Annotated in this window: 56 protein-coding genes (2 of these 56 only partly in view); 22 read left to right on the forward strand and 34 right to left on the reverse strand. The window is 75.5% G+C overall.

The annotated features are described in order from the left end of the window. Together ABD158_RS12675 and ABD158_RS12680 are read right to left on the reverse strand one after the other, a co-directional pair. Positions 1-669: the 5' portion of a sugar phosphate isomerase/epimerase family protein gene (locus tag ABD158_RS12675; RefSeq protein WP_344007695.1), read on the reverse strand. The gene continues 150 nt to the left of window position 1, outside the view; only the first 669 of its 819 coding nucleotides appear in the window; its start codon is at positions 667-669; its stop codon lies beyond the left edge, outside the window. A gap of 19 nt (positions 670-688) precedes the next feature. After that, positions 689-1624 carry a Ppx/GppA family phosphatase gene (locus ABD158_RS12680; RefSeq protein WP_344007697.1) on the reverse strand — a complete coding sequence of 312 codons (936 nt, stop codon included), beginning with the start codon at positions 1622-1624 and terminating at the stop codon, positions 689-691. Between the two features lie 71 nt (positions 1625-1695). Here ABD158_RS12680 and ABD158_RS12685 point away from each other — a divergent pair, with 71 nt between their 5' ends. The 3 genes from ABD158_RS12685 to ABD158_RS12695 all read left to right on the forward strand — a co-directional run bounded on the left by ABD158_RS12685 (position 1696) and on the right by ABD158_RS12695 (position 4056). Beyond that, complete coding sequence (locus ABD158_RS12685) at positions 1696-2487, forward strand: DUF3109 family protein (protein WP_344007699.1); 792 nt, start codon at positions 1696-1698, stop codon at positions 2485-2487. 217 nt (positions 2488-2704) lie between these two features. Further along, complete coding sequence (locus ABD158_RS12690) at positions 2705-3343, forward strand: VOC family protein (protein ID WP_344007701.1); 639 nt, start codon at positions 2705-2707, stop codon at positions 3341-3343. A 29-nt stretch (positions 3344-3372) separates the two neighbouring features. Next, positions 3373-4056, forward strand: coding sequence for a class I SAM-dependent methyltransferase (locus ABD158_RS12695; protein WP_344007703.1), 684 nt, complete (start codon positions 3373-3375; stop codon positions 4054-4056). Positions 4057-4090: 34 nt separating this feature from the next. On the opposite strand, the gene ABD158_RS12700 is transcribed toward ABD158_RS12695, so the two are convergent. Beyond that, positions 4091-5131 (reverse strand): LacI family DNA-binding transcriptional regulator, encoded by a 1041-nt coding sequence (locus ABD158_RS12700; protein ID WP_344007705.1) that lies wholly within the window; start codon positions 5129-5131, stop codon positions 4091-4093. Positions 5132-5285: 154 nt separating this feature from the next. Here ABD158_RS12700 and radA point away from each other — a divergent pair, with 154 nt between their 5' ends. Both radA and disA read left to right on the forward strand, forming a co-directional pair. After that, entirely contained in the window at positions 5286-6701 is a 1416-nt protein-coding gene (gene radA, locus ABD158_RS12705; RefSeq protein ID WP_344007707.1) for a DNA repair protein RadA, read from the forward strand. 71 nt (positions 6702-6772) lie between these two features. Next, positions 6773-7855, forward strand: coding sequence for a DNA integrity scanning diadenylate cyclase DisA (gene disA / locus ABD158_RS12710; RefSeq protein ID WP_344007710.1), 1083 nt, complete (start codon positions 6773-6775; stop codon positions 7853-7855). 188 nt (positions 7856-8043) lie between these two features. Here disA and purL read toward each other — a convergent pair whose 3' ends face one another. Beyond that, entirely contained in the window at positions 8044-10362 is a 2319-nt protein-coding gene (purL, locus tag ABD158_RS12715; protein ID WP_344007712.1) for a phosphoribosylformylglycinamidine synthase subunit PurL, read from the reverse strand. 59 nt (positions 10363-10421) lie between these two features. Continuing rightward, entirely contained in the window at positions 10422-11798 is a 1377-nt protein-coding gene (locus tag ABD158_RS12720) for a C1 family peptidase (RefSeq protein WP_344007714.1), read from the reverse strand. A 231-nt stretch (positions 11799-12029) separates the two neighbouring features. On the opposite strand from ABD158_RS12720, the gene ABD158_RS12725 reads away from it, so the two are divergent. Both ABD158_RS12725 and ABD158_RS12730 read left to right on the forward strand, forming a co-directional pair. Further along, the gene (locus ABD158_RS12725; RefSeq protein ID WP_344007716.1) at positions 12030-13463 is read left to right on the forward strand and encodes a glycoside hydrolase domain-containing protein; all 1434 of its coding nucleotides are present in this window, start codon (positions 12030-12032) and stop codon (positions 13461-13463) included. A 108-nt stretch (positions 13464-13571) separates the two neighbouring features. Then, on the forward strand, positions 13572-14018 hold the full coding sequence (locus tag ABD158_RS12730; protein ID WP_344007718.1) for a DUF3817 domain-containing protein: 447 nt from the start codon (positions 13572-13574) through the stop codon (positions 14016-14018). A gap of 50 nt (positions 14019-14068) precedes the next feature. On the opposite strand, the gene purQ is transcribed toward ABD158_RS12730, so the two are convergent. Together purQ and purS are read right to left on the reverse strand one after the other, a co-directional pair. Then, the gene (gene purQ, locus ABD158_RS12735) at positions 14069-14740 is read right to left on the reverse strand and encodes a phosphoribosylformylglycinamidine synthase subunit PurQ (protein WP_344007720.1); all 672 of its coding nucleotides are present in this window, start codon (positions 14738-14740) and stop codon (positions 14069-14071) included. Then, positions 14737-15042, reverse strand: coding sequence for a phosphoribosylformylglycinamidine synthase subunit PurS (purS, locus tag ABD158_RS12740; RefSeq protein WP_344007722.1), 306 nt, complete (start codon positions 15040-15042; stop codon positions 14737-14739). The genes purQ and purS overlap by 4 nt, the downstream gene beginning before the upstream one ends. A gap of 58 nt (positions 15043-15100) precedes the next feature. Here purS and ABD158_RS12745 point away from each other — a divergent pair, with 58 nt between their 5' ends. Next, the gene (locus ABD158_RS12745) at positions 15101-15616 is read left to right on the forward strand and encodes a general stress protein (protein ID WP_344007725.1); all 516 of its coding nucleotides are present in this window, start codon (positions 15101-15103) and stop codon (positions 15614-15616) included. A gap of 13 nt (positions 15617-15629) precedes the next feature. Here ABD158_RS12745 and ABD158_RS12750 read toward each other — a convergent pair whose 3' ends face one another. From ABD158_RS12750 to ABD158_RS12770, 5 genes are read right to left on the reverse strand one after another with little or no spacing between them, the layout of a single operon-like run. Further along, entirely contained in the window at positions 15630-15827 is a 198-nt protein-coding gene (locus ABD158_RS12750) for a hypothetical protein (protein ID WP_344007728.1), read from the reverse strand. A 55-nt stretch (positions 15828-15882) separates the two neighbouring features. Then, on the reverse strand, positions 15883-17448 hold the full coding sequence (locus ABD158_RS12755) for a long-chain-fatty-acid--CoA ligase (RefSeq protein ID WP_344007730.1): 1566 nt from the start codon (positions 17446-17448) through the stop codon (positions 15883-15885). A gap of 53 nt (positions 17449-17501) precedes the next feature. After that, positions 17502-17945 (reverse strand): SRPBCC family protein, encoded by a 444-nt coding sequence (locus ABD158_RS12760; RefSeq protein ID WP_344007732.1) that lies wholly within the window; start codon positions 17943-17945, stop codon positions 17502-17504. Positions 17946-17955: 10 nt separating this feature from the next. Then, positions 17956-18885, reverse strand: a complete 930-nt coding sequence (locus ABD158_RS12765; protein ID WP_344007734.1) for a phosphoribosylaminoimidazolesuccinocarboxamide synthase — start codon at positions 18883-18885, stop codon at positions 17956-17958. A gap of 4 nt (positions 18886-18889) precedes the next feature. Next, positions 18890-19174, reverse strand: coding sequence for an acylphosphatase (locus ABD158_RS12770; RefSeq protein WP_344007736.1), 285 nt, complete (start codon positions 19172-19174; stop codon positions 18890-18892). A gap of 127 nt (positions 19175-19301) precedes the next feature. On the opposite strand from ABD158_RS12770, the gene ABD158_RS12775 reads away from it, so the two are divergent. Genes ABD158_RS12775 through ABD158_RS12795 form a run of 5 tightly spaced genes read left to right on the forward strand, consistent with a single transcriptional unit; the run spans position 19302 to position 22824 of the window. Next, on the forward strand, positions 19302-19961 hold the full coding sequence (locus ABD158_RS12775) for a hypothetical protein (protein ID WP_344007738.1): 660 nt from the start codon (positions 19302-19304) through the stop codon (positions 19959-19961). Then, on the forward strand, positions 19958-20734 hold the full coding sequence (locus tag ABD158_RS12780) for a hypothetical protein (protein ID WP_344007740.1): 777 nt from the start codon (positions 19958-19960) through the stop codon (positions 20732-20734). The genes ABD158_RS12775 and ABD158_RS12780 overlap by 4 nt, the downstream gene beginning before the upstream one ends. Beyond that, on the forward strand, positions 20731-20964 hold the full coding sequence (locus ABD158_RS12785; protein ID WP_344007742.1) for a hypothetical protein: 234 nt from the start codon (positions 20731-20733) through the stop codon (positions 20962-20964). The genes ABD158_RS12780 and ABD158_RS12785 overlap by 4 nt, the downstream gene beginning before the upstream one ends. A 9-nt stretch (positions 20965-20973) precedes the next feature. After that, complete coding sequence (locus ABD158_RS12790; RefSeq protein ID WP_344007743.1) at positions 20974-21315, forward strand: antibiotic biosynthesis monooxygenase family protein; 342 nt, start codon at positions 20974-20976, stop codon at positions 21313-21315. 30 nt (positions 21316-21345) lie between these two features. Further along, positions 21346-22824 carry an MFS transporter gene (locus ABD158_RS12795; protein WP_344007744.1) on the forward strand — a complete coding sequence of 493 codons (1479 nt, stop codon included), beginning with the start codon at positions 21346-21348 and terminating at the stop codon, positions 22822-22824. 53 nt (positions 22825-22877) lie between these two features. On the opposite strand, the gene ABD158_RS12800 is transcribed toward ABD158_RS12795, so the two are convergent. The 3 genes from ABD158_RS12800 to purD are packed head-to-tail and all read right to left on the reverse strand — an operon-like array spanning position 22878 to position 26246. Then, positions 22878-23549: an antibiotic biosynthesis monooxygenase gene (locus tag ABD158_RS12800; RefSeq protein ID WP_344007745.1), complete on the reverse strand. Its 672-nt coding sequence runs from the start codon at positions 23547-23549 to the stop codon at positions 22878-22880. Between the two features lie 7 nt (positions 23550-23556). Beyond that, entirely contained in the window at positions 23557-24975 is a 1419-nt protein-coding gene (purB, locus tag ABD158_RS12805; RefSeq protein WP_425573196.1) for an adenylosuccinate lyase, read from the reverse strand. A 35-nt stretch (positions 24976-25010) separates the two neighbouring features. Beyond that, positions 25011-26246, reverse strand: a complete 1236-nt coding sequence (purD, locus tag ABD158_RS12810; protein ID WP_344007749.1) for a phosphoribosylamine--glycine ligase — start codon at positions 26244-26246, stop codon at positions 25011-25013. A gap of 74 nt (positions 26247-26320) precedes the next feature. On the opposite strand from purD, the gene ABD158_RS12815 reads away from it, so the two are divergent. Next, positions 26321-28159, forward strand: coding sequence for a hypothetical protein (locus tag ABD158_RS12815; protein WP_344007751.1), 1839 nt, complete (start codon positions 26321-26323; stop codon positions 28157-28159). A 58-nt stretch (positions 28160-28217) separates the two neighbouring features. On the opposite strand, the gene ABD158_RS12820 is transcribed toward ABD158_RS12815, so the two are convergent. After that, positions 28218-29498, reverse strand: coding sequence for an adenylosuccinate synthase (locus ABD158_RS12820; protein WP_344007754.1), 1281 nt, complete (start codon positions 29496-29498; stop codon positions 28218-28220). 179 nt (positions 29499-29677) lie between these two features. Between ABD158_RS12820 and ABD158_RS12825 the strand changes: the two genes are divergently transcribed. Continuing rightward, complete coding sequence (locus ABD158_RS12825) at positions 29678-30589, forward strand: diacylglycerol/lipid kinase family protein (protein ID WP_344007755.1); 912 nt, start codon at positions 29678-29680, stop codon at positions 30587-30589. A gap of 27 nt (positions 30590-30616) precedes the next feature. Here the strand turns inward: ABD158_RS12825 and ABD158_RS12830 are convergent, their stop codons facing one another. The 5 genes from ABD158_RS12830 to ABD158_RS12850 all read right to left on the reverse strand — a co-directional run bounded on the left by ABD158_RS12830 (position 30617) and on the right by ABD158_RS12850 (position 35748). Further along, positions 30617-31600 carry a helix-turn-helix domain-containing protein gene (locus tag ABD158_RS12830; protein ID WP_344007757.1) on the reverse strand — a complete coding sequence of 328 codons (984 nt, stop codon included), beginning with the start codon at positions 31598-31600 and terminating at the stop codon, positions 30617-30619. A gap of 256 nt (positions 31601-31856) precedes the next feature. Next, positions 31857-33392 (reverse strand): lysine--tRNA ligase, encoded by a 1536-nt coding sequence (gene lysS, locus ABD158_RS12835; protein ID WP_344007759.1) that lies wholly within the window; start codon positions 33390-33392, stop codon positions 31857-31859. A gap of 26 nt (positions 33393-33418) precedes the next feature. Next, positions 33419-33832 carry a DUF3151 domain-containing protein gene (locus tag ABD158_RS12840; protein WP_344007761.1) on the reverse strand — a complete coding sequence of 138 codons (414 nt, stop codon included), beginning with the start codon at positions 33830-33832 and terminating at the stop codon, positions 33419-33421. 112 nt (positions 33833-33944) lie between these two features. Continuing rightward, positions 33945-34976, reverse strand: a complete 1032-nt coding sequence (fbaA, locus tag ABD158_RS12845; RefSeq protein WP_344007764.1) for a class II fructose-bisphosphate aldolase — start codon at positions 34974-34976, stop codon at positions 33945-33947. A gap of 46 nt (positions 34977-35022) precedes the next feature. Then, a complete protein-coding gene (locus tag ABD158_RS12850) occupies positions 35023-35748 on the reverse strand; it encodes a mycothiol-dependent nitroreductase Rv2466c family protein (protein ID WP_344007766.1) in 726 nt (241 codons plus the stop codon). Between the two features lie 63 nt (positions 35749-35811). Between ABD158_RS12850 and ABD158_RS12855 the strand changes: the two genes are divergently transcribed. Further along, positions 35812-36294 carry a DUF2867 domain-containing protein gene (locus ABD158_RS12855; protein ID WP_344007768.1) on the forward strand — a complete coding sequence of 161 codons (483 nt, stop codon included), beginning with the start codon at positions 35812-35814 and terminating at the stop codon, positions 36292-36294. Here ABD158_RS12855 and ABD158_RS12860 read toward each other — a convergent pair. Next, positions 36284-37150, reverse strand: a complete 867-nt coding sequence (locus ABD158_RS12860) for a LysR family transcriptional regulator (RefSeq protein WP_344007770.1) — start codon at positions 37148-37150, stop codon at positions 36284-36286. The two genes, ABD158_RS12855 and ABD158_RS12860, sit on opposite strands and share 11 nt — an antisense overlap. Positions 37151-37219: 69 nt before the next feature. Here ABD158_RS12860 and ABD158_RS12865 point away from each other — a divergent pair, with 69 nt between their 5' ends. Continuing rightward, positions 37220-38095 carry an EamA family transporter gene (locus ABD158_RS12865; RefSeq protein WP_344007772.1) on the forward strand — a complete coding sequence of 292 codons (876 nt, stop codon included), beginning with the start codon at positions 37220-37222 and terminating at the stop codon, positions 38093-38095. A 52-nt stretch (positions 38096-38147) separates the two neighbouring features. Here ABD158_RS12865 and ABD158_RS12870 read toward each other — a convergent pair whose 3' ends face one another. The 5 genes from ABD158_RS12870 to ABD158_RS12890 are packed head-to-tail and all read right to left on the reverse strand — an operon-like array spanning position 38148 to position 41398. After that, positions 38148-38681, reverse strand: a complete 534-nt coding sequence (locus tag ABD158_RS12870; protein ID WP_344007774.1) for an SRPBCC family protein — start codon at positions 38679-38681, stop codon at positions 38148-38150. A gap of 9 nt (positions 38682-38690) precedes the next feature. Then, positions 38691-39317 carry a TrmH family RNA methyltransferase gene (locus tag ABD158_RS12875; RefSeq protein WP_344008012.1) on the reverse strand — a complete coding sequence of 209 codons (627 nt, stop codon included), beginning with the start codon at positions 39315-39317 and terminating at the stop codon, positions 38691-38693. 43 nt (positions 39318-39360) lie between these two features. Continuing rightward, positions 39361-39888 carry an orotate phosphoribosyltransferase gene (gene pyrE / locus ABD158_RS12880; protein WP_344007776.1) on the reverse strand — a complete coding sequence of 176 codons (528 nt, stop codon included), beginning with the start codon at positions 39886-39888 and terminating at the stop codon, positions 39361-39363. A gap of 17 nt (positions 39889-39905) precedes the next feature. Then, positions 39906-40574 carry a DedA family protein gene (locus tag ABD158_RS12885; protein ID WP_344007778.1) on the reverse strand — a complete coding sequence of 223 codons (669 nt, stop codon included), beginning with the start codon at positions 40572-40574 and terminating at the stop codon, positions 39906-39908. Positions 40575-40624: 50 nt separating this feature from the next. Further along, entirely contained in the window at positions 40625-41398 is a 774-nt protein-coding gene (locus ABD158_RS12890) for a class E sortase (RefSeq protein WP_344007780.1), read from the reverse strand. A gap of 62 nt (positions 41399-41460) precedes the next feature. Here ABD158_RS12890 and ABD158_RS12895 point away from each other — a divergent pair, with 62 nt between their 5' ends. After that, entirely contained in the window at positions 41461-42624 is a 1164-nt protein-coding gene (locus ABD158_RS12895; protein WP_344007782.1) for an aminotransferase class I/II-fold pyridoxal phosphate-dependent enzyme, read from the forward strand. A 52-nt stretch (positions 42625-42676) separates the two neighbouring features. On the opposite strand, the gene ABD158_RS12900 is transcribed toward ABD158_RS12895, so the two are convergent. The 4 genes from ABD158_RS12900 to clpB form a co-directional block, all read right to left on the reverse strand. Next, positions 42677-43246, reverse strand: a complete 570-nt coding sequence (locus tag ABD158_RS12900) for a hypothetical protein (protein ID WP_344007784.1) — start codon at positions 43244-43246, stop codon at positions 42677-42679. After that, positions 43243-43833 (reverse strand): hypothetical protein, encoded by a 591-nt coding sequence (locus tag ABD158_RS12905; protein ID WP_344007786.1) that lies wholly within the window; start codon positions 43831-43833, stop codon positions 43243-43245. Before ABD158_RS12905 ends, ABD158_RS12900 begins: the two co-directional genes overlap by 4 nt. A gap of 101 nt (positions 43834-43934) precedes the next feature. Then, entirely contained in the window at positions 43935-45125 is a 1191-nt protein-coding gene (locus ABD158_RS12910) for a hypothetical protein (RefSeq protein ID WP_344007788.1), read from the reverse strand. Between the two features lie 59 nt (positions 45126-45184). After that, the gene (clpB, locus tag ABD158_RS12915; RefSeq protein ID WP_344007790.1) at positions 45185-47785 is read right to left on the reverse strand and encodes an ATP-dependent chaperone ClpB; all 2601 of its coding nucleotides are present in this window, start codon (positions 47783-47785) and stop codon (positions 45185-45187) included. A 76-nt stretch (positions 47786-47861) separates the two neighbouring features. Here clpB and ABD158_RS12920 point away from each other — a divergent pair, with 76 nt between their 5' ends. After that, the gene (locus ABD158_RS12920; protein WP_344007792.1) at positions 47862-48425 is read left to right on the forward strand and encodes a gamma carbonic anhydrase family protein; all 564 of its coding nucleotides are present in this window, start codon (positions 47862-47864) and stop codon (positions 48423-48425) included. A gap of 114 nt (positions 48426-48539) precedes the next feature. Here the strand turns inward: ABD158_RS12920 and ABD158_RS12925 are convergent, their stop codons facing one another. Continuing rightward, complete coding sequence (locus ABD158_RS12925; protein ID WP_344007794.1) at positions 48540-50231, reverse strand: LPXTG cell wall anchor domain-containing protein; 1692 nt, start codon at positions 50229-50231, stop codon at positions 48540-48542. A 161-nt stretch (positions 50232-50392) separates the two neighbouring features. Here ABD158_RS12925 and ABD158_RS12930 point away from each other — a divergent pair, with 161 nt between their 5' ends. Continuing rightward, positions 50393-50989, forward strand: coding sequence for a DUF6461 domain-containing protein (locus ABD158_RS12930; protein ID WP_344007796.1), 597 nt, complete (start codon positions 50393-50395; stop codon positions 50987-50989). A gap of 231 nt (positions 50990-51220) precedes the next feature. Here ABD158_RS12930 and ABD158_RS12935 read toward each other — a convergent pair whose 3' ends face one another. Then, positions 51221-51925 carry a TetR/AcrR family transcriptional regulator gene (locus ABD158_RS12935; RefSeq protein WP_344007798.1) on the reverse strand — a complete coding sequence of 235 codons (705 nt, stop codon included), beginning with the start codon at positions 51923-51925 and terminating at the stop codon, positions 51221-51223. 85 nt (positions 51926-52010) lie between these two features. Between ABD158_RS12935 and ABD158_RS12940 the strand changes: the two genes are divergently transcribed. Beyond that, a complete protein-coding gene (locus ABD158_RS12940) occupies positions 52011-52883 on the forward strand; it encodes an NAD(P)H-binding protein (protein ID WP_344007800.1) in 873 nt (290 codons plus the stop codon). A 34-nt stretch (positions 52884-52917) separates the two neighbouring features. On the opposite strand, the gene ABD158_RS12945 is transcribed toward ABD158_RS12940, so the two are convergent. Continuing rightward, positions 52918-53685, reverse strand: coding sequence for a helix-turn-helix domain-containing protein (locus ABD158_RS12945; protein WP_344008014.1), 768 nt, complete (start codon positions 53683-53685; stop codon positions 52918-52920). A 627-nt stretch (positions 53686-54312) separates the two neighbouring features. Here ABD158_RS12945 and ABD158_RS12950 point away from each other — a divergent pair. After that, positions 54313-55668, forward strand: the 5' portion of a protein-coding gene (locus ABD158_RS12950; protein WP_344007802.1) for a flavin-containing monooxygenase. Its footprint extends 489 nt past the window's final position; 1356 of the gene's 1845 nt are visible here — the first part of the coding sequence; the start codon lies at positions 54313-54315; its stop codon lies beyond the right edge, outside the window.

Here is a 55668-nt window from a genome sequence, read left to right on the forward strand (position 1 = left end):
GAGGAGCCCGGCGACCGGCATGGAGCCGCGGCCGGGGACCAGGTGCTCGTCCTTCGGCGACCCCGAGCCGTCGGTGAGGTGCAGGTGGCGCAGCCGGTCGCCCATCGCCGCGGCCATCGCGAGGAGGTCGGAGCCGGCCGTCGAGGCGTGGGACACGTCGAGGGTGGTGTTGGCGTAGGGCTCGGTGGAGGGGTCGAAGCCGGGCAGGTACATCTCCACCTCCCGCCGGACGACGCGGCGGTTCGAGGCGCGCCACGGGTACATGTTCTCCACGGCGAAGGCGATGCCGGTGGACTCCTCGAGCGCCGCGATGCCGTCGACGAAGTCACGGGCGTACTCACGCTGCCAGCGGAACGCCGGGTGCACGACGACGACGTCCGCGCCGACCTCGGCGGCCATCTCCGCGGAGCGCACGAGCTTGCCCCACGGCTCCGTGCCCCAGACCCGCTGGGTGAAGAGCAGGCACGGCGCGTGGACCGAGCAGATCGGCAGCTGGTGGGCGTAGGCCAGGCGCTGGACCGCGGCGAGGTCCTGGCTGGTGTCGTCCATGCCGACCATGACCTCGACCGCGTCGTACCCGAGCTCGGCGGCGTAGGCGAAGGCCTGCTCGGTCGGCTCCGGGTAGACCGAGCTCGTGGAGAGCCCGACGACGCTGCGCGCCCCGCTCACCCGGGGCCCACGGGAGACGTCACGGGCGGAAGCCCAGGTGGTCGAAGCGCTCCAGGATCAGCCCCTCGCGCAGCGCCCAGGGGCAGACCTCGAGCTCCGGGAGGTCGAAGATGTCCATGACCGCCTCCGCCACGAGCGCCCCGGACAGGATCTGGTGGGTGCGGCTCGCCGAGACGCCCGGCAGCTCGGCCAGCTCGGCGTCGTTCATCGCGGCGAGCTTGGGGATCCACTCCGACAGGGTCGTCGCGGGCAGCACGCGGCGCACCAGCCGGCCCTCCGCGCTGGGCGCGGCGCCGCAGATCCGCGCGAGGGAGCGGAAGGTCTTGCTCGAGGCGGCGGCCCGGTCCGGTCGGCCGCCACGCAGCACGTGGCCGGCGTCGCGGGCGATCTCGGCGCGGACCTCGGTGCGCAGCTGCTTGACGACGTCGGGGTCGGGCGGGGTCGCGGCGAACCAGGTGCGGGCCAGGCGCGCGGCCCCGAGCGGCAGCGACCACGCCACCTCGGGGGCCTCGTCGGGCCCGGCCGCGATCTCGAGGGAGCCGCCGCCGATGTCGAACATCGCGAGCCGTCCCGCGGACCAGCCGAACCACCGGCGGCAGGCGAGGAAGGTCAGCCGGGCCTCGTCCTCGCCGGAGAGCACGGAGACGTCGACCCCGGTGGCCGCGTGGACGTCGGCGAGGACCCGGAAGGAGTTGGTGGCGTCGCGCACCGCCGAGGTCGCGAAGGCCAGGATCTCCGAGCAGCCCTTGTCGTCGGCGACGGTGCGCGCGCTGCCGACGAACTCGCGGAGGGCGTCGGCGCCCTCGTCGCTCAGCGCGCCGTCGGCGTCGAGGTGCTCCGCGAGGCGCAGCGGCTCCTTGTGGGAGTACGCCGGGGACGGCGCGGCGCCGCCGTGGGCGTCCACCACCAGCAGGTGGCCGGTGTTGGACCCGATGTCCAGGACTCCCAGGCGCATGGCGGCCAACCTACGCTGTCGCGCCCGGGTGCGACCGCCCTCGGGTGTGGCGGGGACCGTAGGTTGGGCCGGTGCCCGAAGTGGATCTGGGATTCCCGCGGGCCTGGTACGAGCTGGTCGACCCCGACGACGCCGACCAGGTCTTCCGTTGCGACCTCACCTGGCTGACCTCCCGCTACCGCTGCATCTTCGGCGGCGGCTGCGCCGGCATCTACGCCGACGCCCCCGACGTGGGCTGCTGCACCCTCGGCGCGCACTTCGCGGACGACGAGGACGAGGAGCGGGTGGCCGTCGCGGTCGCTCGGCTGACCCCGGAGCTGTGGGAGGGCCACCCCGCCCCGGACGGGGAGCGGCCGGTCGCGCGGGAGGACTGGACCGGCGAGGCCCCGGGCGAGGACGGCGAGGAGCCCGCACGGACGACGCGGGTGGTGGTCCGCGACGGCCAGCAGGCGTGCACGTTCGCCAACCGGCCCGGCTTCGCGGGCGGTGAGGGCTGCGCGCTGCACGCCCTCGCGCTGGCCGAGGGTCGCGAGCCGCTCGAGCTGAAGCCCGACGTGTGCTGGCAGCTGCCGATCCACCGCAGCTTCCGCGAGGTCGAGCGGCCCGACGACACGTCGTACACCGAGGTGACGCTCAGCGAGTACGACCGCCGCGGCTGGGGTCCGGGCGGGCACGACCTGGACTGGTACTGCTCGGGCAACACCGAGGCGCACGACGCCCCCGAGCCGCTCTACGTGACCAACGAGCCGGAGCTGGTGGCGCTGATGGGCCGTGGCGCGTACGACGCGCTGGCGCAGGCCTGCGAGACGCACCTGGCGGCCGGTCGTCACCGGCTCGCGCCCCATCCGGCCGACCCGGTCTGAGCCGGCCCGACACCGTCCGCACCGACCGCCCGGGGCGCTCCCCGTGGCGCTCCCCGTGGCGCTTCCCGTGGCGCTTCCCGTGGCGCTTCCCGCGCAGGTCAGCGCGGCGTGTCGCCCTCGCGGGGCGTCGTGACCTCTTCCACATCCGCCGTCTCGATGTCAAGAGAACACGCCCCCGGGTGAGCCCCCGGGACCCGCCGGGGTCAGAATGCTCGCCATGCGCCTGGATCATCTTTCCTACGCCGCCGGCCCCGACGGGCTCGCCGCGACTGCCCAGCGCATCGGGGGACTCCTGGGGGCCGACTTCGTCGACGGGGGCGTCCACCCTCGCTTCGGCACCCGCAACATGATCCTTCCGATGGCGGCTGACACGTACCTCGAGATCGTCGAGGTCCTCGACCACCCCGCCTCGGACAAGGCGCCCTTCGGGCAGGCCGTCCGTGCCCGCTCCGCCCTCGGCGGCGGCTGGCTCGGCTGGGTCGTCGCCGTCGACGACATCGCCGTCGTCGAGCAGCGCCTCGGCCGGCAGTCGGTGGCCGGCAACCGTCACCGCCCGGACCGCACCGAGCTGCTGTGGCGCCAGATCGGCGTCAACGGCCTCATCGGCGACCCGCAGCTGCCGTTCTTCGTGCAGTGGCAGTCGCCGCCGGAGCTGCACCCCAGCGCCGGCGCCGACGGCCGGTGGAGCCTGGCGTGCCTCGAGATCGCGGGCGACCCGCGCCGCGTGAGCGAGTGGCTCGGCGAGACCGTCGAGGCGCCGCTGGAGGACGTGAAGGTCGACTGGGTCGCCCCCCACGGCACCCCCGGCATCATCGCGGCCCAGGTGCAGACGCCCCAGGGCCTCGTCCGGCTCTGAGCCGCGTCCCCGGCCTCGCCGCCGGGGCGGTGCCGAGCCCGAACATCTGGCACCACCCCGCGACGTACGAGGTCGAGAACCGCGCCTTCGACCCCGACGGCCTCGTGGAGTCCGCGATGGCGGGCGTGGCGTCGTGGGAGGACCGGCTGCTGCTCGACCTGGGCTGCGGCAGCGGCTACCACCTGCCGCGGTGGGCCGAGACCGCCCGCTCGGTGGTCGGCGTCGAGCCGCACCCCGACCTGGTGCGCCTCGCGCGACGCCGGGTGCGCGGGCTGCCGCGGGTCGACGTGCGCCACGGGGCGGCGCAGGACCTGCCCCTGCCCGACGCGTCCGTCGACGTGGTGCACGTGCGGTGGGCCTACTTCTTCGGGCCGGGCTGCGAGCCCGGCCTGCGCGAGCTCGACCGCGTCGTGCGGCGGGGCGGCACGGCGTTCGTGGTCGACAACGACGCGACCCGCTCGACGTGGGGCCGCTGGTTCGCGCGCGGCTACCCCGGGATCGACCCCGTGGCGGTCGAGCGGTTCTGGGCCGAGCGTGGCTGGCACCGCGAGCCGGTGACCACGCGGTGGTCGTTCGGCTCCCGCGCGGACCTCGAGGCCGTCGTCCGGATCGAGCTCGACCGACCGACCGCCGACGCCGTCCTCGCCGAGCACCCGCCGGCGGCCGGGCTCGACGTCGACTACGCCGTCAACGTGTTCTGGCGGACCTTCTAGGCCGTGGGCCCGTCGGGCCGTGCCGGGGCGGCGGTCAGGCGGTGCCGCGCAGCGCCAGCGTCGGGGCGAGCAGCGTGTTGGGGCCGGGCGCGGGCGGGTGGGACAGCAGCCCGCTCAGCGCGGTGACGATCTCGACCGCGACCTGCTCCAGCGGCTGGCGCACCGAGGTCAGCCCGCCGGGGATCACCTGGGCGACCTGGGAGTCGTCGAAGCCGACCACGGCGACGTCGCGGCCCGGGGCCAGCCCCCGCTCGCCGAGCGCGTGCAGGACCCCCATCGCGAGGGTGTCCGAGGCGCACACGAAGCCCGACGGGCGCGCCTCGTCGAGCAGCACGGCCGCGGCCTGGGCGCCGCTGGCGACGGTGTCCTCGACCCGGGAGGCGAGGCCGGTCGTGGGCAGCCCGGCGTCGCGCATCGCGCCCGACCAGCCGGAGCGACGGTCCTCGCCGATGGTCGAGTCCTTGCGCCACCCGATCCAGGCGACGCGCTCGTGGCCCGCCGCGAGGAGGTGCTCGGTCGCCATCCGGGCGCCCGCCGCGCCGTCGACGTCGACCCAGGGGTGCGTGGCCTCGGGCTGGTCCCAGGGCCGGCCGAACGCCACGAACGGCGCGCCGCGCTCCTCCAGCCAGGTGGCCTGCGGGTTGCCGAGGTAGGTGTCGGTGACGACGAACGCGTCGACGGCGGTCGAGCGGAGCAGGTCGTCGTAGCCCTCGAGCGCGTCGCCGCCGTGTCCCGCGAAGAGCAGCACGTGGTAGCCGGCCTCGCGGCTCGCCTCGACCAGGGAGTGCACGAAGCGGTCCATCGTGGCGTTGGCCGTGCCCTCCTGCGCCGGCGTGAACCGCATGCCGATCAGGTGGGAGGCCCGGGTGCGCAGGTTGCGGGCCGCGCGGTTGGGCGTGTAGCCCAGCGCGGCGATGGCGGCCTGCACCCGCTCGAGGGTGTCCGGGCGCAGCAGGTCGGGGTTGTTGAGCGCGTTGGAGACGGTCTGGCGCGAGACGTGGGCGAGCTCGGCGACGTCGGCGAGGGTCGGCGGACCGGCGGCGTACGCCGCGCTGCGTGGCTCCGGCCGCGTCATCGCTCCCCCTCGCGTGGTTGCGGGCTCTGGATCGTTCAAACGGATCCTCCGTGCCCGGACCGCCCCGGGTCAACACGGCGCGGCGCGGGCCGTCGTCCCCAGGCCCGCCCCGGCGCGTGGGTCGTTGTCGGTGGGGTCGCCTAGCGTGCCGGTCATGAGCAAGCAGGCGCGGGCCCGAGCCGTCTTCCGGTGTGCCGAGTGCGGGTGGGAGACGGGCAAGTGGGTGGGCCGGTGCGGGGAGTGCCGGGCCTGGGGCTCCGTCGCCGAGGCCGCCCCCGCCGCCACCGGGGGCGCCGGTCCGCGCACGGTCGCGACCGCGGTCTCGACGCCGGCGGTGCCCATCGGGCAGGTCTCCGGGGAGGCCGCGGCGTTCCGCAGCAGCGGCGTCCCCGAGCTCGACCGCGTGCTCGGCGGCGGCCTGGTGCCGGGCGCGGCGCTGCTGCTGGCCGGGGAGCCGGGCGTCGGCAAGTCGACCCTGCTGCTGGAGGTCGCCGCGCAGACCGCGCGGCGACGCCACCGCACGCTCTACGTCACCGGCGAGGAGTCCGCCTCCCAGGTGCGGCTGCGCGCCGACCGCACCGGCGGCGTGCAGGACGAGCTCTACCTGGCCGCCGAGACCGACCTGGGCGCCGTCCTCGGCCAGGTCGAGGCGGTGCGGCCCACGCTCCTCGTCGTCGACTCGGTGCAGACCATCGGCGCCGCCGACACCGACGGCGTGCCGGGGGGCGTCACCCAGGTCAAGGAGGTCGCGGCCGCGCTGATCCGGGTCGCGAAGACCCGCGGCATCACGGTGGTCCTGGTGGGCCACGTGACGAAGGACGGCTCGATCGCCGGCCCGCGGGTGCTCGAGCACCTCGTCGACGTCGTGCTCCACTTCGAGGGCGACCGCGGGTCGCGGTTCCGGATGGTGCGTGCGGTGAAGAACCGCTTCGGGCCGGTCGACGAGGTCGGCTGCTTCGACCTGGCCGCCGACGGCATCACCGCGGTCACCGACCCGACGGGGCTCTTCGTCGAGCACCACGCGCAGCGCGTGCCCGGCACGTGCGTGGCGGTGGCGATGGAGGGCCGGCGCCCGCTGCTGGCGGAGGTGCAGGCCCTCGTGACCCCCTCGCCCGCCGAGCGCCCCCGTCGTACGACGTCGGGGCTGGACTCCTCCCGGGTCCACATGGTGCTCGCGGTGCTGCAGCAGCACTGCGGGATCCGGACCAACGCCTCCGACGTGTTCGCCTCGACGATCGGCGGGGCCCGGCTGCTGGAGCCGGCGACGGACCTGGCGCTCGCCGTGGCCCTCGCGTCGTCCCACCTCGGCAGCGCCCCGCCGCTCGGGGCGGTGGTGCTCGGCGAGATCGGGCTGGCCGGCGAGGTCCGGCGCGTGCGCGACCTGTCCCTGCGGCTCGCCGAGGCGGCCCGCCAGGGGTTCGCGACCGCGATCGTGCCGGCGAGCCGCGGCGTCGGGGAGTCCGGGGCGCCACGACAGGTCGACGGCATGAAGGTGGTCGAGGTGGGCATCGTGGGGGAGGCGCTGCGGATGCTCGGCATCGCGGGCGACCGCGGACGGGCGCACTCGTAGGGCGGTGCCCTAGGGTTCGGTACGTGCCAGCGACGGGGGTCGGGCACTCAGGACAGCAGGAGTGAGCAGCAGTGGTCGGCATCGAGCGCACGGACGAGCCAGAGCGTCTGCGGACGACCCTGGCCAGGATCGCCCCGGGCACGCCGCTGCGTGACGGCCTGGAACGGATCCTGCGGGGCCGCACCGGCGCCCTCCTCGTGCTCGGCAACGACGACGTCGTGCAGTCGATCGCCTCCGGCGGGTTCAGCCTGGACGTCCCGTTCACGGCGACGGGCCTGCGCGAGCTGGCCAAGATGGACGGCGCCATCGTGCTCGACGCCGACGCCACCGTGATCCACCGCGCGGCCGTGCACCTCATGCCGGACCAGACGATCCCCTCGGAGGAGACCGGCACCCGGCACCGCACCGCCGACCGCGTCGCCCGCCAGACCGGCTACCCGGTCGTCTCGGTGTCGCAGTCGATGCAGATCATCGCGGCCTACGTCGGCGAGACCCGCTACGTGCTGGAGGACTCCAGCCAGATCCTCTCCCGCGCCAACCAGGCGCTGGCCACCCTCGAGCGCTACAAGCTGCGCCTCGACGAGGTCGCCAGCAGCCTGTCGGCGCTCGAGGTCGAGGACCTCGTCACCGTCCGCGACGTGGTCGTGGTCGCCCAGCGCCTCGAGATGGTCACCCGGATCGCCCGCGAGATCGAGGGCTACGTCCTCGAGCTCGGGACCGACGGGCGGCTGCTGTCGCTGCAGCTCGAGGAGCTCATCACCGGCGTCGACCCCGAGCTCGAGCTGGTGATCCGCGACTACCTGCCGGACCGTCGTACGACCAGCGAGGACGACGTCCGCGGCCGCCTCGAGCAGCTGACCCCGACCGACCTGGTCGACGTCGCGTCCGTGGCCCGGGCGATCGGCCTCTCCGGCGGGGAGCACCTCGACGGTGCGGTCACCCCCCGCGGCTACCGGCTGCTGGCCAAGGTCCCCCGCCTCCCCCCGGTGGTCGTCGACCGCCTGGTCGACCACTTCGGCACGCTCCAGAAGCTCCTCGCCGCGGGCCTCGACGACCTCCAGGCCGTCGACGGCGTCGGCGAGCTGCGCGCACGCTCGGTGCGCGAGGGCCTGTCCCGCCTCGCCGAGTCGAGCATCCTCGACCGGTACGTCTGAGCCACCACTCCCCGAGGGACGGGGTCGCGACGGCGGGTCGCGACCTCGGCGCCCCGCCCCTCCCCGAGTCGTCACCACCTCCTCGCAGCGGGGTCACGGGCGCGGGACCTCGCGCCGACTCGGCCGGGTCCGGGCGGGACCTCGCGCCGACTCGGCCGGGGCCGGGCGGGACGTGGCGCCGACTCGGCTCAGGCGCCGAAGGCCCGGGGCAGGGTGTCGCGCCAGGCGTGCTCGACGTCGCGCAGGGCGAGGGTGAACGACGCGGTGCCGGCGTCGACGCTGATGGCGTCGCCGCCCGTCGTCCCCAGCTCGTACGCCGGGAGGCCGAGCCCGACGGCCCGGTCGCGGACGGCGTCGGCGTGCTCGGGCTCGACGGCCAGCAGGACACGGCCCGCCGACTCGGAGAACAGCGCGACGAACGGGTCGCCCTGGGGCGCGACGACCGCGCCGACGCGACCCCCGCGGCCGACGAGACAGGCCTCGACGAGCGCCTGGGCCAGGCCGCCGTCGGACAGGTCGTGGGCGGCGGCGACGGTGCCGGCCGCGGCGGCCTCCGACAGCAGCGTCACCAGCGCCTTCTCGGCGGCGAGGTCGACGCGCGGCGGGGTGCCGCCGAGGTGGCCGTGGACCACGGAGGCCCACTCCGAGCCGGAGAGCTCCTCGCGGGTCTCCCCCACCAGCAGCAGCTGCAGGCCGTCGCCGCGGCCGGTGCTGCTGAAGCCGGTGCGCAGCCGCGTGGTGACGTCGTCGATGACGCCGAGGACCGCGACCACGGGCGTGGGCAGGATCGCGGTCTCGCCGGTCTGGTTGTAGAGGCTGACGTTGCCGCCGGTGACCGGCACCCCCAGCTCGAGGCAGGCGTCCTTGAGGCCGCGGCAGGCCTCGGCGAACTGCCACATGACGCCCGGGTCCTCCGGCGAGCCGAAGTTGAGGCAGTCGGACACGGCCAGCGGCGTGGCGCCGGAGACGGCCACGTTGCGGTGCGCCTCGGCCAGCGCGAGCTGCGCCCCGGCGTACGGGTCGAGGCGGGTGTAGCGCCCGTTGCCGTCGGTCGCGAGGGCGATGCCGAGACCGGTGGCCTCGTCGACGCGGATCATGCCCGCGTCCTCGGGCTGGGCGAGCACGGTGCCGCCGCGGACGTAGCGGTCGTACTGGTCGGTGACGAAGGAGCGGTCGCACAGGCCCGGCGAGGCCGCCATCCGCAGCACCGTCTCGCGCAGCTCGGCGCCGGAGGTGGGCCGCGGGAGGTCCTCGGCGCGGTCGGCGACGAGCGCGTCCTGGGCGGCGGGTCGCGCGTAGGGCCGCTCGTAGGTCGGGCCGTCGTGCGCGACCGAGCGCGGGGGCACGTCGACGACGCGCTCGCCGTGCCAGTCGACGTGGAGGCGACCGGTGTCGGTGACCTCGCCGAGGACGACGGCGTCGACGTCCCACTTCGCGCAGACGGCGAGGAAGGCCTCGACGTGCTCGGGCTCGACGACCGCCATCATCCGCTCCTGGCTCTCGCTCATGAGGATCTCCTCGGGCGAGAGGGAGGAGTCGCGCAGCGGCACCAGGTCGAGGTCGACGTGCATGCCGCCGTCGCCCGCCGAGGCCAGCTCGGAGGTCGCGCACGAGAGCCCGGCCCCGCCGAGGTCCTGGATCCCGGCGACGAGCCCGGCGGCGAAGACCTCGAGCGTGCACTCGATGAGCAGCTTCTCCATGAACGGGTCGCCGACCTGCACCGACGGCCGCTTCGCGGGACCGGAGCCCCCGTCGTCGGACTCCGTGAAGGTCTCGCTCGCCAGCACCGAGACGCCGCCGATGCCGTCGCCGCCGGTGCGGGCGCCGTACAGGATGACCTTGTTGCCGAGCCCGGAGGCGTTGGCGAGGTGGAGGTCCTCGTGGCGCAGCACGCCGACGCTGAGCGCGTTGACCAGCGGGTTGCCCAGGTAGGAGGGGTCGAAGACGACCTCGCCACCGATGTTGGGCAGCCCGAGGCAGTTGCCGTAGTGGCCGACGCCCGAGACCACGCCCGGGAGCACCCGCTGGGTGTCGGGCGCGTCGAGGGGCCCGAAGCGCAGCTGGTCCATCACGGCGACCGGTCGGGCGCCCATCGCGAGGATGTCGCGCACGATGCCGCCGACGCCGGTCGCGGCGCCCTGGTGGGGCTCGACGTACGACGGGTGGTTGTGGGACTCGACCTTGAAGGTCACCGCCCAGCCCTGCCCGATGTCCAGCACGCCGGCGTTCTCGCCGATGCCGGCGAGCAGCTTGCCGACCGGCGTCTCCTGGGGCACCTCGCCGAACTGCTTGAGGTGCACCTTCGAGGACTTGTAGGAGCAGTGCTCGCTCCACATGACCGAGTACATCGCCAGCTCCGAGCTCGTCGGGCGGCGCCCGAGGATCTCGCGGATCCGCTCGTACTCGTCGGCCTTGAGCCCCAGCTCGGCCCAGGGCTGCTCGCGCCCGGGGTCGTCGGCGGCGCGGTCGACGGTGTCGAGGGCGGGTACGGCGGTCGGCTCGGCCACGGGCTCCAACCTATCGCCAGCCGCGCGGGCGACTCACCGGGTCTCGTGCCTCGTCGGCGCTACGCCCTCGGCTCGTCGGTCGGGGTCGACCGCGCCAGCGCGCCCATGGGGTCCCAGGCGGGGAGCACGATCGGCGGCGCCGCGATGGCGTCGCGCAGCTCGACGGGCAGGGCGTCGACGTGGCAGGCCGTCTCGAAGACGTGCTCGTCGAACCAGCCGTCGGTCATCGTCCAGAAGCCCTTGTCGGCCTTGTCGGTGCCCCACGAGTTCTCGACCCGCCAGCGCCGCGGCACGTCGTCGACGACGTCGACCCCGGACAGCAGCATCGCGTGGTTCATCGCCGTGGCGCCGTGGAGCAGCCGGTCGGTCTTGGTCATGTCGGTCGTCGTGCCGTAGACGGCGTCGTAGTCGAACAGCGCGGCGTCCCACGTGCCGCCCTCGCGGTCGTGCATCTTGCCGGCGTCGCACCCGAACCAGACCGGCTCACCGCCGACGATCGACTCCTTCGCCAGGCGCTTCATCAGCTCCATCTCGACGTTGAGGTAGACGACGGGCGGGCCGCCGACCACGTTGCCGAGGTGCTCGACGGTGAACGTGCGCCCGACCGGGCTCGACGGCCGCGGGTCGTGGACCAGGCACACGTAGGAGTCCAGGTCCGGCACCACGTACGCCGCGGCGAACTCCTGCGGGGTCATCTCGCCCTCGCGGTGGAAGCCCTTCTCGCTGTCGCGCCACTGCCAGTCGACGGTCTCCGGCGGCGTGCCCAGGTGGATCGCGAGCATCCGGTGCACGCTCTGCAGCACGTCGGCCTTGCGGGCCCGCAGGTCGTCGGCAGACTCCCCCGCCGAGGCCGCGGCGCGCAGGTCGCGCGCGGCCTGGCGCAGCAGGGCGGACAGGTCCCGGTTGAGCTGGCGGGTGCTCGACGACGACTGCGTCTCGGGCATCGCCGACTTCGGCACCAGCCCGTGCTTGGCGACCAGCGCCACGAACATCGTCCACTGCCCGCCGTCCTCGGCCGGCGAGCCGAGCAGGTGGGCGACGGTGCGGTCGTCGACGTCGCGGTCGGCCGTCGCGACGACGGACTCGAGCCAGTGGTTCGCCTTCTCGAGCTTGTCCCAGAACTGCAGGTGGGCCTGGGAGAACTCGAAGTCCTTCACCCCGAGCCGCCGCGCCGCACCGACGCGGAGCAGGTTGAGGCCGGCGAAGAGCCAGCAGCGCCCGCTCTGCTTCTGGTTGGTCGCCGCCCAGTCGTCGAGCTGGTGCGACATGGAGCGCGCCGCGGCGACGGCCGCCCGGTGGTCGAGCGCCACGTCGTCGACCGCCGTGCGGGTGACGGCGTTCTGCATGACCCGCGCGTGCGGGTCGGCCTCGAAGGCCTTCGCCAGGTGCTCGAGCCGGTCGGGGGCGAGCGCCCCCGGCGTGCTGGAGGTCGTCATGTCACAAGCCCCGTTCCTCGTCGCGTCCGCGGTGCGTCGACCCTACGTGGGGAGCCTGCGGGCACGTCCTCCACGAGGCCCGTCGGAGCGCCCCGGGCGGGCCTCGGCGGGCCCGTTCCGAATTACATCCCTGTAGTTCAGTGAACAGGTGTAACCCGTGTGACGAGAGTGAATACAGTGACGCGGACTCGCCACCTCCGGGCGAGGTTCCCCGCTGTTTGGAGACCCACCGTGACCTCCCGTGACGCCCTCCCCGAGGCCGTGTCCCCGCCCTCGTCCCCCCTCTCGTCCCCGCCCTCGGCCGGGTCCCCCACGACCCGCCGCCCCGCTCGTCGGCGGGCCCGTGCGGTCGCCGTCGGGGCCGGCCTGCTCGGTCTCGTCGGCGGCCTGCTCGGCGCCACCGCGGCACCGGCGACCGCGCAGAACCCGGTGACCCCCGGCAACCTGACGGGCTACGGCTTCGACCAGTGCGAGGCGCCGTCCCAGGCCGCGATGACGCGCTGGATGGAGACCTCGCCGTTCCTCGCCGCCGGCATCTACATCTCCGGCGCCTCCCGCGGCTGCCGCGAGCAGCGCAACCTCACCCCGGAGTGGGTGCGCACCCAGCTCGCGCAGGGCTGGCGGCTGCTGCCCATCAGCCTCGGCCCCCAGGCCTCGTGCAGCCCGCACTTCCCGCGCTACGGCAACGACCCCACCATCAACGCGACCCCGGGCGGCAACGGTCGCTACACCGCGGCCCGCGCCCAGGGCCGGCTCGAGGCGCAGCGCTCCGTCGACGCCGCGAAGCGTCTCGGGATCGCCCCGAGGTCGGTGCTCTGGTACGACCTCGAGGCCTTCGACGTGCGCAACACGACCTGCCGCGAGTCCGCCCTGTCCTTCGTCTCGGCGTGGAACCTCAAGGTCCGCCAGCTCGGCTACACCACGGGTCTCTACTCCAGCGCCGGCGGCGGGCTCAACGCCTTCGACGACGCGCGGGTGAACCGCCCGAACGCCTTCGTGCAGCCGCAGTACATCTGGCTCGCGCGCTGGGACGGCGTCGCCAACACGTCCACGTCGTACCTGCGCGAGGACGGCTGGCGCCCCAACCGGCGGGTGAAGCAGTACCGGGGCGGCCACCTCGAGACCCACGGCGGCGTCACCATCAACATCGACAGCAACTGGCTCGAGGTCGGGCAGGGCTCGCGGCCCCGTCAGTCCAAGCCGGCCTGCGGCTCGGTCCGCGTCGACCTGCGGTCCTACGTCGCGCTGAAGGGCGGCGACACCGGCGCGCAGGTCAAGGCGCTGCAGTGCTTCCTGCAGATGAAGGGCTTCTACCGCGGCGCGCCCGACGGCCGCTACGACAAGACCACCGGCAACGCCGTGGCCGCCTACCGACGCGACCGCGGCATGACCGCGGCCCGCACCTGGGACGTGCCCGCCTGGATCCGCCTGCACGCCGAGGGCACGCAGCCCGTGCTCAAGCTGGGCAGCACCGGCTGGGAGGTCCGGCGCCTGCAGCGGGCGCTCAACGCCGCGGGCGTGTCGCGGATGGCCGCCGACTCCCACTTCGACCGCGAGACCGAGAACGCCGTGAAGGCCTGGCAGAAGCGGGTCAAGCAGGCCCAGACCGGGATCGTCGCGCCGCAGAGCTGGCGCGCCCTGGGCTTCGGCCGCGGCGGTCGCTGAGCACCCGGGCGGTGGTCGTCCCCCCGTGCGTCCCGCTCCCCCCGCGGGGTGCGCAACGTCACGACCACCGCCCTGGGGTCCCGGGCGCCCGCCCGTGAGGATGGACCCATGAGCCCGCTGCGCCTGTTCCGCGTCGTCGCCGTCACCGAGGCGGTGACGTGGGCGGTGCTGCTGACCGGCATGGTCCTGAAGTACGTCACCCGGACCACCGACGTCGTGGTCAGCGTCGGCGGCATGATCCACGGCGTCGCGTTCATCGCCTACTGCCTGGTCACGGTGCTCGTCGCGGTCGACCAGCGGTGGTCGCCCGGCCGCGCGGCCCTCGGCCTGGCCGCCGCGGTGCCGCCCTTCGTCACCGTCTGGTTCGACCGCAGCGCCGAGCGGCGCGGGCTTCTCGGCGGTGCGTGGCGGCTGCGCAGCGAGGCCCCCCGTCGTACGGCGGAGCGGCCGGTGGCCTGGCTCGTGCGCAAGCCCGCCCAGGGCGCCGGCGTCGGCGTGGTCGCGGTCGCCGCCCTGACCGGCCTCGCGCTGCTCGTCGGCCCGCCCGTCGGCTGAGCCGTCGGCCGACGACGCGACGCTGTCGCGATCGGGTGGCTGCCGGCCCGCTACAGCGCCGCGGCCAGCGCGGTGAGGCTGGTGAAGAAGCCGAGACCGTCGGTGCCGGGCCCGCAGAGGTCCTCGACCGCGTGCTCGGGGTGGGGCATCAGCCCGACGACGTTGCCCGCGGCGTTGGTGACGCCGGCGATGGCGCGCAGCGAGCCGTTGGGGTCGGCACCGACGTAGCGCGCGACGACGCGACCCTCGGCCTCGAGCTCGTCGAGGGTGGCGGCGTCGGCGACGTAGGACCCCTCGCCGTTCTTCAGCGGGACCACGACCTCCTGGCCCTGCTCGTACGACGCGGTCCAGGGCGTGGTCGCGTTGTCGATGCGCAGCCGCTGGTCGCGGCACACGAAGCGCTGGTGGTGGTTGCGCACCAGCGCGCCCGGCAGCAGGTGGGACTCGCACAGGATCTGGAAGCCGTTGCAGATCCCCAGCACCGGCATCCCGTCGCGGGCGGCGTCGACGACGGCGCCCATGACCGGCGAGAAGCGGGAGATGGCGCCGCAGCGCAGGTAGTCGCCGTAGGAGAACCCGCCGGGCAGCACCACCGCGTCCACCCCGGCCAGCGACGGCTCGCCGTGCCACAGGGCGAGGACGTCGTGACCCGCGAGCCGGCAGGCGCGCTGGGCGTCGACGTCGTCGAGCGAGCCCGGGAAGGTGACGACCCCGACCCTCACGCGTCGGTCCCGTCGGTCCCGTCGGTCCCGTGGGTGCGGCCGGCGGCGTCGGCGAGCACGCTCACCCGGTAGTCCTCGATCACGGGGTTCGCCAGCAGGGTGGCGGCCATCCGCTCGACCTCGGCGGTGCGCTCGTCGACCGAGGCCCCCTCGGCGACCTCGACCTCGATCTCGAACCGCTTGCCCTGACGCACCGACGCGACGCCCTCGACGCCGAGCCGGGCGAGGGCGCCGGCGACGGCCTTGCCCTGCGGGTCGAGGATCTCGGGCTTGGGCATGACGTCGACGACGACTCGGACCATGGGACCACTCTATTGCCGCGCTCAGCGCCACCTCAGCCTGGCTGGGCACAATGGACGCATGTCCACGCCTACCGCCGGCCGCCCCGACCCCCGATCCGCGTCGGCGCTGCAGCTCGAGTTCCCGCAGTCGCTCGCGACCTACGACCAGTACGCCGACGCGCAGCGCGCCGTCGACCACCTCTCGGACTCCGAGTTCCCGGTGCAGAACTGCATGATCGTCGGCACCGAGCTGCGTCAGGTCGAGCGCATCACCGGCCGCCTCACCAGCGGCAAGGTGGCGGGGGCCGGCGCCCTCTCGGGGGCGTGGTTCGGCCTCTTCATCGGACTGATCTTCTCGCTGTTCGGCGAGGAGTCGGTCCTCGCCGTCATCGCCGCGACCACCCTGTTCGGCCTGGCGTTCGGCGTCATCTGGGCGCTGATCGGGTACGCCGCGACCCGCGGACGCCGCGACTTCTCGAGCGTGTCGACCATCGTCGCCACGAAGTACGAGGTGCTGGTCGAGCACAAGCACGCCGCCCGCGCCCGCGAGCTCCTCGCCGGGCTGCCCGGCGGTCTGCCGAACCCCTTCGCCTGAGCCGGCGCGCGACTCAGTCGCGCTCGCGGTGCTGCAGCACCACGATCGCGAGCGCGACGCCGAGACCGGCGAGGGCGGAGCCGAAGCCGGAGGCGGACCGGGACCCCGTGAACGGGCCCTGGACCCAGCCGAGGCCCTGGACGGCGGCGACCGCGCCGAAGGCGAGCATCAGGCCCGCCAGGGCCAGGCCGAACCAGTGGGCGAGCGTCATGCGCCCATCATCCCAGCCGCCGCCCCGGCCGTGGTGATGGCCGGGGCGGCGCGGGTCAGGACAGCTCGCGCTTGAGGATCTTGCCGGTCGAGGTCATCGGGAACTCGTCGACGACCTCGACGATGCGCGGGTACTTGTAGCCCGCCATCTCCTCCTTCGCCCAGGCCTTGAGCGAGTCGGGGGTCTCGTCGGTGTCCTTGTTCAGGATGACGAACGCCTTGATCTCCTCGCCGTGCGACTCGTGGGGCACGCCGATGACCGCGGCCAGCGAGACGGCGGGGTGGCTCATCAGCACCTCCTCGATCTCGCGCGGGTACACGTTGAAGCCGCCGCGGATGATCATGTCCTTCGAGCGGTCGACGATGTAGTACCAGCCGTCGGCGTCCTTGCGGCCGAGGTCGCCGGAGCGGAACCAGCCGTCGACGATGGCCTCGTCGGTGGCCTCCGGGCGCCCGTAGTAGCCCTTCATGACGTTGTGGCCCTTGATCGCGATCTCGCCGACCGTGTCCTCGCCCTCGGGCAGGTCCTCGCGCTTGCCCGGGTCGGGGTCGATCAGCTTCATCTCGACGCCGTCGATCGGCCGCCCGATGGAGCCGACCCGCGGGTCCTCGCCCTTCGGCGAGAAGCTGGCGACCGGCGAGGTCTCCGAGAGGCCGTAGCCCTCGAGGATCGTGACGCCGAACTTGGCCTGGAAGTCCTTGTGCACCTCGCGCGGCAGGGCCGCGCCGCCGGCGGCCGCGACGCGGAGGTTGTCGGCGAGGCTGGAGACGTCGACCGGCGACTCGTCGAGCGCGCCGAGCAGGCCCCAGTACATCGTCGGGACGCCGGCGAAGAACGTGACGCCCTCGTTGAGCATGAGCTGCAGCGCGGCCTTGGCCTCGAAGCGCGGCAGCATCACGACCGTGCCCCCGAAGGCGAAGCCGGCGTTCTGGATGACCGTCTGGCCGAACGAGTGGAACAGCGGCAGGACGCAGAGGTAGGTGTCGGGCCGCTCCGCGCTGGCGCCGAAGATCCCCTCGCCCGCCAGGGCGTTGTCGCGCATGTTGCGGTGCCGCAGCTCGGCACCCTTGGGCTTGCCGGTGGTGCCGGAGGTGTAGAGGATCACCGCGGTGTCGTCGTCGTCGACGTCCACGGTCGCGAACGACGCGTCCTGCTGGGCCATCGAGCGACCGAGCGTCTCGGTGCCTTCGATGGGCGACTCGGCCGCCGGGTCGGCGGTGATCACGAAGAAGTGCTCGCAGCCGTCGGTCTGCGAGAAGCCGTCGTGGCCCGCCTGGGCCATCGGCAGGTCCTCGGTGCCCTGGAAGCAGAAGTAGGCCTTCGCGTCGGAGTCGTCGAGGTGGTAGGCGATCTCCTTGCCCCGCAGCAGCACGTTGAGGGGGACCACGGTGCCCCCGGCCTTGAGGATCCCGTAGTAGACGATCGAGAAGAACGGGATGTTCGGGCACGTCAGGGCCACCTTGTCGCCCGGCTGCACGCCGCGCGAGACGAGCAGGTTGGCCACCTTGTTGGCCGCGCCGTCGAGCTCGGCGTACGACAGCCGGGTCTCCCCCAGCACGATCGCCGTCCGGTCGGGGTGCTGCGCCACGGTGTCTTCGAGCAGGGCGGAGAGGTTCGTCATGACACCAACCTACGGGCCCACGTGAGCCCCGTCACGCGCCGTGCCCGATCGGGTTACCCGCGGGTACGCCGCTCGATCGCGCGGGCGGCCGCCGTGAGGTCCGCCTTGATGCCCACGGGGCCCAGCAGGCGGATCCCCCACCCGAGCGGGCGACGCCACCCGGGGGTGTCGGTGTCGACCACGGCGACCACGTGCGTGCCGGGGCCGCGGGGCGTCGTCGCCGGGCTGAAGCGCATGTCGAGCACGGCGGTGACGCCGCGCCAGGTGCCGCGCTCGGCCCAGCGGTGCGGGCTCTCGTCGACGGTCACCTCCATCAGCGGCTGCGCGCCCGGCAGGGTCACGTCGTACCACCGCGCGCCGACCCCGCGGCTCGGTCCCGGGAGCCGGTCGATGCGGCGCAGGCTGGACTGCCAGTCCGGGCGCAGCGCGGGATCGGCGAAGTAGTCGTGGACGACGTCCGGCGGTGCCGCCACGTCGACCTCCACGGTGAATCCCATGCGCGTGCTCCTAGGTGCTCTCGACGGTCTGCAGGCTGGTGAAGGTCTCGCCGGTGAGCCGCTCGTACGCCTCGACGTAGCGCGCCCGGGTCAGCGCCACGACGTGCTCGGGCAGCTCCGGCGGCGGGGCGTCCGAGGCGCGGTCCCAGCCGGACTCCGCGGAGGTGAGCCAGTCGCGCACCACCTGCTTGTCGTACGACGGGGGCGTGCGGCCGGGCGCCCAGGCGTCGGCCGGCCAGAAGCGCGAGGAGTCGGGGGTCAGCACCTCGTCGCCCAGGACCAGGCGGCCCGCGGCGTCGGTGCCCAGCTCGACCTTGGTGTCGGCGAGCACGATGCCGCGCTCGCGGGCGACCTCCTCGCCCCGGGCGTACAGCGCGAGCGTCAGGTCGCGCAGCCGCTCGGCGGTCGCGCGGCCCACGACGGCGACGACGGCCTCGAGGCTGACGTTCTCGTCGTGCTCGCCGAGCTCGGCCTTCGTCGCCGGGGTGAAGATCGGCTCGGGGAGCCGGGCGGCCTCCTCGAGGCCGGCCGGCAGCGCGATGCCGCAGACCTCTCCCGTGGCGCGGTAGTCGGCGAGGCCCGACCCGGTCAGGTAGCCCCGGGCCACGCACTCGACCGGGTGCATGGTGAGCGGCTCGCAGACCACGGCACGGCCGCGCAGGTGCGCCGGCACGCCCTCGGTCGCGCTCACGACGTGGCCGGGCACGAGGTCGGCCAGCCGGTCGAACCACCACAGCGACATCCGGGTGAGGATCTCGCCCTTGTCGGGGATGCCGGGGCTCAGCACGTGGTCGTAGGCCGAGACCCGGTCGCTGGCGACCATCAGCAGGCGGCCCGCGTGGGGTCCCTCCTCGAGGCGGTACAGGTCGCGGACCTTGCCCGAGTGGAGGTGGGTCGCCCCCGGCAGCGCCGGGGCCGGAGGGATCGCGAGGTCCGCCATGAGCTCAGCCTAGGGTGCGGAACCCGCCGCCCTCCCGGACCTCGCGCCCGACCCCCTCGCGGGGGTCCACGTCGGTCGCGTCGACCCCCGCCACCCGGGCCGCGGGCGGTCCCTCGTGGCACCAGGCGACGAGGGCGTCGACCGCGTCGCGCGGCCCCACGGCGTACGCGAGGACGGAGCCGTCGGGCTCGTTGCGCACCCAGCCGTCGAGCCCCAGCCGGGTCGCCTCCTGCTCCGTCGCCCACCGGTACGACACGCCCTGGACCCGCCCGGTGACGATGATCCTCACGGCCCGCTCCTCGTCCACAGGACCAGCCTGCCACCGCCCGTCCACAGACCCGGCGGTCGCCGCTTCCGACCCGGCGCCCCGACGCGCAGGCTGCAGGCACCGACCCCCTGCACACACCGGAGGACCCGTGAGCGACACCAGCCCCCACCTCTACGCTGACCACGTCGGCCTGATCGCGGCCGGCGGCGTCTGCGAGCGCCAGGCCGAGCACCTGGCCGCGGTCGGGCGCTGGGTCGCCGACGTGTGCGCGCCCGGCGACGCGTTCCGCGGCGTGCTCGCGCCGTTCCTGCCGCTGTACGCCGACGCGCTGGACAGCGTGGCGGGTGGCCTCGACGCGAGCGGGGACGCGGCCGACCGCTGGGGACGGGCGGCGCGGGAGACCGCCGACGACCTCGTCGCGACCGACCTCGGCGTGCGCCGGGTGCTCGAGCGCCTCGCCGACCTGCTCCCCGCCGGCGTGCCCGACCTGACGCGGCTGCTCGCCGGGGCGACCCCCGCGGTGCCGCCCGGCGCCGCTCCCCCGCTCGCCCCCTGCCCGGTGACGCCGGCGCCGGGCGAGTCGCCCGTGCCCGCCGCCGACCTGCTCGGCGCGTCGCTCGACCATGCGGGCCTCGGGGCCGCGGCGGCTGGACCGGCCGGCCGGCTGCTGGGGCAGGCGGCCGCCCTCGCCAAGGACCGCGGTGAGCTCCTCGACGCCGCCGAGGGCGTCGAGGACGACCAGCGGGAGCGCCCGGACGTGGGGGACGACCTCGACCGCTACGACGACTTCCTCGGGGCCGGCGCATGACCGCGAGCGGGATCGGGGGCGGGGTCGCGAGCGGGGTCGCGGAACGGTGGGACGCCGGCCGGGCGGTCGCGGGTCCCGCCCCGGTGGCCGTCGACGGCGGTCACCTGGACGGTCTGCGCGCCGCCGTGGGCCCGGTGCTCGGCACGGTCGACTGGGCCGTGCGCCACCTGACGGGCCACGACCTCCTGGCCGAGCTCGTCGAGCCGGTCTCCGGCGACGTCGCCGCGCTGGGCGTGATGCGCGACGGCTGGGGACGGGCGGCGGTCGCCCTCGACGCGGTGGCGGGCAACCACGACGGCCTCGGGCGCCAGCTCCCCGGGGTCTGGGAGGGAGGCGCGCGCCGTGCCGCGGCGGGCGCGCTGGACGACCTCGCGGGCACCGCCGCCCACCAGGCCGAGGCGGCGCGGCTGGTCGCGGAGCAGCTCGGCCACCTCCAGGAGGTCTCTCGCGTGGCCGCCGAGGTCGTCTGTGCGGTCCTGGCGGCGATCGAGGAGGCCGTCCTGGGCGCCGTGCTGCGGATGGCCGCCGGACCGGTGGGGGCCGCGCTGAACGCCGCCGCCTCCCCGGCCCTCGTCGCCCGCGTCGCGGCGCTCGTCCGCCGCGCGCGGAGCGCCGTCGAGCGGGTCGTCGCGGTCGTCGACCTGTGCCTCGAGGTGGTCCGACGCGTCAAGGCCGCCGTCGACGCCGTCGCCGTGGTCTCCGCCGGGGTCGTGGCCCTCCAGCACGGCCGGGCGGCCTCGCGGATGGACGACACCGCCGCGGCGTACGCGTGAGCCCGACCACGCCCGACCCCGACCGACCGCCCACCGCGGCCGAGGCGGTGGCCGGGCTGCGGGCCGCCGCGGACGCGTCGCGCTCGGCTGCCCGTGAGGCCGTCGACGCGCTGCGCCGCGAGCGCGCCGCCCTCGACCGGGAGCGCCGCGCCCGCCCCGGCCGCGACCCGGCGACGCTCGCGGCGGCCCGCGCCCGGCTCGCCCGGGCCGCGCGCGAGGAGGCTCCGTAGGATCGGGGCATGTCGGTGGTGAAGATCAACGCGATCCACGTGCCCGAGGGCGCCGGGGCCGAGCTCGAGAAGCGCTTCGCCGCGCGGGCGGGCACGATCGAGAGCACCGAGGGCTTCCTCGGGTTCCAGATGCTGCGACCGGTCGCGGGCGAGAGCCGCTACTTCATCGTCACCCACTGGGTCGACGACGCGGCCTTCCAGGCCTGGATGGGCGGGCAGGGCCAGGCGGCGCACTCGGGCGAGCGTGCCAAGCCGGTGGGCACCGGCGCGGACCTCCTGGAGTTCGAGGTCGTCCTCGACGTCGAGCCCTACGACGAGGACGCGGCGCCGTGGGAGGACCTCGAGGACTGAGGTCCCGGTCCGTCGGGCACCCTCGATGACGTGACCTCGACCGACCACCCGACCCGCGCCGGGGCCCAGACCCCCGGCGAGGAGCAGCCGGACCCCCGCCGCTGGCGGATCCTCGCGGTGACGCTCGTCGTCGGCTTCATGTCGCTGCTCGACGTCACCATCGTCAACGTCGCGATCCCCTCGATCCGCGCCGGGCTGGAGACGTCGGCCGCGACGGCGCAGTGGATCGTCTCGGGCTACGCGCTGACCTTCGGGCTGGTGCTGGTCAGCGGGGGGCGGCTCGGGGACGCCTACGGGCGCCGACGGCTGATGCTGATCGGGCTCGGTGCGTTCATCGTCTCCTCGGCGGCCGTCGGCTTCGCGCCCAGCGCCGAGCTGGTGATCGTCGCCCGCCTCGTGCAGGGCGCCTCCGCCGGCCTCCTGACCCCGCAGAACTCCGGGTTGATCCAGGACCTGTTCCGTGGCCCGGAGCGGGGACGTGCGTTCGGGCTGTTCGGGTTCACCGTGTCGATCTCCTCGGCCCTGGGGCCGCTGATCGGCGGCGTGATGATCCAGCTGCTCGGCCCCGAGATCGGGTGGCGGGCGATCTTCCTGGTCAACGTGCCGATCGGGCTGGTCGCGATGGTGTTCGTCGCCCGGCTCGTGCCCGGCCGGACCCCCGACGCGAGGCGCGCCGGCCGCGCCCGGCTCGACCTGCCCGGCGCCGCGCTGCTGGGCGGCGGCGTGCTGTGCCTGCTCTACCCGCTGGTCTCGCTCGAGGGCGGCGCGCTCCGGCCGCTGGTCCTGCTGCCCGGCGTCCCGCTGCTGCTCGCGGCGTTCGTGTGGTGGGAGCACCGCACGGTCCGCCGGGGGCACGCCCCGCTGCTGGACGTGACGCTGCTGCGTCGGGTGCCCGGCTACGCCAACGGGATCGGCGTCGGCACGCTGTACTTCACCGGCTTCACGGGCATCTTCCTGGTGCTGTCGGTCTTCACCCAGGAGTCGCTGGGCTACTCGGCGCTGGCCGCCGGCCTCGTGCTCACGCCGTTCGCGGTCGGCTCGGCGTTCTCCTCGCCGGTCGCGGGTCGGCTCGTGTCGCGGCTGGGACGCACGATCACCGTGGTCGCGCTGGTCGTCACCATCGGTGGGGTCGTCGCCGTCGCGCTGCTCGCTCCGCTCGGCTCGGACGACCGGGTCTGGCTGCTGGTCCTCGGCCCGTTGCTGGTCGCGGGCCTCGGCGGCGGGGCGGTGGTCTCGCCCAACCTGACCCTGACGCTCTCGGAGGTGCCGCCGCGGATGGGCGGCGCGGCGGGGGGCGCGGTGCAGACCGGCCAGCGCATCGGCTCCGCCCTCGGGGCGGCGCTGCTCATGACGGTCTACCAGGTGGTGCTGGGCTCCGGCGTCGAACCGGCCCGCGCCCTGTCGGCCGCGTTGCTCACGGCGGCCGCCGTCCTGCTCTGCGCCCTCGCGCTCGCCGCCGTCGACCTCCGCGCCGAGCGGCGCCGGGGCGCGCCGGCCGGGCGGGGATAGTCCCTGACGTCCGGACCCGGGTCCGGCGGCGGACCGGGCCGGAACGTCAGGGACTACCCCGCCGCGCGGGGCCGACGCCAGGGCGGGGGGTCACCGGCGAGCCACCAGGCGAGGGCCTTGGTGATGCGGGGCAGGGCCACGTAGGTCATGACCGGGGTCAGCACGAGCGTGGTCACGAGCACCCGCGGCACGAGGGGCAGGTCCGGCGCGAGGAGCGTCAGCAGCCACCCGGCCAGGAGGCTGAGGGGGAAGAAGGCGGTCCAGATCGTGGTGGCCTGCTTCCAGCGCGGCGGGCTCGTCGGCGCCGCGGAGTCCGCGGAGGTGACGCTGGTGGAGGTGGGCTCGTCGAACCACCCCTCGATCCCCGTACGACGCTCCACCCGCGCCTCGACCACGCCGAGCCCGACGCCCGAGGAGCGCCACCACTGCCGCTGGGTGGAGTGCTCCCACGTCTCGAGCGCGGCGGCGTCGGCGAAGCGGTAGAGCATGTGCCAGTCCGGCGAGGTCACCTCGGGGCGCACCCAGCCGGCGCCGAGGAAGCCGGGGAAGCGCTCGGCGAGCGTGATCCCCGCCGAGAGCCAGCTGACCATCTCGGCCTCGTGGCCGTCGGGCACGCGGCGGGTGATCGCGACCGTCACCGGACCGCCCCCGGGACCGCCGGGGCTCTCGGGGCTCTCGGGGCCGACGGGGCCGACGGGGCCGACGGGGCCGACGGGGGTGCTCACCGGCGCCTCAGAGGATCGCGCCGGGGTCGTACGACGCGGCGCCGGGGTGGCGCGCGGCGAGGGCGTCGACCCGCGTGACCACGGCGCCGACCTGGTCGACCGCCGCGCCGGTGAAGTCCAGCGGGTCCGCGACGAGGGCGTCGATGGCGGCGCGGTCGAGGCCCAGGCGCGGGTCGGCGGCGAGCCGGTCGAGCAGGTCGTTGTCGGCGCGTCCCCCGCGCATCTCGAGGGCGACCGCGACCGCGTGCTCCTTGATCGCCTCGTGGGCGGCCTCGCGGCCGACGCCGGCGCGCACCGCGCTCATCAGCACCTTGGTCGTCACCAGGAACGGCAGGTAGCGGTCGAGCTCGCGCTGCACGACGGCCGGGAAGGCCCCGAACTCGTCGAGCACCGTCAGGAAGGTCCGGAACAGCCCGTCGGCGGCGAAGAACGCGTCGGGCAGCGCGACGCGGCGCACGACCGAGCAGGAGACGTCGCCCTCGTTCCACTGGTCGCCCGCCAGCTCGCCGACCATCGCGAGGTTGCCGCGCAGCACCACGGCGAGGCCGTTGACCCGCTCGCAGGAACGGGTGTTCATCTTGTGCGGCATCGCCGACGAGCCGACCTGGCCCTCCGCGAAGCCCTCGGTGACCAGCTCGTGGCCGGCCATCAGGCGGATCGTGGTCGCCAGGTTGCTGGGCGCCGCGGCGAGCTGGACCAGCGACGACAGCACGTCGTGGTCGATGCTGCGCGGGTAGACCTGCCCCACGCTGGTCAGCACCCGCTCGAAGCCCAGGTGGGCCGCGACCCGGCGCTCCAGCTCGTCGAGGCGGCTCGCGTCGCCGCCGAGGAGGTCGAGCATGTCCTGGGAGGTGCCCATCGGGCCCTTCACGCCGCGCAGCGGCAGCCGGACGAGCAGCTCCTCGACCCGCTCGACGCCGTACAGCAGCTCCTCGGCGGCGCTCGCGAACCGCTTGCCGAGCGTGGTGGCCTGGGCGGCCACGTTGTGGGAGCGCCCGGCCATCACCAGGGTGGCGTGCTCGGCGGCCAGCCGCCCCAGCCGCACGGCGGTGGCGACGGCGCGGTCGCGGACGAGCTCGAGCGAGGCGCGCAGCTGCAGCAGCTCGACGTTCTCGGTGAGGTCCCGCGACGTCATCCCCTTGTGGATGTGCTCGTGGCCCGCCAGCGCGGAGAACTCCTCGATGCGGGCCTTCACGTCGTGGCGGGTGACGCGCTCGCGGCGGGCGATCGACTCGAGGTCGACCTGCTCGACGACGGCCTCGTAGGCCTCGACGACGCCGTCGGGCACCTCGACGCCGAGGTCGCGCTGGGCCCGCAGCACGGCGATCCACAGCCGCCGCTCGAGGACGATCTTGTGCTCCGGCGACCACAGCGCCGCGAGGTCGGCGCCGGCGTAGCGCGTGGCCAGGACGTTGGGGACGCTCACGTGCCTCATGGTCCCACGTCGGCGCTCCGCGGCCCCTAGAGCCCGGCGGCGATGTCGGTGCGGTGCAGCGCGCCCGGGAAGTCGACGGCCGCGACCCCGGCGTACGCGGCGGCGCGGGCCTCGGCGACGGTGCCGCCGGCCGCGGTCACGGCGAGCACCCGGCCGCCCGCGGTCACGAGGTCCCCGTCGTCGCTCAGCGCGGTGCCGGCGTGGACGACGTCGACCCCGGCGGGGACGGCGTCCGTGCCCGTGATGACGTCGCCCGAGCGCGACGTGGCGGGGTAGCCGGCGCTCGCCATGACGACCGTGACCGCGGCCCCGTCGCGGAAGACGGGGGCGGGCACCTCGTCGAGGCGACCGGTGGCCGCCGCGTGCAGCAGGGCGGCCAGCGGGCTGTCGAGCAGCGCCATCAGGACCTGGGTCTCGGGGTCGCCGAAGCGGGCGTTGAACTCGACCACCCGGACGCCGCGCGAGGTGAGGGCGAGCCCGGCGTACAGCAGGCCGACGAAGGGGGTGCCGCGTCGCGCCATCTCGTCGACGGTCGGCTGCAGGACCGTCGCGGTGACGTCCTCGACCAGCAGCGACGGCGCCCACGGCAGCGGCGAGTAGGCCCCCATGCCCCCGGTGTTGGGGCCGGCGTCGCCGTCGAGGGCGCGCTTGAAGTCCTGGGCCGGCTGCAGCGGACGGACCCGCTCGCCGTCGCACAGCGCGAACAGCGACACCTCCGGCCCGTCGAGGTACTCCTCGACGACCACGTCGCCCCCGCAGCCCGCCGCGTGCGCGAGCGCCTCGTCGCGGTCGGAGGTGACGACCACGCCCTTGCCGGCGGCCAGGCCGTCGTCCTTGACCACGTACGGCGCGCCCAGCGCGTCCAGCGCGGCGGCCACCTCCTCGGCACCCCGGCAGACCCGCGCCTCGGCGGTCGGCACGCCCGCCGCGGCCATGACCTCCTTCGCGAACGCCTTCGAGCCCTCGAGCCGCGCCGCGGCCCCCGAGGGGCCGAAGCACGCGACGCCGGCCGCGCGCACGGCGTCGGCGACCCCGGCCACCAGCGGCGCCTCCGGACCCACGACCACCAGGTCGACACCCAGCGAGGTCGTCAGCGCGGCCACCGCGTCCGGGTCGAGCAGGTCGACCGGGTGCAGCGTGGCGACCCGGGCGATGCCGGGGTTGCCGGGGGCCGCGTGGAGCGCGCCGACCGCCGGGTCGCGGGACAGGGCCAGGGCCAGGGCGTGCTCGCGGCCGCCGGTGCCGAGCAGGAGGACCTTCACGGACCGCGATGCTACTGGCGTCGCCGGGCCCGGCCTCCGCCCGCGGGTGGGCGCGGGCTGGGAGGATCGCGGCCGTGGCGCGCGACGAGGTCCCCGACGGTCCCGACGGCGGCGACCCCACCCGCGACACCGGCTGGTGGGAGCGCCGGGGTCGGCTGGGCGACGTGCTGCGCGAGCGCGGACCGCTGGCGCCCCGGACCGCCGTCCAGGTCGCCGCCCGCGTCGCGGAGGCGCTCGACGACGCGCACCGCGACGGCTACGTCCACGGGCGGCTGGGGGTGGACGACGTCCTGCTGTCGCCGCCGCTCGCCGACACCGAGGCCGACCTGCCCGAGGCGACCACCGTGCGGATCACGGGTCTGGTGGAGGCCGACGAGGACGCGTCGCGCCCCTCCGACGACGTCCGGGGCGCCGGGCGTCTGCTGTGGGCGTGCCTGACCGGGCAGGAGCACGCGGACGACGCCTCGGTGCCCCGGGTCGAGGGCACCGACGCCTTCACCCGCGGGCTGAACTGGGTGCTCGCCCGTTCCACCTCCCCCGAGCCGGCGAAGCGTCACCGCGACGCCGAGGCCCTGCGCGCCGACCTGCTGACGCTCGTCGGCGGTCGGGTCGCGCCCCGCGCCCCGGCGGGAGTGGTGCCGGCCCCCGAGGCGCTCGCCGCCTCCACCGAGCTCGCACCGGCCGAGGAGACCGACCCGGCCGGGCGGCCGCGGGGGTCACGGGCCGCCGTCGTGGTCCCGACCGTCGTCGCGGTCGCCGTGGTGATCGGGGTCGTGGTCCTCCTGGTCGGCCTGGGCCGCGGCGCGGCCGACGACCCGGGCGCCGCGGAGACCGGCGGGGCCACCGGGTCGGGGTCGACGGACGGACCCGGCGACGCCGGCGCGACCGCGGGCACCGACGGCGCCGGCGGCACCACCGGGGGCGCCGTCGCCGGCGACGTGGACGGCGACGGCCGCGGCGACGTGGTCCTGGTGCACCGCGTCGACGACGAGCCCGCGACCCTGGCGACGTACGCGGTCGAGGGCGACGCGCTGGTGCGCCTCGACGAGCAGGAGTACGGCGACGCCCCCGCTCCCCTGGTCGGCGACCTCGACGGCGACGGGGCCGAGGAGCTGACCACCTGGGACGAGGGGCCCGGCGACGGCGACCTGGTGCTGGAGGGCCCGACGGGCACGAGCCTGCTGGCGGGCGCCGGCCCGACCGCGGTGCCGATCGTCGGCGACTACGACGGCGACGGGGTCGACGACCTCGCGTTCCTGACCACCCCCGCCCGCGCGGACGACGGCACCGGGGAGGTGCGGGTGGCCTTCCCCGGCACGGGCGACGCCGGGGCCGCGGAGCGGTGGGCCACCGTCCCCGACGCGGACCCGCAGCGCGACTACCTGGTGCCCGGCGACCTCGACGGCGACGGCGACGACGACCTCGTGCTCGTCCGCCGCGACCCGGCGTCGGGCTCGATCCGGCTGGTGCCGCTGGTCGCCGCGGACGACGCGTTCGCCGCGGGCCCGGCGTCGGCCTCGGTGCCCGGCGCCTCCGAGGACATCTTCCGCACCGCCGACCTCGACGGCGACGGCGTGGACGAGGTCGTGCTGGTGCCGCTGGTCGGCGGCGCCGACGTCAGGTCGCTGGCCCTGGCCGACGGCCGCCTCGTGCCCGCCGACCCCGTCGGCGCCCTGCCCGGCGGGGCCGACGACGCCGTGCAGACCGCCGGCGTCAGCGACGTGGACGGCGACGGGCGCGACGACCTGGCGATCGTGCGCGTCCTCGCGGACGGTCTGCGCTCGCGCCTCGAGGTGCTGCGCTCCGACGGCGACACCTGGACGCGCCTGACCGGCGCCGACCTGGCCCCGGCCACCACCCGGACCGACGCCAAGGTCGCCGACGGCAGCGTGCACCGACCGCTGCTGCCCTGACCGCGCCCCGCCCGCCCCGGGGCAGGTCGACCGCGCGACGACGGGCGTCCGCGCAGCCCTACTCGACGACGAGCGTCTGCTCGCGGCCGGGACCGACCCCGACGCCCCAGAACGGCGCCCCGGACAGGTCCTCGAGCGCGCGGACGTAGGCCTGCGCGTTGGCGGGGAGCTCCGCGAACGTGCGGCAGCCGGAGATGTCCTCCCACCAGCCGTCGAGGTACTCGTAGACCGGCGTGGCCCGGTGGAACTCGGTCTGGGTCATCGGCATCTCGTCGTGACGCACGCCGTCGACGTCGTAGGCGACGCAGACCGGGACCCGCTCCCACGACGACAGCACGTCGAGCTTGGTCAGGAAGAACTCCGTCAAGCCGTTGACGCGGGCCGCGTAGCGCGCGATGACCGAGTCGTACCAGCCGCAGCGCCGGTCGCGCCCCGTGGAGACGCCGACCTCGCCGCCGATCTTCCACAGCTTCTCGCCGTCGGCGTCGAACAGCTCGGTCGGGAACGGGCCCGAGCCGACGCGGGTCGTGTAGGCCTTGATCACGCCGATCACGCGGTCCACCCGGGTGGGCCCGATCCCGCCGCCCACGCAGACCCCGCCGGCGACCGGGTTGCTGCTGGTCACGAACGGGTAGGTGCCGTGGTCGACGTCCAGCATCGTGGCCTGCGCGCCCTCGAAGAGGACCGTCTCGTCGCGGTCCAGCGCCTGGTTCAGCAGCAGCGAGGTGTCCGCGACCATCGGCCGCAGCCGCTCGGCGTACGACGTGAGCTCCTCGACGACCGCCTCGACCTCGATCGCGCGACGGTTGTAGACCTTGGCGAGCAGGTGGTTGCGGACCTCGAGGGCGGCCTCCACCTTCTCGGTGAGGATCTCCTCGTCGAAGAGGTCGGCGATCCGCACGCCGACCCGGTTGACCTTGTCGGCGTACGCCGGGCCGATGCCGCGGCCGGTCGTGCCGATCTTGTTCTTGCCGAGGAAGCGCTCGGTGACCTTGTCGATCACCCCGTGGTAGGACGCGATGACGTGGGCGTTGGCCGACACGACGAGGTCGGCGAGCTCGACGTCGCGGGCGCGCAGGCTGTCGAGCTCGCGGAACAGGGCCTCGGGCGAGACGACCACGCCGTTGCCGATGACGCAGGTCGCGCCGGGCGTGATGATGCCGCTCGGCAGCAGGTGGGTCGCGAACTTCTCGCCGTCGACGACGATGGTGTGGCCGGCGTTGTGCCCGCCGGAGGTGCGCACCACCCAGTCGATCTGGCTGCTCGTGGCGAGCAGGTCGGTCGCCTTGCCCTTGCCCTCGTCGCCCCACTGGGCGCCCAGGATCATGATCGCGGGCATCGTGTCCCGCCCCCTCGTGGTTCGACTGCGTGCGGCTGGTCCGGGCCGGGCCGCACCACGTCGTGCGGGGCCGGACGCACGAGAGCCCCCGAGGCCGGGGCCGAGGGGCTCGTGCCGCCTCAAACTAGCAGCCTCCCCGCGCCGCCCGTGATCCCGCGAGAGCCCGTTAGGGTCACCGGATGGAGCCGCTGCTCGTCATCACCAACTCCGGCGCGGGCACCGCGGCCACCGAGAACCTCGACCTGGCCCTGGCGGTGCTGCGGGCCGAGGCGTCCGTCGAGGTCGCCGAGACCGACGGACCGGGCGAGCTCGACGGCGTCCTGCACCGGGCCGGTTCGCGCCGGATCGTGGTCGCCGGGGGCGACGGGAGCATGCACGCCGTGATCTCGGCGCTCTACCGCCGCCACGACCTCGGCGACGCCTGCGTCGGCCTGCTGCCGCTCGGCACGGGCAACGACTTCGCCCGCACCGTCGGCATCCCGCTGGAGCCCGAGGAGGCCGCCCGCGTGATCCTGCGGGGCCGCACCCGGGCCACCGACCTCATCGTCGACGAGCTCGGCGAGGTCGTCGTCAACAACGTCCACGTCGGGGCGGGCGCCCAGGCGAGCCGCCGCGCGGACCGGTGGAAGACGCGCCTCGGCCGCGTCGGCGTCGGCAAGGTCAACCTCGGCAAGGTCGGCTACCCGATCGGGGCCGCGCTCGCGGCGTTCCGCCCGCCGTTCGTGCGGCTGCACGTCGAGATCGACGGCGAGACCGTCAACGACCTCGACGAGCCGGTCCTCATGGTCGCCGTCGGCAACGGGCGGACCGTCGGGGGCGGGACGTCGGTGACCCCGGAGGCCGACACGGGCGACGGCGCGATGGACGTGATGATCTCCCGCGCGATCGGGCCCCTGGCCCGCTTCGCCTACGTCGGCGACCTGGTGCTGCGCCGCCACACGCAGCGCGACGACGTGCTCTACCGCCGCGGCACCCGGGTCACGATCTCGGGCGAGGAGTTCTACGGCGCCGCCGACGGCGAGATCTACGGCCCCGAGCGGACGCGCAGCTGGCGCCTCGAGCCCGCGGCGTACCGGCTGCTGGTGCCCTGAGGCCGCGCGCGGCACCGACCCGCGTGCTCAGAGCCAGCCGCGGCGGGCCGCCTCCACGCCGGCCTGGAAGCGGCTGTCGGCGCCGAGGTCGATCATCAGGTCGGCGATCCGGCGCCGGACCGTGCGGAGGCTGACGCCCAGGGTCCGCGCGATCTGCTCGTCCTGGACGCCGGCCGCGAGCTGCTGCACCACGAAGCGGCGCAGGTCGGGCCTCGCCACGCCCCGGTCGAGCTCGGGCACCGGCAGCGCGCGCTCCCACCAGGTGTCGAACAGCAGCGCGCAGGCCTGCACCACCGACAGCTGACGCACCAGCAGCCGCGGCTCGTCGACGAAGCCGAGCGGCTCGGGGAGCACGGCGTGGGTCGTGCCGATGACGATCAGCCGGGTCGGCAGGTCGGCCACGACACGCACCTGCTCGCCCACCTCGGCGCGACGGCGCAGCGTGTCCGGCGCCTCGTGCAGGGCGCGGGCGGGGTAGATGGCCCGGGAGGGGCGCCCCTCGGCGACGGCCGCGCCCACGATGTCGGCCATCGCGTCCTCGCGGGGGCGACGGAACTGGTCGGGACGGAACCAGCGCAGCTCGCCGGTGCTGCGCTGGATCAGGTCCTTCAGCAGGCTCACGGGGTGGCCGCCGCGGGACACCTCGCCGTCCAGGGCCCCGACCACGTCGAGGGCCTCCGGGCGCGACATGGACGCGTTGAGCGCGCCCATCGCGTCCGCGACCCCCTCCAGCTGCCGGTGCGCCTCGCGGGCCTCCCGGGCCCACTCGACCAGGCGCACCTGGACCAGCTCGGCCGGTGACCGCACGACCACCACGTCGTCGGTCAGCGTCACCGCTCCGCAGGCCACCAGCGGCTCCAGCTGCGCCACCACCTCGGCCCGCGCCACGCCCAGCAGGTCGGCCACCACGGTCAGCGGCGACCCGCTCATCCCGCCGACCCGCTCGTAGATCGCCTGCGCCTCGGCGGGCAGGCCGAGGGAGGACAGCACGCCGGTCGGTCTGCTCACCATGGTGGCAACTTAGTGACAGCGGCCTGTCTGAGCCAGGGGACCGCCTGTGAGGGGTGGAAGGATTCAGCCAACGCCGTCCGAACCGGTCACACCGCGGGGGATGAGACTCGGGGCGGGAGGCGGTCGACATCGGGGGATGGGACCGCCGCGGCGCCCGGGCGTCGGAGCCGCCAGCAGGGTCGGCTCCGACGCCTTTCCCGTGCGCGCACGCCGTACGCTCCGGCAGCCTGGCAGGTTCCTGCCGCCCGCCGCGGGGTCAGCGGGTCTCGGGCCGCAGGTGCGGGAAGAGGATGGTCTCGCGGAGCGTGCCCCCGGTGAACAGGGCGAACAGGCGGTCGATGCCGAGGCCCATGCCGCCCATGGGCGGGGCGCCGTACTCGAGGGCGCGCAGGAAGTCCTCGTCGACGACCATCGCCTCGGGGTCGCCGCCGGCCGCGAGCAGCGACTGCGCCTCGAGCACCTCCCGCTGGACGACGGGGTCCACGAGCTCCGAGAACGCCGTGGCGCGCTCGACGCCGGCGACGATGAGGTCCCAGGCCTCGATCAGCCCGGGCTTGCTGCGGTGGGGCCGCGCGAGCGGCTGGGCCGACGCCGGGTAGTCGCAGAGGAACGTCGGCTGCAGCAGGGTGGGCTCGACGAGCTCGCCGAGCAGCTCGAGCACCAGCTTCTCCGCGTCCCACGCCGGGTCGACCTCGACCTCGTGGGCCTCGGCGAGCTCCCGCAGCCGCGCCGCGGGGGTCTTGAGGGTGACCTCCTCGCCGACGGCCTCGCTCACGGCGTCGTACACCGGCAGCCAGCGCCACTCCCCGTCGAGGTCGACGGTCCCGCGGGGGGTCTCGACCTGCCGGGACGGCGCGATCGCGTCGGCGGTGGCGAGGAAGATCTCGCGGGTCAGGTCCGCCATCGTCCCCTGGTCGGCCCAGGCCCGGTAGGCCTCGAGCATCGTGAACTCCGGGCTGTGGGTCGCGTCGACGCCCTCGTTGCGGAAGATCCGGCCGATCTCGAAGACCCGGTCGACGCCGCCGACGACGGCCTTCTTGAGGTTCAGCTCCAGCGCGATGCGCAGCGTCATCGGCTGGTCGAAGGCGTTCATGTGGGTCGTGAACGGCCGGGCGGCCGCGCCCCCGTGCACCAGCTGCAGCACCGGGGTCTCGATCTCGAGGTAGTCGTCGGCCTCCAGCACCCCGCGCACGGCGCGCATCAGCGCCGAGCGGCGGCGCACGACGGAACGCGCCTCCTCACGGACGACGAGGTCGGCGTAGCGCTGGCGGACCCGGGTCTCCTCGGACATCTCGCGGTGCAGCACCGGCAGCGGCCGCAGCGCCTTCGACGCCATCGCCCAGCCGGTCGCCATCACCGACAGCTCGCCGCGGCGCGACGAGACGACCCGGCCGGTCACCGACACGTGGTCGCCGAGGTCGACCTCCGCCTTCCACGCGGCCAGGGACTCCTCCCCCACCTCGGCGAGGCTGAGCATCACCTGCAGGCGCGGGGCCAGCGACTCCTCCGTGTCGCCGTCGGGGCCGAAGCCCTCCTGGAGGGTCGCGAAGCAGAGCTTGCCGGTGTTGCGGACGAACACCACCCGCGCGGCGACCGACACCACGTCGTCGGTCTCCTGGCCGGCCTCGAGGTGGCCCCAGCGCTCCCGGACCTCCGCGAGGGAGTGGGTGCGCTCGACCGCGACCGGGTAGGCCTCGAGGCCGCGCTCCAGCAGCCGCTCGCGCTTCTCGCGACGCACCCGGATCTGCTCTGGGGTGTCGTCAACGGGCTCGTCGGCAGGCGTCTGGCTCACCGGGTGAAACTACCGAACGCGGCGGGTCAGCCCAGCAGCGCGTCGTACGCCGGGCGGCTGGTCTCGGCGAGGAAGTCGGCGCAGCGGTGCCACTCGTCGTCCTCCCCGATGTCGCGCGCGGCGAGGGCCAGCAGGCCCATGCAGCGCAGGAAGCCGCGGTTGGGCTCGTGCTCCCACGGCACCGGGCCGTGGCCCTTCCAGCCGTTGCGGCGCAGCATGTCGAGGCTGCGGTGGTAGCCCACCCGGGCGTAGGCGTAGACGGTCACGTCGTCGGCGCCGGCCGCCTTCGCCCGCTCGGCGAGGGTGGCCCAGGCCAGGGGCGAGGCGGGGTGCTCGCGGACGACCTGCTCGGCCGACTCACCCGCCTCGATCAGCTCGGCGGCGGGGTCGACGGGCAGGTGGGTGGGCGGGGGGCCGGCCATGAGGTCCTCGAAGGGCATGGCCCCAGCCTCTCAGAGGCGTGGGGGCGCCCGGGACGCACCGACCCGCCGTCGGGACGACGGCGGGTCGGTGCGCGTGGTGCCTCGGGGACGCCGGGGGCGCCGGGGCGCCTCAGCGCACCGAGGTCCCGGCGGAGCGGAGGTGCTCGCAGGCCTCGACGACGCGGGCGGCCATGCCGGCCTCGGCGGCCTTGCCCCACGCGCGGGGGTCGTAGACCTTCTTGTTGCCGACCTCCCCGTCGACCTTCAGAACGCCGTCGTAGTTGGCGAGCATGTGGCCGGCGACCGGGCGGGTGAAGGCGTACTGGGTGTCGGTGTCGACGTTCATCTTGATGACGCCGTAGTCGACGGCCGCGCCGATGTCCTCGGCGCTGGAGCCCGAGCCGCCGTGGAAGACGAGGTCGAACGGCTTCGCGCCCGCGTCGAGACCGAGCTCGGCGACGACGGCCTCCTGCGCCTTCTTGAGGATCTCGGGGCGCAGCTTGACGTTGCCGGGCTTGTAGACGCCGTGGACGTTGCCGAAGGTCAGCGCCGTCAGGTAGCGGCCCTTCTCGCCCGTGCCGAGCGCGCGGACGGTCGCGAGCGCGTCGTCGGTGGTGGAGTAGAGCTTCTCGCCCGAGCCGCCCTCGACGCCGTCCTCCTCGCCGCCGACCACGCCGACCTCGATCTCGAGCACGATCTTGGCCGCGGCCGCGCGGGCCAGCAGGTCCTCGGCGATCTCGAGGTTCTCCTCCAGCGGCACGGCCGAGCCGTCCCACATGTGGGACTGGAACAGCGGCGCCTCGCCGCGGTCGACGAGGTCGCGGGAGATGTCGAGCAGCGGCCGCACGAAGCCGTCGAGCTTGTCCTTCGGGCAGTGGTCGGTGTGCAGCGCGATGTTGACCGGGTAGGACCGGGCGACCTCGTGCGCGAACCGGGCGAAGGCCACCGAGCCGACGACCATGTCCTTCACCGTCGGGCCCGAGAAGTACTCCGCACCGCCGGTCGAGACCTGGATGATGCCGTCGCTGCCGGCGTCGGCGAACCCCTTCAGCGCAGCGTTCAGGGTCTGCGACGAGGACACGTTGATGGCGGGGTACGCGAACTGGTCGGCCTTCGCCTTGTCCAGCATCTCGGCGTACACCTCGGGGGTGGCGATCGGCATTCTCGGCGTCTCCTTCGTCGTCCGGACCTTCTCGGCGTGACCCTACTCACCTGTGCTGACGACGGCTCCCGCCGTGCCAGTCGTCGGTCGCGCCCACCTCGGCGGTCGTGACGCCGAACGACGCCAGCTGCGGGCGCTCGCGCAGGCTGCGCTTGAGCTCGGCGAAGCCGCCGAAGCGGGCCAGGCCGACGACGTGGTCCCACAGCGCGACGGCCTGCTCGTCGTCGGGCACGCGGCTGATCACCGGTCCGAAGAAGCCGACGCCGCCGTCGGCGGCGTCGGGCTCGACGTGGAGGATCGGGGTGCCGACGTCCTTGCCGGTCAGCGCGAGCGCCTCGTCGGTCTCGGCCTGCAGCGCGGCGTCGCGCGCGGTGTCGTCGAGGGCCTCGACGAGCCAGGCGGGCAGTCCGACCTCCTCGAGCAGCGGGCCGACGAGCGGGGCGGTGCCGCGGAAGCCGGCGTCGAGGTCGGCGGAGTCGTCGGCCTCGAAGATCCGGCGCCCGTACGCCGCGTGCAGCCGCTCGACGGCGTCGTTGCCGTGCTCGTCGCGCACGCGGTGCAGCAGCCGCAGCACCCGCAGGCCGGCGGTGTGGCCGGCCTCGTAGTCGGCGGGGAACTGCGCGTCGTAGTCGACGTGGGCGTTGAGCAGCCGCAGCGAGATGAACCGCCACTCGACGTCGTAGTCGCTGTGGGCCGCGACGGTGCGGACCCAGCGGCTGGTCATCCAGGCGAACGGGCAGACGGGGTCGAGGTAGAAGCGCAGGTCGGCCATGCCCCGAGCCTGGCACGGCGGGCCCACCCGTCGCCCGGGGCCGCGTCGGGGTACCGGTCGCCCGTGACCCCCACGACGAGCTCCCGCTCCACCGGCCTGGAGGCCGACCCCGACCGGGCCTGGTCGGTGGTGGCCGACGGTCGTCCCGGTCCGCGGTGGTACCTCGACGCGATCCCGTTCCGCTTCCGCGACGCCCTCGACGTGCTCGCCCGCGGTCGGGACCGCGGCCACCCCGCGCCGGGCACCCGGACCCTGTCGGCGGGCGACCGGGCCGGCTTCTGGGCCGTCCTCGAGGCCGACCCCGACGCGCGCCGCCTGGTGATGGAGGCGACCGTCCGCGCCCCCGGCCGGGTCGTCTTCCGCACCGAGGTGACCCCCGTGGTGACCGGCGGCTGCGAGCTGACCCAGTCGGTGACCTTCCACCCCGCCGGGCTGCTCGGGGTGACCTACCTCGTCGTCGACCTGCCGGCCCGCGAGGTGCTGACCGAGTGGGTCCACCGCCGCACCTGCGCCGACGTGCGGCGCGGGGCCGCCCTCACGGGCTGACGGCGCCGGCGTACGCCGCCCGCGCGGCGGCGAGCAGCGCGGGCAGCGCCGGCGGCGGCTCGTCGCGCCACCACAGCAGCCGCACGTCGACCGGGGCGGCGTCCGCGAGCGGCACGTAGGCGACGCCCGCGCGGGCGTGCTGGACCGTCGTCGCCTCGGCGGTGACCCCGACCGCGCGGCCCGACGCGACCAGCGTCAGCCACTCCTCGACCCCCGGCACGGGCACGAACCGCAGGTCGGCGCCGGGCGGCCACAGGCCCGGCCCCGTCGTGCCCGACACCGCGTCCGTCGCGACCGTGCGGCCCACCAGCTCCCCGAGCCCCACGACGGGCCGCCCGGCGAGCGGGTCGTCCGCGGCGAGCGCGGCCCAGCGCCGCTCGGTGCCGACCGTGGCGCCGGCGAGCCGCGGGTGGGTGAGCCCGGTCCGGACCACGGCCACGTCGCTGCGCCCCTCGAGCAGCCCGCCGCTGGCGGTGTTGGCGTGCACGAGGACGAGCTCGCCGTCCGCGGCCCGCCAGCCCCGCTGGACCGCGACCGTGTGGCGCCCGAGCGCGGCCCAGGCGTAGCCGAGCCGCAGCACCGCGCGCCCCGCGGCCGCCTCCGCGAGGGCGTCGACCGCCGCCAGCACGCGGTGGGCGACGGCGAGCACGCGCTCCCCCGCCGCGGTCAGCGCGACACCGCGCGCGGAGCGCTCCAGCACCCGCGCGCCCACCGTCGCCTCGACGCGCTGCACCGACCGGGACACCGAGGCCTGCGTGGTGCGGAGCGCGATCGCCGCGTCGGTGAAGGTGCCCTCCGCGCAGACCGCCGCGAACGCCCGCAGGTGACGGGTGTCGAGGTCGACCGCGCGGTCCATACGCCCAGCGTATAGCCGGCTCGGACGTCGCATTGTGAGCGGCGGCGGGACCGGGCCGAGACTCTGGCCGTGACCACCCTGCGCCCCGCGCCGAGCACCGACGCCCCCGCCCGGCGACGCGGGGTCGTGCTCGCGCTGACCGCGGGGGCGAGCAACCAGACCGGCGCCGCGATCGGGGCGCACGCCTTCGACGCCATCGGCCCGGGCGGCGTCGTCGCGGTGCGCCAGGTGGTCGCGGCGAGCGTGCTGCTGCCGACGGTCCGCCCGCCCGTGCGCCGCTTCACCTGGGCCCAGTGGTGGCCGGTGCTGCTGCTGGGCCTCGCGTTCGGCGGCATGAACCTCGGCCTCTACACGGCCGTCGACCGGCTCGGGCTGGGGCTGGCGGTCACGCTGGAGTTCCTCGGCCCGCTGACGGTGGCGCTGCTGGGGTCGCGACGCGCGGTCGACCTCGCCTGCGCCGCGCTGGCGGCCGCGGGCGTCTACGCGCTCGTGCTGCCCTCGGGGTCGACGGACCTGCTCGGCGTCGGCGCCGGACTGGCCGCGGCGGCGTGCTGGGCGGCGTACATCCTGCTCAACCGCCTGGTCGGCCGGCGGCTGCCCGGGCTCCAGGCGACCGCGTCCGCGGCCGGGGTCTCCGCGGTCGTCTACCTCCCGGTGGCCGCCTCGCTGCTGCTCGGCGGGCACGTCGCCTGGCAGCCCGTCGCGCTGGCGGCCGTCGCCGGGCTGCTCAGCTCGGTGGTGCCCTACGCGCTCGACCTGACCGCGCTGCGGCTGGTCCCGGCGCGCGCGTTCGGCGTGCTGATGAGCGCCCACCCCGTGCTGGCGGCGCTCGCCGGGCTGCTGCTGCTCGGCCAGGCCCTGGCCGCGCACGAGCTGGTCGGCATCGCCCTCGTCGTCGTCGCCAACGTGGTGGCGATGGCCACCGCCGCCCGCCCCCGCCGGTAGTCCCCCACGGAGCTGCTGCTCGAGGGGGCCGCCGACGACACGTTCGTGGGGACTACCCCGGCCGGTCGGTCGCGGGGGCGGAGGCGCCCCGCTCCGCGGCGGCGACGCGGGCCAGCGCGGCCAGCGTGGCGGGGATGCCGGCGTGGGCCTGGGCGGCCCGGTCGGCGACCTGCGCGTCGGCGTCGTCGCCGTACTTGTCGGCGAACATCGCGAGGCCCTCGGGCAGGAACTCCCAGGTCTCGGTCAGCTCGGTGCGCGCGGGGTCGCCGGCGACGGGTGCGAGCTCGTAGCCCCACCGCACGAACGCCCCGCCGACCAGCCACGCGAAGGCGCGGCCGGGCTCGGCGGCCACGACCTGCGAGCGCGTCTCCCAGACCCGGCCGGCGTGCTCGTTGCGGCCGGTGAACCAGGCGCCGACCTCCGGGCCGTCGTCGGGCTCCTCCCAGGCGCAGGCGGTGCACACCGGGCTCCACTCGCCGGTGCGCTCGATGCTCGTCACGAGCCGCCACACCGTGTCGGGGTCCGCGTCGACGACGACGGACTCGCGGCGGGTCAGCTCGGGGGTCTGCGGCGACGGGGTGCTCATGGGCCCACGCTAGGCGGGCGGCGGGCCCGCGTGCGCGCGGACCCAGGCGTGCATGGCGATCGCGGCGGCCGCGGAGGCGTTGATGGACCGCGTCGAGCCGTACTGCGCGATCGAGAACGTGCCGTCGACCTCGCCCCGCGCCTGCGGCGAGAGCCCCGGGCCCTCCTGCCCGAACAGCAGGCACACCCGCGCCGGCAGGGCCGCCGACTCCAACGGCTGCGAGCCCGGGAGGTTGTCGATGCCCCACAGCGGCACGCCGCCCTGCTCGCGCAGGTACGCCGCGAGCGCGGGCACGTCGGGGTGGTGGCGCACGTGCTGGTAGCGGTCGGTGACCATCGCGCCGCGCCGGTTCCAGCGACGGTGGCCGACGACGTGGACCTCGCCGGCGAGGAACGCGTTGGCGGAGCGGACGATCGTGCCGATGTTGAAGTCGTGCTGCCAGTTCTCGATCGCGACGTGGAAGCCGTGGCGGCGGGCGTCCAGGTCCGCGACGATCGCGTCCATCCGCCAGTAGCGGTAGCGGTCCACGACGTTGCGCCGGTCGCCGGCCGCGAGCAGCTCGGGGTCCCAGTGCTCGCCCGCGGGCGGCTCGCCCTCCCAGGGGCCCACCCCGACCTCGGGCGGGCCGTGCGGCATCGGGTCGTACGGCGCCCGCGGGGCCGCGTGGTCCCGTCCCGCGTCAGCCACGGGCGGCGTCGAGCTGCGCCTTCGTCAGGACCGGGCGGACCTCGAGGCCCACGTCGGCGAGCGGGTCCTCGCCGGCGGGGCTGCGGTCGATGGCGCACACGACGACCTCGACGACGGCGCCGGCCTCGCGCAGCGCACGGGTGGCGTCGCGGACGGCGCCGCCGGTGGTGATCACGTCCTCGACCAGCGTCACGCGGGCGCCGGCGACGTCGGGGCCCTCGGCGAGCTTGGCCGTGCCGTACTCCTTGGCCTGCTTGCGCACGAACAGCGCCGGGAGCAGCGTGCGGGCGCTCAGCGCGGTGGCGATGGGCACGCCGCCGAGCTCCAGCCCGCCCAGGAGCCCGGTGCCCTCGGGCACCAGCGGGACCATCGCGTCCGCGACGCGCGCCAGCAGGGCCGGGTCGGACTCGAAGAGGTACTTGTCGAAGTACTCGCTGCTCACCTGGCCGGAGCGGAGCGTGAACTCGCCGGTCAGCCGGCAGCGGGCGTCGACGTCACGGGCCAGCTGCTCGTCGCTCATGCGCGGGAGCCTACGGCTCAGCCCGCCGTGCGACGGGAGCGGACCGTGGAGCGCACGCGGTTGACGAGCCACCACGACAGCAGCAGCACCGTGACGCCGATGACGACGTACTGCACGACACCCATGACGGGCTCGATGCGCTCCCACTGCTCGCCGAGGTAGTAGCCCAGGAGCACGAAGATGGTGTTCCAGATCAGGCTGCCGGCCAGCGTGAGCCCGAGGAACTGCAGCACGGGCATCCGCTCGATGCCCGCCGGGACGGAGATCAGGCTGCGGAACAGCGGGATCATCCGGCCGAAGAACACGGCCTTCTTGCCGTGGCGGGCGAACCAGTCCTCGGTCCGCTCGAGGTCGGAGGTCTTCACCAGCGGCATCCGCTCCCAGACCCAGTACATCCGCTGCCGGCCGAAGCCCGCCCCGACGTAGTACAGGAGCAGCGCGCCGACGACGGAGCCGGCGGTGGTCCAGAACAGTGCCTCCGCGAGGGTGAAGCTGCCCCGGCTCGCGGTGAAGCCCGCGAGCGGCAGGATGATCTCGCTGGGGATCGGTGGGAAGAGGTTCTCCAGCGCGACGATGATCCCGGCGCCGACGGCGCCGAGTCGCTCCATCAGGTCGACCGACCAGCCGGCGATGCCGGTCAGCTCCTCACCCGTCGGGTCGGCGGCGGCGACGAGGCTGGTGATCACCGGGGTGAGGCTACCGGGGCCGGCGTCGCGGGCCGGCGACGTGGCGCCGCTCAGCCCGTCGTGCGGCGCGGGGAGGCGTCGACGAGCTCGCCGAACGCGATCATCCGCTCGTCGGTCTCGAACACCGACGCGCAGGTGGTCAGCGTGATCAGCCGCTGCCCGGGCTCCTGGACCGGCTGCACGCCCCCGGCGGGGTTGGTGGGCAGCCGGTCGACGACCCAGTAGTCCTCGAAGCCGACGACGAGGTCGTCGCCGCCGCTGGTGAGCCGGTAGGTGTAGACGGTGTCGGCGGTCTCGACGACGACGTCGTCCCCGGGCTGCAGCTCGGGCATGTCGCGCAGCGGCTCGCCGTGGGTCACCCGGTGGGCGGCGACCGCGTAGTTGCCCCTCCCACCGGGGTCGGCGGAGTCGGTGAAGTGGCCGTAGCCGGTCGCGAGCACGTCGTCGCCGACGCCCTCGAGCACCGGCACGGCGTAGTCGTCGCCGAAGCGCGGGATCCGGATCACGGCGCCGGCGAGGGCCCCGCCGGCCGCCTCGACGGGGGTGCCGCCCGCCGCCGCCTCGCCGCCCGCCCCGTCCCCGGGGTCGCGGCCGGTGTCGCCACCGGCCCGGGCGTCCCACTCCCGCTCGAGCTGCTCGACGACGGACCCGTGGCGGCGCTCGGCGACGTAGGTCGTGCCGTACATCTCCCAGCCGTACCAGCCGAGCACCCCGAGGCCGGCCAGCACCAGACCGAGCCCCACCACCAGCGACGCGCGCCGGCCCCCGCGGGCGGGGGCGGGGGCCTCGGGCGACGGTGCCGTCGGCGTCGGGGTGCGGCTCACGCCCCGAATGTAGGCCAGCGCACGGACCGGCGGTGCGGATCGGTGTGGTTGTGTTCGTCGGCATGGAGCTGCGCACCGCCTCACGCCTCGACGGCATCCCCCCGACGGTCTTCACCCGGATGTCGGCGCTGGCGGTGCGGACCGGGTCGGTCAACCTCGGGCAGGGCTTCCCCGACGCCGACGGCCCGGAGGCCGTCCGGGAGGCCGCGGTGGCCGCGCTGCGCGCGGGCGCCAACCAGTACGCCCCCGGCATCGGCACCCCGGGCCTGCGGCGGGCGGTCGCGGACCACCAGCGGCGCCACTACGGCATCGACCTCGACCCGGACACCGAGGTCGTCGTCACCACCGGCGTCACCGAGGGCGTCGCCGCCGCGCTGCTCGGGCTCGTCGAGCCCGGCGACGAGGTCGTGCTGCTGGAGCCCTACTACGACTCGTACGCGGCGATGCTCCAGGTGGCCGGCGCCGTACGACGCCCGGTCACGCTGCGCGCGCCGGACTTCCGGCTCGACGTGGCCGCGCTGGAGGCGGCGGTCACCGACCGCACCCGGATGATCCTGCTCAACTCCCCGCACAACCCGACCGGCACGGTGCTGACCCGGGTCGAGCTGGAGGCGGTCGCGACGCTCGCCCGGCGCCACGACCTGCTCGTGGTGACCGACGAGGTCTACGAGCACCTGGTCTTCGACCACCACGAGCACGTGCCGATCTCGACGCTGCCGGGCATGGCGGAGCGCACCCTGACCCTCTCGAGCGTCGGGAAGTCGTGGTCGCTGACCGGCTGGAAGGTCGGCTGGGCGACGGGCCCGGCCGCGCTGGTCGGCGCGGTGCTGGCGGCCAAGCAGTGGCTGACGTTCACCTCCGGCGCCCCGCTGCAGCCCGCGGTCGAGGTCGCGCTCGACGCCCACGACGCGTGGCCCCGCGAGCTGGCGCTCGACCTGGCCTCGCGCCGTGACCTGCTGGTGGAGGGCCTGGCGGCGGTCGGGCTGCCGTGCCGGCCGGCCGAGGGCACCTACTTCGAGGTCACCGACGTCGCCGCGCTGGGCTGGGACGACGCCGACGTCTTCTGCGACGCGCTGCCCGGGCGGGCGGGCGTGGTCGCCGTGCCGATGCCCGTGCTCTACGACACCGACGCCGGGCGCACCCAGGTGCGCTGGACCTTCAGCAAGGACCGCGACGTCATCGAGGAGGGCCTCGAGCGCCTGGCCCGCGCCGACCTCACCGCCTGACCCCCCGCCGCCTCCCGAGCCAGCCGAGCCAGCCGAGCCGCCCGGGCGACGCTCAGGGCGCGCGACGGCGGTCGAACCACGCCCGGGACTCCGGCGTCCACAGGCACACCAGGACCGCCACGGTCGGCACGAGCAGCACCCCCGACAGCACGGTCCCGCCCCCCAGCGGGCCGGAGTCGAGGGCGAGACCGAGGACCCCGCTGCCCACCGAGAGGACCCCGCCGAGGACGCCCAGGGCGTTCCACGCCGTCAGCAGCGCCCGGGCGACCGGGCCGCGGCGCAGCACCCGCACCCCGAGCAGCAGGTAGGCGACGGACAGGGACACGACCACGAGCGCGACGAGGACGGCGGCCACGGCGAACCCGGTCGCGACCCCCTCGCCCTCCCCCGGGGCCTTGCCCTCGCTGAGCTCGCCGACGAACACGCCGAGCAGCGCGATCAGCACGCCGAGCCCGAGGCCGGCGAGGATCCCGAGCACGCCCAGCACGATCGTGACCACGCCGGCCGCGGTCACCGGGCCGGGTCTGGGGTCCGGCAGCGGCGGCGGCCCGCCGTACGCGTAGGCCGGCACCCCCGGCGGAGGCGGGTACGGCGGGCCGGGCGGGCCGGGGGGCTGGCTCACGGTGCTCCTCCTCGACGGGTCCGGCGAGCGTACGGCGGGCCGGCGGGTGGCGGCACGCCCCCGGTGTCGGTCGCGGGTCGGGCCAGCCGGGCCAGCCGGGCCAGCCGGGCGCGGTCGGCGAACCAGGCGCCGGCCCGGCTCGTCCAGAGCAGGCCCACCACGGTCAGGGCCACGACCAGCGCGACGACGTCCAGGACCTTGGCGGTCGAGACCAGCGGGACCGCGGGGTCGGCGAGGTCCGCGAGCAGCGTCCAGGCGAGCGGGACCGCCACGACGAGGTTCCAGACCGTCAGCACCAGGCGCGCGAGGCTCCGGCCGCGCAGCACCCCCAGCCCCAGCGCGGCCTCGAGCGCGGCCAGGCCCGCGAGGACGGCGACGAGCACGACCGACGCCGCGACGACCGGGGCCACCTGGCCGACGAGGTCGGGGCGCAGCGGTGCGGGGACCTCGTCGAGGAGGCGGAGGCCCACTCCCAGGCTGAGGAGCCCGACCACCGCGGCCACGAGGCCGAGCGCACCCGAGACCACCGCGAGCGTGCCGGCGACCGCGACGCCGAGGGGGCGGGCGACGGGGGTCGGCGGGCTCACCGGGAGAGGGGACCACACCGTCCGCGCCCGCGAGGGCGTTTCGCCGGACCCCGCCCTCGGGGAGCGGGGCTCAGCAGGGGGGCCGACCCGCGGCGGGCCGGTCAGCGGCCGGGGCGGGCGGCGTACCAGGCGCGCGCCTCGGGCCGCAGCAGCCCGACGACCGTGATCCCCGCGCCGAGCGCGATCGGCAGCAGCAGCGGCGCGAGCAGGCCGCCGAGCAGGCCCAGCGCGGCGGTGACGCCGGCCGAGACCAGCAGTGCGACCCGCGCGCCCCGTGAGCCACGGAACGCGAACGACGCGAGCACCGCCGCCGTCAGGGCCCACACCGCGAGGACTCCGCACAGCGCCACCGTGGTGGTCACGAGCGCCGACTCGGTCAGGCCGCTCTGCTCGAGGGCCCCGGGCTGCTGGGCGCGGACCTGGTCGAGCAGCGGGTCCGGGTCGACGAGGACCTCGTAGATCCCGCCGATCATGAGCGCCCCGACGAGCCCGGACAGCACCCAGGTGCTCAGGCAGGCCAGGAGCACGGCGCCGGGACGGCGTCCGCGGACGGGCTCGAGCCCGCCGGGGCCCCAGGCCGGCCCGGGGTCCCGGGGCATCGTCGCGGTCGCGGACCCCCCGTAGCCGGTCCAGGGCCGGGCCGCGGAGCCCTCGTCGGCCGCGACCGGGCGCCCCCAGGGGCGCGGCAGGTCCGACCCGGACCCCTCGGTGGGACGGTCGCCCCCGGCGTCCCCGGGCGGCGGGCCGCCGAACGTCCCGGGCGGCGGGCCGCTCGAGGAGCCGGGACCGGCGCCCGGGCCCCGGCCCGGGGTCGGCCCGGCACCCTGGCCCGGGGCCGGGCGGGCCGGCTCCGGCGCGGGCCGGGAGCGGCCGTCGAACCAGTCGCGGCTGGGCTGCAGCCAGAGCATGACGACCGCGACCGCGACCAGGGAGGCGAGGATGCCGCCGGTCGCGACGCCCGCGAGCACGAGCGGGACCGCGAGCACGCTCAGCGCCAGACGGGCCTGCTTCTGACGACGCAGCGCGTAGACGCCGAGGACGGCCATCGCGGCCGCGCAGCCGCCGGCGACCAGCGCGAGGGCGTGGAGGATCGAGGTCACGTCCGCGACGCCCAGGCCCAGGTCGCTGCCCGGCGGGGTCGACAGCACCTCCTCGATGGAGCGTCGCGTCTCCAGCGAGCGCAGCGTCGACACGGTGGTGAACAGCGACATCACCAGGAAGACGGACCCGGAGATCACCAGCCACCCCCCGAGGGTCGCCTGGGTCGGCCGCTGGTCGGTCGTCGCACTCACGCGCCCATCCTCCCAGAGCGCCCACAGGTGCCCCCGCGCACCGGCCGGCCTTCCCCCGCTCAGGCGGGGGTGACCACGAGCCCGCCGCCGTCCGCGGCGAGGTCGACGACCACGCCGGCGCCGTCGGCGACCTGGCCGGCGATGAGCAGCCGGGCCAGCGGGTCCCCGATCGCGGACTGCACGAGGCGCCGCAGCGGACGGGCGCCGTACGCCGGGTCGTAGCCGGTCTCGGCCAGCCACGCCGTGGCCGCGTCGGACACCGTGATCGCGATCCGCCGGACGGCGAGCCGCTGCTCGAGCAGGCCCAGCTGCAGGTCGACGATGTGCACCAGGTCCTCGCGGGTGAGCGCGTCGAAGGTGACGATCTCGTCCAGGCGGTTGAGGAACTCGGGCTTGAAGGAGCCCCGCACGACCCCCATCACCGCCTCCTGACGGGCCTCGGGCGACAGCGTCGGGTCGACCAGGTAGGTCGAGCCGAGGTTGCTGGTGAGGATCAGCAGGGTGTGGCGGAAGTCGACCGTGCGGCCCTGGCCGTCGGTGAGCCGGCCGTCGTCGAGCACCTGCAGCAGGATGTCGAACACCTCCGGGTGGGCCTTCTCGACCTCGTCGAGCAGGACCACGCCGTACGGGCGCCGGCGGACGGCCTCGGTGAGCTGGCCGCCCTCGTCGTGACCGACGTAGCCGGGCGGCGCGCCGACGAGGCGGGCGACCGAGTGCTTCTCGGAGTACTCGCTCATGTCGACCCGCACGATCGCCCGCTCGTCGTCGAAGAGGAAGTCCGCGAGCGCCTTGGCGAGCTCGGTCTTGCCGGTGCCGGTGGGGCCGAGGAACAGGAAGGAGCCGGTGGGCCGGTCCGGGTCGGCGATGCCGGCCCGTGAGCGGCGGACGGCGTCGCTGACCGCCGTCAGCGCCGCGCGCTGGCCGATCAGGCGCTCGCCGAGCACGTCCTCCATCCGCAGCAGCTTGGAGGTCTCGCCCTCCAGCAGCCGGCCGGTGGGGATGCCCGTCCAGGCCTCGACGACGTCGGCGACCTGCTCGGCCCCGACCTCCTCGCCCACCAGCGGCTCGACCTCGGGGGCGGTGTCCGCCGCCGCTGCGGCCTCGGCGATCTGCGTCTCCAGGGTGGGGATCCGGCCGTAGAGGATCTCGCTGGCCCGGCCGAGGTCGCCCTCGCGCTGGAGGCGCTCCGCCTCGATGCGCAGCTGGTCGAGCTGCTTGCGCAGCTCGCCCTCGCCCTCGAGGGACTGCCGCTCGCGCTCCCAGCGGGCCTCGAGCGCGCGCAGCTCCTCCTGCTTGTCGGCGAGGTCGGCGCGCAGCCGCTCGAGCCGCTCGGCGGAGGCGTCGTCGGTCTCCTTCTCCAACGCGTACTGCTCCATGGTCAGCCGGTCGACCTGGCGTCGCAGCACGTCGATCTCCTCCGGGGAGGACTCGTGCTCCATGCGCAGCCGGCTCGCGGCCTCGTCGACGAGGTCGATGGCCTTGTCGGGCAGCCGGCGCCCGGTGATGTAGCGGTCGGAGAGCTCGGCGGCGGCGACCAGGGCGGCGTCGGTGATGCGGACACCGTGGTGGGCCTCGTACTTCTCCTGGATGCCGCGCAGGATCTGCACCGTGTCCTCGACGCTGGGCTCGCCGACGTAGACCTGCTGGAAGCGTCGCTCGAGGGCGGGGTCGGACTCGATGCGCTCGCGGTACTCGTCGAGCGTCGTCGCGCCGACCATGTGCAGCTCACCGCGGGCGAGCATGGGCTTGAGCATGTTGCCGGCGTCCATGGCGGAGTCGCCGCCGGCGCCCGCGCCGACGACGGTGTGGAGCTCGTCGATGAAGGTGATGACCTGCCCGCCGGCGTCCTTGATCTCCTCGAGGACCGCCTTGAGGCGCTCCTCGAACTCGCCGCGGTACTTCGCGCCCGCGACCATCGCGGCGAGGTCCAGCGACAGGACGCGGCGGCCCTTGAGCGAGTCGGGGACGTCGCCGTCGACGACGCGCTGCGCGAGGCCCTCGACGACGGCGGTCTTGCCGACGCCGGGCTCGCCGATGAGCACTGGGTTGTTCTTGGTGCGGCGGCTCAGGACCTGGATCACGCGCCGGATCTCGGCGTCGCGGCCGATCACGGGGTCGAGAGAGCCGTCGGCGGCGGCCGCGGTCAGGTCGACGGAGTACTTCTCCAGCGCCTCGTACGTCGACTCCGCGTCCTGGCTGGTCACGCGGCGGCTGCCGCGCACCGCGACGAGCTGTTCGGCCAGGCCGTGCTGGTCGAGACCCGACTCGGCGAGGACGCGCTGGGCGGGGCTGTCGACGGCCGCGAGCGACACGAGGAGGTGCTCGGTCGCGACGTAGTCGTCCTTCATCGAGGCCGCGAGGTCGATCGCCTTCGCGAGCACACGGGTCAGCGCGGCGCTCGCCGCGGGCCGCTGCACCGTGCTGCCGGTGGCGCTGGGCAGCGCGTCGACGCCGGACTCGGCGGCCCGCAGCAGCGCGGCCGGGTCGACGCCGGAGCGGGTGACCAGGCTCCGGGTGCTGCCCTCGGGGTCGCGCAGCAGCGTGACCAGCAGGTGCAGCGGCTCGACGGCCGTGTGGCCCCCGGTGGTGGCGAGGATCTGGGCGCCCTCGACCGCCTCGCGACCCTTCGTCGTGAACCTGTCGGCCCCGAACTGGCTCATGCGCCCTCCCTCACGTGTTCGACTACGGAAACTTTAGCGCACCTGGCTCAACTCCGGGGGCTGGCAGGGTGTTCCCATGGCCACACCACCCGCCGCGAACCCGCCCGCCTCCGGCCCCACGGGCGCGACGCTCATCGCCCTCGGCGACCGGCGCCCGACCGTCCACCCCGACGCCTGGGTCGCCCCCGGCGCCGTCCTGGTGGGCGACGTGACCCTCGAGGCGGGCGCGAGCGTCTGGTACGGCTGCGTCCTCCGCGCCGACGTCAACCCGATCGTCATCGGCGAGGACTCCAACGTGCAGGACGGCACGGTGGTGCACGCCGACCGGTCCGACGGCGTCCACGTCGGCGCGCGCGTCTCGATCGGTCACCAGGCCCTGGTCCACGGGTGCACCGTCGCTGACGGCGCCCTCGTGGGCATGGGGTCGCGCCTGCTGTCGCGCTCCCGCGTCGGCGCCGGCGCCCTCGTGGCCGCCGGGGCCGTCGTGCGCGAGGGGTTCGAGGTGCCCGACCACTCCCTGGTCGCCGGCGTCCCCGGCGTCGTGCGCCGCGAGCTCACCGGGGCCGAGCGCGAGCGCGTCCGCGACAACGCCGAGACCTACCTCGCGCTCCGCGAGAGCCACCGCGCCGCCACCACCTGAGCCACGCCCCCTCCGGCGGCCGAGCCACAACCCCTCCGGTGTTCGACAGCGGGCCCGGAGGCCGTCGAGCAGCGAGGAGCGCCGGCGACGAGCCCCCGTCGGGACCGCCGCCCCCTAGGGGCTGCCGGTCGGGCGACGACGGCGGGTGAGCAGGACGGCGCCGGCGACGATCGCGCCGAGGCCGACGGGGAGCGCGACGGCGGACGGGCCGCCGGTGTTCGGCAGCACGGGGTCGAGCGGTCCGTCGTCCTCGGCGGCCGCTCCCGGGCCCGCTCCCCGCGCCGGGGCGGCGGCCCGCGGTCGCTGCTGGGCGCCCGTCGTGCCGAAGGAGCCCAGCCCGAGCCCGGCCGGCGGTCGGGCGGCGGTGTCGGGGGTCTCGTCGGCGTCGGTCGGGGCGGTCGGGTCGTCGTCGCCGCGGCCGATGCCGCCGGAGACGCCGAGGCCCGGGAAGCCGCCCCCGAGCCCGCCGGTGCCCGGGTCCTGGCGCCTCGCGGACCGCTCGATGCGGCCCACGGGCCCGGTGGCGGTGAGCAGGTCGCCCGTACGACGGGCCGTGGGGCGGGCGGGCGCGGCACGGTCGGGCCGGGGGCGCAGCACGGCCGTGCAGGTGACGACCGAGCCGAACGCGCGGTCCGGCGGAGTGTAGGTGCCGGCGACGGTCGGGACGCGGTGACCGGCCTGGTCGCGACAGCTCCACCGCACGTCGACGGACCCGCCGGCGGCGTCGCGGCCCGTGACGCGCAACGTGTAGGTGCCGCCCGGCAGCACGACGGCGCCGGTGGTGGCGGCGCCGGCCGGCCGGCCGGGGCCGAGCAGGACCGGGCGGGCGCCCGTCGCGTCGACCCCCCGCCGGGCCACGAGGCGGAGCTCGACGTGGCTGGCCCGGCCGCAGGCGAGCGCCTGACCCTGCTCGGGCGTCAGCCGGTCCACGACGCGACCCGTGGCCGGGTCCACGCGGGTGGAGCCGTCGGCGTGGACGAGGTGGAGCAGGCCCGCGGTGTCGAAGCCGATCCGGACGACCGGGCGGTCGACCCGCGTGGCGGACACCGGCACCGCCGTCAGGCCGGCGTCGCCGGGCGCGCCGACCGGGGTGACGGTGCGGTAGAGCCGGGCCGTCGTGCTCCGGCCGGGGGCGGGGGCCGGTGCCGCGACGACGTAGAGGTGACCGGCGGCGTCGAGGGCGAGCCCGCCCCCGTCCGAGCCGTCGCCCGCCGCCCGGGCGCCGGGCAGGGCGACGCGGGCGACCGGTGCCGCCGGCGTCCCGGTGTCGTCGAGCAGTCGCAGGTCGAGGACGTCGGGGGCGAGCAGCGACCCGCCGTACCTCTGGCCACCGACGGGGTCCAGCGCGCCCGACGTCGGGGTCGCGCCCCAGGCCCCGCCCGGGCAGCGGGGACCCGCCGCGACGACCGGTGCCGCCGGCGCGGGGCCCGTCGGCTCCTCGCCGGCGGGGGCCCCGGGCGTGGGCCCGTCGGTCCCGTCGGTGGGCCCGCCGGTGGGCCCGTCGGTGGGCCCGTCGGTGGGTCCGTCGGTGTTTCCGGTGGTGGGCTCGGACGTGGGCGCGGGGCTCGGGTCCGCGGTGGGAGCGGGGGCGCCGGTCGGGCTCGGGCGGCTCCGCTCGGGCCGTGCGGGGTCGACCGTCGCCTGCTCCGCACCGGGCGCGGACTCCTCGGAGGCGGCGGCGGGCAGGGCGGTCGGCAGGGCGAGGACCGCGGCCAGCGCGAGGGCGGCCGCGGCGCTCAGGGCGACGCGCGCACGGAGCCGGGTGCGGGCAGCGCGGGACGCGGCGGTCGGGACAGGGGGGTGCATGGGGGTCCTCGGGAGACGGCGGTGACGAGGCGGGGGAGCTGGCGCCACCACCCCGGACGGGTGGGTGTGACGAGCGTAGGGAGGACGCGCGCCCGGCGTGGGCGAACGGCGGAACCCGCGCGGGCCCGTCGGTGTCCGCGGCCGTCGCTAGAGTCGCGGCCATGGTGACCCCGGAGCAGCTCGAGGCCGTCCTGGACGAGGCGGAGCTCGACTGGGAGGCGCTGACCGTCGTCCTCGTGGCCGGGGCGACCCGCGACCAGGTGCTCACCACCCTGGGCGCGAGCCCCGAGCCGGCCGCCCTGGGCGACGTCGACTGGGACCACGCCTCGGCCTACGCGGTGGTCGAGATCGCCGGCGGCGTCCTGGCGCTGGAGCACAGCGGGTACGCCGACCCCAGCCTCGACGTCCTCGCCCGCCTCTCGTCGTTCGGCGGGTCCGCGGCGGTCGCGCGCAGCAACATCAAGGCGCAGGACCGGTTCGGCTGCGCGGCCGACGGGGAGGTGGTGTTCGACGCCGCCGAGTACCCGTTCGTCGAGGTCGAGGAGAAGCAGCCGCTCCCGTCGCGGCTGCGTCCGCTGTTCGACACCGCGTGGGTCGACCTCGACGCCCCCGACGACGTCGAGCCCGAGGCCGACCCCACCCTGGTCGCGATCACGATGGCCTGCGACGTGACCGGCCTGGAGCCGACCGTCGCCGACCTCGAGCGGGCCCGCGAGGCGACCTACCACCAGGTGCCCGTGCTGACCTACCTCGGCTGACGCCGTCGACGCCGCGGGGCGGGAGCCGTCGGCGTGGCGGTGCCGCACCCGCACGTGGGGACCCACCCCACCAGCACGGCCGAGAGCCGGGCGCCGGGAGGTGCCCCCTGGCCGGGCTCCTCGCCCAGCAGACCGCCGGCATCGATGCCGCACTGACCGGGGTCGACGTCCGGGGCGAGCGCTGCCCGGAGACCGTGCAGGCGATGATCGACCGCTGGGACGCCCCGGTCGTCACCGGGCGGCCGTCACCCGGGTCAGCCACTCCCCCATCAGCGCTCGCTCCGCCGGGCTGAGGCCGTCGAGCTCGCCGAGGACCGCCTCCAGGGTGAGCGCCACGGCTCGCGGCGTCGTGTCGCCCACCGCGGGTGCGGACGTCAGCACGGCGTCGGCCACCGCCTCGTACATCGCCGCCGCGAGGCCGGGGTCGCGGTCCGACGCCGGCATCTCGAGCAGCGCGAGGACCGTGCCGTGGCCGGCGGCGTGCACCATCGTCACCGCCCGCTCGACGGTGACGCGCAGCCGACCGGCCGCGGCGATGCGTCGGACGCGGGAGCGGAGCACGTCGATGCCGGCGCTGGTCGCCGGCGACGGCGGACCGCCGGGCCGACGACGGCCGAGGAGGGCGTAGAGCTCGGGGTTCGCGAGGCCGAACTCGACGTGGGCCTCCCAGGCCCCTCGCAGCCCGGCCACCGGGTCGGACCCCTCCTCCGACACCCGCGTCTTCGCGCCGACGTACGTCGCCATCACGTGCTCGGCGAGGGCGTCGACGAGGCCGTCCTTGTCGCCGAACAGGCGGTACAGGGTGGGGGCCTGCACCCCGGCCGCGCGAGCCACCGCACGGGTCGTCAGGCCGTCCGCGCCGACCTCCCGCAGCAGTCCGGCCGCGGCGTCGAGCACGACCCCGCGGGTCGACGACTCCGTCCCGCTCCCCGTCACGTACCGACGATAGCAAGATCTTGCTATCAAGCGGATATCAGCGTTAACTCGATCTGGACATCATCGACAACAGAAGGGTCGACCCATGATCGTCGTCACCGGCGCCACCGGACGCCTCGGTTCGCAGATCGTCGAGCACCTCCTCGAGCGGATCCCCGCCGCGGAGCTGGGGGTCAGCGTGCGGGACCCCGCCCGCGCCGGCGCCCTCGCCGAGAGGGGTGTCCGGGTCCGAGCCGGGGACTTCACCGAGCCCGACACGCTCAGGTACGCCCTCGAGGGAGCGGACCAGGTGCTCGTGGTCTCCGCCGCGATCCGCGGCGACGGCGGCCGTGCCAACCGTGTCGCCGTCGACGCCGCCGTCGCCGCCGGGGCGGAGCGCGTCCTCTACACCAGCCACCAGGCCGCGGCCGCCGACTCGCTGTTCGCCGCCCAGCCCGTCCACGCGGCCACCGAGTCCCACCTCGCGGGGCTGGGCGTCCCCTTCACCGCTCTGCGCAACGGCTTCTACGCCGGCTCGCTGGGCCTCTTCGTCGGCGACGCGCTCACGACCGGCCGCCTCGCGGCCCCGGCCGACGGGCCGGTGTCCTGGACGGCGCACGCCGACCTCGCCGAGGCTGCCGCGATCGCCCTCGCGGACCGCTCCACGCTCGGGGGCACCGGGCACGGCCCGACACCCCCGCTGACCGCCTCACGGGCCCTGGACCTCGCCGACGTGGCCCGGTTGCTCACCGAGATCACCGGCACCGAGATCGTCCGCGTCGTGGTCGACGACGACGACTGGCGCGCGACCGCGATCGCCGCCGGCGTGCCCCCGGGGGCGGCGGACTTCACCCTCGGCTTCCACCGCGCCGCACGCCGCGGCGAGTTCGACGTGACCGACCCGACCCTGCCCCGGACGCTGGGTCGCGAGCCCCTCGCCGCCCGCGTCGCGCTCGAGGCGCTGGTCGCGGGTCGATGACGACCCGACCCAGGGGCGCCGGCGCTCGGCCGCCTCAGTCGAGCACGGTGAGCGCGACCCCGTCGGCGATGCGGTACGGCGTGGTCGCGACGAGGGCGCCGGCGACGCGGCGCAGGCGGGAGACCTCGGCGCGGACGGTGACGCGGTGCTCGTCGTCGCCGTAGAGCCGGGCGCTGAGCTGCGCGGCCGTCAGACCGTCGCGGCCGGCGGCGACCAGGGCGCGCAGCAGGGCGTCGTGGCGGGGGGAGAGCGGCGAGCGCCACGCCTCGGTGCCCGGTCCGGAGCCGACCTCGAGGACGGCCCGGCCGTCGTGGCGCGACAGCGTGGCGGCGAGGGCGATCGGGGTGCCGCGGGGCCGTACCAGCCAGCCCTCGGAGAGCCGCTCGGGCAGGCACAGGCCCAGTCCCGGCACGGCGAGGGCGCGCCGCTCGGCGGGCGCGGCGATGCGGTCCCGCACGCTGACGCCGGCGTGGTGGGCGACCCAGCCGTGGTCGTCGACGAGCAGGTGCGGGCCCGACACCCCGGCGAGGACGTGCTCGGCGGAGCGACGCAGCCGCCGCAGACCCTCCTCGTGGTGGCGGAGCAGCTGCGACTCGGCCAGCCGCGTCGCGGTGTCGACGAGCGCGATCAGCGCGGGGTGCAGCGTGAGCGCCGGGCCGCTGACGTCGACGACCCCGAGCAGCGCCCCCGTCCGCGGGTCGTGGACGGGGGCTGCCGTGCAGTACCAGGGATGCTGGTCGGTCTCGAAGTGCTCCGCGGAGAACAGCTGCACCGGCGCCTGCTCGGCGAGGGCCGTGCCGATCGCGTTGGTGCCGACCGCACCCTCGGTCCACGCGCCCCCTCGGTGAACCCGAGCCGGTCGGCCTGGCGCAGCACCGCCGCGGCGCCCTCACGCCACAGGATCGTGCCGTCGGTGTCGGTGACGACGACGATGAACGACGAGGCGTCGGCGACGCTCGTGAGCACCGCGCGGACCTCGTCGACCACCAGCGACAACGGTGTCGCCCGGCGGCGGCGCTCGAGCTCGGCGCGGGGCAGCGGCCCGCGGGGGTTGGTGCGGCTGGGGTCCAGCCCGAGGTCGAGCACCCGCTGCCAGGACCGGGACACCACCGGGCGCGGCGCCGCGGGCGGCGTCGAGGCCCCGGCCATGAAGGCGTCGTGCACGCGGCGCAGCGAGCGGGCGTGCTGACCGAGGTCCGTGCCGGGTCGCACCGCGCTCGTCGGTCCGCTCCGCATGACACCTCGATCCCGACGCGCTCCGGCCGCCCTCTCGGCGGCCAGCGTACGACGCGGCTGTGATCGGCACCACAGTCCGCAACCGGCGACTGCAACCCGTTGCAACCCTTCCTCGACGTCGGCGGACCCGTGTTGTGTGTGAGCCCGACCACACCCGTGCGCACCGCACGGCCGGGCCCATCGAGGAGGGCACATGACGGAGACGCTGGAACGCCCGGCGACCACCGAGGAGCAGGGCGTCGACGCCGCGACCGCACGCGCCGAGGCGTGGCTCTCGGCGTTCGGCGGGGCGCTCACCGCCGGCGACGTCGACCGCGCGTCGGGCATGTTCGCCGCCGAGAGCTACTGGCGCGACCTGATCGCCTTCACCTGGAACATCACGACCGTCGAGCACCCGGCGGGCGTGGCGGCGCTGCTCCGCGACAACCTCGGGCGCACGGCGCCGGCGGGCTGGGCCACCTCGGAGCCCGCGACCGAGGCCGACGGCGTCGTCACCGCCTGGATCTCGTTCGAGACCGCGGTCGGCCGCGGCTGGGGCCTGCTGCGCCTCGTCCAGGAGGACGGCGCGGACAAGGCGTTCACGCTGCTGACCTCGATGTACGAGCTGAAGGGCCATGAGGAGCCGCGCGGCACCCACCGCCCGATGGGCGCCGAGCACGGCGCCAACAAGGAGCGGAAGACCTGGGCCGAGCAGCGCCAGGAGGAGGCCGAGACCCTCGGGTCGACCACGCAGCCCTACGTGCTGGTCATCGGCGGCGGCCAGGGCGGCATCGCGCTCGGCGCCCGCCTGCGGCAGCTCGGCGTGCCGAGCCTGGTGATCGACAAGTACCCGCGGCCCGGCGACCAGTGGCGCAGCCGCTACAAGTCGCTGTGCCTGCACGACCCGGTCTGGTACGACCACCTGCCCTACCTGAAGTTCCCCGACAACTGGCCGGTCTTCGCGCCGAAGGACAAGATCGGCGACTGGCTCGAGTCGTACGTGCGGATCATGGAGGTGCCGTACTGGTCCTCCACCAAGGCCGTCTCCGCCGAGTGGCAGGAGGCCCGCGGCGAGTGGCACGTCGAGGTGGAGCGCGAGGGCAAGCCGCTGGTGCTCACCCCGAAGCACGTCGTGTTCGCGACCGGCATGTCCGGGCGCCCGCGGATGCCCGAGGTGGAGGGCACCGACGTCTTCGCCGGCGACGTCCACCACTCCTCCGCCCACCCCGGTCCGGACGCGTACCGCGGCAGGAAGGCCGTGGTCATCGGCTCCAACAACAGCGCCTTCGACATCTGCGGCGCGCTGTGGGAGAACGACGTCGACGTGACCATGGTGCAGCGCTCGTCGACCCACATCGTGAAGTCCGACTCGCTGATGGACATCGGCCTGGGCGACCTCTACTCCGAGCGGGCCCTCGACGCGGGCATGACGACCGAGAAGGCGGACATGACCTTCGCGTCACTCCCCTACCGAATCCTGCACCGCTTCCAGATCCCGGCCTACGAGCAGATGGCGGAGCGCGACAAGGACTTCTACGACCGCCTCGAGAAGGCCGGCTTCCGTCACGAC

This window comes from Nocardioides lentus (assembly GCF_039529515.1).
Taxonomy (GTDB): domain Bacteria; phylum Actinomycetota; class Actinomycetes; order Propionibacteriales; family Nocardioidaceae; genus Nocardioides; species Nocardioides lentus.

Coding starts and splice junctions, on each gene's coding strand:
- pyrE (WP_344007776.1), bottom strand. CDS start 39,888: ATGAGCGACGAGCAGCTGGCCCGTGACGTCGACGCCCGCTGCCGGCTG.
- ABD158_RS12765 (WP_344007734.1), bottom strand. CDS start 18,885: ATGGCGGACCTCGCGATCCCTCCGGCCCCGGCGCTGCCGGGGGCGACC.
- ABD158_RS12940 (WP_344007800.1), top strand. CDS start 52,011: ATGATCGTCGTCACCGGCGCCACCGGACGCCTCGGTTCGCAGATCGTC.
- ABD158_RS12690 (WP_344007701.1), top strand. CDS start 2,705: ATGCGCCTGGATCATCTTTCCTACGCCGCCGGCCCCGACGGGCTCGCC.
- purS (WP_344007722.1), bottom strand. CDS start 15,042: ATGGTCCGAGTCGTCGTCGACGTCATGCCCAAGCCCGAGATCCTCGAC.
- ABD158_RS12755 (WP_344007730.1), bottom strand. CDS start 17,448: ATGACGAACCTCTCCGCCCTGCTCGAAGACACCGTGGCGCAGCACCCC.
- ABD158_RS12920 (WP_344007792.1), top strand. CDS start 47,862: ATGGCCACACCACCCGCCGCGAACCCGCCCGCCTCCGGCCCCACGGGC.
- ABD158_RS12700 (WP_344007705.1), bottom strand. CDS start 5,131: ATGACGCGGCCGGAGCCACGCAGCGCGGCGTACGCCGCCGGTCCGCCG.
- ABD158_RS12680 (WP_344007697.1), bottom strand. CDS start 1,624: ATGCGCCTGGGAGTCCTGGACATCGGGTCCAACACCGGCCACCTGCTG.
- ABD158_RS12820 (WP_344007754.1), bottom strand. CDS start 29,498: ATGCCCGCGATCATGATCCTGGGCGCCCAGTGGGGCGACGAGGGCAAG.
- ABD158_RS12825 (WP_344007755.1), top strand. CDS start 29,678: ATGGAGCCGCTGCTCGTCATCACCAACTCCGGCGCGGGCACCGCGGCC.
- ABD158_RS12925 (WP_344007794.1), bottom strand. CDS start 50,231: ATGCACCCCCCTGTCCCGACCGCCGCGTCCCGCGCTGCCCGCACCCGG.
- ABD158_RS12720 (WP_344007714.1), bottom strand. CDS start 11,798: ATGACGACCTCCAGCACGCCGGGGGCGCTCGCCCCCGACCGGCTCGAG.
- ABD158_RS12870 (WP_344007774.1), bottom strand. CDS start 38,681: ATGAGCACCCCGTCGCCGCAGACCCCCGAGCTGACCCGCCGCGAGTCC.
- ABD158_RS12895 (WP_344007782.1), top strand. CDS start 41,461: ATGGAGCTGCGCACCGCCTCACGCCTCGACGGCATCCCCCCGACGGTC.
- ABD158_RS12875 (WP_344008012.1), bottom strand. CDS start 39,317: ATGCCGCACGGCCCGCCCGAGGTCGGGGTGGGCCCCTGGGAGGGCGAG.
- ABD158_RS12750 (WP_344007728.1), bottom strand. CDS start 15,827: ATGACGCTCGCCCACTGGTTCGGCCTGGCCCTGGCGGGCCTGATGCTC.
- ABD158_RS12850 (WP_344007766.1), bottom strand. CDS start 35,748: ATGGCCGACCTGCGCTTCTACCTCGACCCCGTCTGCCCGTTCGCCTGG.
- fbaA (WP_344007764.1), bottom strand. CDS start 34,976: ATGCCGATCGCCACCCCCGAGGTGTACGCCGAGATGCTGGACAAGGCG.
- ABD158_RS12780 (WP_344007740.1), top strand. CDS start 19,958: ATGACCGCGAGCGGGATCGGGGGCGGGGTCGCGAGCGGGGTCGCGGAA.
- ABD158_RS12790 (WP_344007743.1), top strand. CDS start 20,974: ATGTCGGTGGTGAAGATCAACGCGATCCACGTGCCCGAGGGCGCCGGG.
- radA (WP_344007707.1), top strand. CDS start 5,286: ATGAGCAAGCAGGCGCGGGCCCGAGCCGTCTTCCGGTGTGCCGAGTGC.
- ABD158_RS12930 (WP_344007796.1), top strand. CDS start 50,393: ATGGTGACCCCGGAGCAGCTCGAGGCCGTCCTGGACGAGGCGGAGCTC.
- ABD158_RS12840 (WP_344007761.1), bottom strand. CDS start 33,832: ATGCCCTTCGAGGACCTCATGGCCGGCCCCCCGCCCACCCACCTGCCC.
- ABD158_RS12760 (WP_344007732.1), bottom strand. CDS start 17,945: ATGGGATTCACCGTGGAGGTCGACGTGGCGGCACCGCCGGACGTCGTC.
- ABD158_RS12745 (WP_344007725.1), top strand. CDS start 15,101: ATGTCCACGCCTACCGCCGGCCGCCCCGACCCCCGATCCGCGTCGGCG.
- ABD158_RS12830 (WP_344007757.1), bottom strand. CDS start 31,600: ATGGTGAGCAGACCGACCGGCGTGCTGTCCTCCCTCGGCCTGCCCGCC.
- ABD158_RS12730 (WP_344007718.1), top strand. CDS start 13,572: ATGAGCCCGCTGCGCCTGTTCCGCGTCGTCGCCGTCACCGAGGCGGTG.
- clpB (WP_344007790.1), bottom strand. CDS start 47,785: ATGAGCCAGTTCGGGGCCGACAGGTTCACGACGAAGGGTCGCGAGGCG.
- ABD158_RS12860 (WP_344007770.1), bottom strand. CDS start 37,150: ATGGACCGCGCGGTCGACCTCGACACCCGTCACCTGCGGGCGTTCGCG.